This is a genomic window from Legionella norrlandica (assembly GCF_000770585.1).
In the GTDB taxonomy this organism is placed as follows: Bacteria; Pseudomonadota; Gammaproteobacteria; order Legionellales; family Legionellaceae; genus Legionella; species Legionella norrlandica.
The window spans coordinates 1-57,671 of the sequence record NZ_JNCF01000012.1 but is presented as its reverse complement, the minus strand read 5'-3'; the positions used below and the strand labels follow the sequence as shown (position 1 = coordinate 57,671).

Sequence of the window (57,671 nt, the reverse complement as noted above, 5' to 3'; positions counted from 1 at the left end):
ATCTATAATCTCGCCTACTCCAATTTATCATTATAGTTTTTATATGATTTTGTCTTAAGAAATGTTTTAGACTATTTCATATGATCCAAACACAGTGTTATAGTATTTATTTCTATAAATACTGTCTGAACTTATGAAGCTAATGTTTCGATTGATCCTGTTTTTTCTAATACTCAGTAGTAATTTATGGGCGACCAACTCCTCTCCCTGGTATAACGAAGAACCAGGTAAAGGCATTGTTATTAAAGTCGAAATGTTTCTTTCTTCAACATGTCCTCATTGCCATAACGCCGATGTATTTTTTAAAGAAATTGAGGCAGAGTACCCTTGGCTGCATGTAGAGCGCTATATTATTAATAAAGATAAAAAAGCTTTGGAACGGTTTAATTATTTATTAACAGAGCTTAATAGATATGATTTTGCTGTGCCATCTATCTTTTTTTGCAATTCCCGCTGGGTTGGTTACGCTACAGCGGAAACAACGGGAAAAACTCTCTTAAATGCCATTAAATACTGTAGAAGTGAAATTGAGAAAAATGGAAAATTAACTCCGGCCACGGAAAGTGTTTTAAATAGATGGGGGAATGCGAATTTATTCGAATCGGGTATTATAGGCAGTCCCTCTGCTGCCAAATTTATTTTCGTTGTAGCCTTAATTGATGCTATAGCACCGTGCTCGTTATTTTGCATTGCTGCATTTTTTTCCTTATTATTTTTAATGGAAAATCGAAAAGCACAATGGATTACTGGTTCAGTGTTTATTTTGACAGTTGGCATTGTCCATTATTTTCAACAAGCCTATCCTGATATATTTTTCAGAGCGCTTCCCTGGTTTCGTTTTCCCGCAGCGTTGGTAGGTCTTTTTATTTTTTATTTTGCTGGTCGATATGATAAAAATCGCTCTATTCAATATTTATGTGTTGCGTTAGCTAGTTTATTAGCATGGATGGTTTTTATGTTTCAACAAACTTGCTTGATGAATTGGTCTTATGTTTTTGAGCAATGGTTAAATAATCAGGATATACCAGTAGTACAAGCCGCATTATATCAATTGGCTTATCAAATTACGTATGTTCTGCCTCTAATCATGCTTATGATATTGTATACAATGCTCATTCAACTTAATTTTTTTGCAAAATTTAAGTTAAAACTAACTGCTATTGGTTTGTTATATATTTTAGCCTTTGGATTGCTGTTAATAGTTTATCCGTATGCTTTTTCTAATGTCGCTTTGTCACTCTTTGTAATTATTTTATTGGGTATTGCCGGCTTGCTTTTAAGTTTGTTTTGGAAAAAGAGTTTATCGTAAATTCTAAATATCTTGCAGTTATAGCATACAATTAAATAAGCAGAGTGTATTAATCTATGGCTGTGGAGAAATTGGTATTATGGATAAGGATTCAGAATTTAAACATTTGTTCCCAATTACCGTAGAGGTCGTAGAAGGAAATCGTTACAAGTGGTGTGGCTGTGGAGGAAGTAAAACACCTCCTTTCTGTGATAAAGAGAATTGCGGTGATAAGGCCATTTCTTTTATAGCAGAATTGACTGAGGAAGTGTGTTTTTGCAATTGCAAACAAACCAAAAACCCACCTTGGTGTGATGGATCGCATGCAAAAGTTTTGCTTGAAGTAATCAAAAACAGGCAAAAAAAATAAATAGGAAGTGCATTTATAAATAGAGCCGGATTGAAATTTTAAAAAGTGGGAGATATTCTTGTTGTTCGTAAATGAACTTGATCTTGTATCTATGATTTGGGATCATCATCTCTTTTATTTCAGAGTGGCGCCATGAGTAAATTGATCGATATTCCGGTTGTCGTGGAAAGCGGGAAAAAATATAAGACATCACACGGTATTACAGCTATTAAAGATGGAGTTAAATCATCTGGCCAAAATCATGAGCGATTACCGAAGCCAAAATGGTTACGTATCGTTAACCAGACAACTCCTGCTTACCATCAGGTTAAAGAACAAGTCCAAAAATATCGGTTAGCAACAGTCTGCGAAGAAGCAAAATGCCCTAATATCTCAGAATGTTGGTCTCATGGTACTGCAACTATAATGTTAATGGGAGCAGTATGCACACGTGCTTGTCAGTTTTGCTCTGTAGACACGGGAAACCCTCATGGCTGGCTTGATCCTGAAGAGCCAGAAAATACTGCTAATACTGTAGCGTTAATGAATCTTGATTATGTTGTTCTAACGTCAGTTAATCGGGATGATTTACCTGATGGGGGTGCAAATCATTATGCTCAAACTATTCAAGCTATTAAAAAGCGTTCTCCTCGAACAAAAGTCGAAGCTTTAACTCCAGATTTTCAAGGTAATGAGAGAGATGTAGCCATTTTATTAGACAGTGGTGTCGATGTTTTTGCGCAAAATGTCGAAACGGTAAAACGCTTAACTCATCCTGTAAGAGATAATCGGGCAGGTTATCAGCAAACTCTAAATGTCCTTGCTTTTGCCAAAAAATATCGTCCAGATGTTTTAACGAAAACCAGTTTGATGTTGGGCTTAGGCGAAACTGATGAGGAGGTCATTCAAACCATGGATGATTTGCGCTCCCATCATGTGGATATCTTAACTTTAGGGCAATATTTGCAGCCTACTAAAAATCATTTCCCTATTGCACGTTATGTGACGCCGCAAGTCTTTGCTGAGTTGCGTCAGATAGGTTTGCAAAAAGGATTTTTTGAAGTGGCTTCAGGGCCATTGGTTCGTTCAAGCTATAGAGCAGATCGAGTTTTCAAACGAGACAATTTAGGGCTCGATACCTCATCAATTGGCTGACAGCTCAGCGGGATCGACTCATTTTGTGTGCCATCCCAGAAAGCGGGGATCTCTGCCTGGGATGGCTTATCGCCCTAAAAATAATTTTAGTTTTATACTAATTGAACCCCTCGTCTTTTCATTATCTTGTGTAAATAATAAGCTACAAAATACATCAGGATACCGCTCCCTAATGCACAGATTCCCATAATTAAATAATAATTTTTATAATAAGGTAAGCTTTCAATGGCGGAATGAATATTTTCTGGTATAGCGACCCACCCGGCTACACGACCAGAAATGGCATTAGACATAGAACTGGCCAGATACCACACTCCCATAGCAAAGGCTATAGCACGACTATCACAATATAGTCCTATCATACTAAGACCAATGGCACTGACCCATAATTCAGCAATTGAAATGAGGATATAGGTTAAAGCAATGTAGTTACCATTAACGATGCCATTTGTTGCATTTTGAGCAGCAAAGGCCATAATCAGAAGGGCAATACCAGAGAGAATCGTACCGGCTGCAAATTGATAGGGGATCGTAAAACGCGAAAAAAATCTGTAGAAGCGGGGAAGTTGACTTCCAATCAGTAAAATGAGCAAAGGGTTTAGCATTTGGTATTGAGCAGGAGAAATTTGAAACCAAAGAAAACTCAGGTCAGAATTGCGTTCAGCAAACAAAACCAGAGTGCTGTTCATTTGATTATATATAATAAAAAACACGATTGCTTCTATAATCAATAATACCGCTATCATTTGCTTGCTGCGTGTTTCTCCTCTGAGCATGATGGTTTTAGTTAAAAACCAGAGAATTCCCAAGCCACATCCCGCACTAATTAGCGTGCTGGCAATGTAAACATGGGTATAGGCGTATAAAGTAAGGGAGTAAATAGCCGCCACATAGATGAGCAGACTGAGTATGCCTTGCTTATAAAATTTGGATTTATCCTTTCCCCAAATAACACTGTCATAAATTGAGTAACGCTTCGCGAAATTCAAAGCGGCAATTGATTTGCCAATAAAAGTTAAAGTAAGTACAGACAGTGGTCCATAACGACTTTCCAATAATGCAGGAGCAATTATAGTTGCCAGTAATGCACCAACATTAATCGCCATATAATAGTAAGTCATGGCCGATTTGGCTTTAATAGCGTCATCAGAATAAATATGAGAAACCATACTTGATGCAGTGCCCATCAGTAAAGAATTCGTTGCTGGAATAAAGGCAAAAGCGATAATAAATAATTGATCCCCAAGAGAGCTAATAGTGTAGCCACTTAGCATGACTAATAAATAAGCACAGGCCAACATAATGCTGCCGAGAAGAATTGATCTTCTCACCCCAACGACATTATCTGCCATATACCCACCTAAAATAGGCATTAAGTAACCTGTGGCCTGGGTAACACCAATAAAGGCATAAGCTTTTGCCTGACTATAGCCTAACCCTTGAGATAGCAAAGGACGAGTTAAAAATAAAACTAGAACTGTGTTAAGTGCATAGACTGAAAACTGGCTCCAGAATGTAATAAAAATAATGTTATTAGTTTGTTTTTGGCGAAGGTTTAATTCGGGAAGATAATTTTTAACTGCTTGAGAAATCACTTTCACACCTCATCCTGATATCAATTGGTTAACATAGGCCGAGCTCATGACTCAATATTAATCCATGGAGCACTTTGCCATTAGGTTATAATCTTAAGCTACAATTCAAGGTTATCATTTCTTGGCAAGAACTACATCAATAATATGGGTGTCATGATAAGGGAATGTAAATATTTTGCTGAAAAGCCTTTTAAGACGCTGAATTAAAAAATACTTCGGTAGCATCCGTATAGATAAGGTATTAAGAAACCATGTGCCTTCAATCCCAAACAAGGCTAATTCATCTATATTATTAAGTGTGATGGGTATTTCAATACGTTGATGATTCAGGGTATCGAATTGGTGTTGTTTAAAAGACAGCAAAAGTTCCTCACGATTGGTGGCAACAGTGGTATTTTTAATTATAGATTTATAATAATGGCCAACAACCCTACTTAAGATTGTATCTTGAGCAATAAACTGAGCTAGTTGCTGCTGAGCCACAGGAAATGAATCATAAGTGGTTGTGATCAAAGAAAAATGTCCATTGGCACGAGTTAAGTATCTTGCTTCATCAAAGAGTACGTTAATTGGAATATAGGCGTTGATGAAATGGGCCACAACCAGATCTTGACTATGGGCAGGCAAAAATTTATTTGCTTCGGCGGCACTGCCTTCAATAGTGGTTAGAGGAAGCACTTTACTCGCTCGTTTCAACATTTCTGATGATACATCAATTCCTGTGAAATCTGCTTTTGGCATTAACTGATGTAATTTTTGTAAAAAAGAACCATTACCAACGCCCAGATCAAGAACTTTATAATGGGGCTTTAATCCCAAATGAAATTTTTTGATCTGTTCAATGGCAACGTGATGACTTTCGCTAATAGAACCAAAGCGATTAGCCGTTGCATAATTTTCAGCAATTTGGTTATACATGGCCTTCAAGGTCATGCAAAATTCCTACTTTAATTCGATTCATCGAGTATATCTCTAAAAGGAGTAGTTGGCGACTATTGATTTTAAGAATTTTTGTTTTATACGATTTAGCTTCTGAAAATAGGACTTGTTTAATACCTGAGATTTTTATTGTATACTGCCGTTTTTATTAAATAACTAATGTCCGGATAGGAATTGATATGAGCAAAATTTACGCACCAAAGCCTATAGATATAGCAAGTTTTCAGCTTCCTGCAGAGAAGCTTCAAGCTAAATATGGGTTACCCAATAAGGTGGAATTTTGCAGAAGTTGTGTTATTTCAAATCAAAGACCTAATTCTGCTGTTGAGTATGAACATAAAAAAGAATCCAAGAAACTCACTATACATTTTGATGAAAATGGTATTTGTGATGCTTGCCGTGTAGCAGAACGAAAAAAATCAATCATCGATTGGAAGGGACGTGAAAAGCAATTGCAAGAGCTTTGTGATCGATATAGAAGCAATGATGGTTCTTATGATTGCGTTGTTCCAGGTTCTGGAGGAAAAGATAGTTTTTATGCCGCCCATATCTTAAAGTATAAATATGGTATGAATCCATTGACAGTAACTTGGGCTCCTCATATGTATACTCCTTGGGGTTGGAGAAATTTTCAAGCATGGATACATGCTGGTTTTGATAATTATTTATTCACACCTAATGGAAAAGTGCATAGATTATTAACTAGACTTGCGGTTGAAAATTTATTCCACCCTTTTCAACCGTTTATGATAGGTCAAAAAGCCTATGCACCTAAAATGGCGTTATTACATAAAATCAAATTGGTAATTTATGGTGAAAATGAAGCCGAGTATGGTAATCCTATTGCAGATACTGAGTCTGCTAAAAGAGACTGGAAATATTTTACTGCAGAAGATAAAAGTAAAATCTTTTTAGGTGGTACTTCTGTCCAAGAATTAAAAAGTGATTTTGGTTTAAATGATAATGATTTAGACGCTTATTTACCTGCTGATCCGCAACAAATTGAAGAACAGAAGGTGGAAGTGCATTATTTAGGATATTACCTAAAGTGGCATCCCCAAAGTTGTTATTATTATGCTGTAGAACATGGGGGATTTGAGGCTTCTCCCGAACGAACTCCTGGAACTTATAGTAAATATAATAGTATTGATGACAAGATTGATGATTTTCATTACTACACTACCTTAACTAAATTCGGGATAGGAAGAGCAACATACGATGCTTCACAAGAGATACGCTCAGGGGATATCACTCGCGAAGAGGGGGTTTCCTTGGTGAAGCGTTTTGATCAAGAGTTTCCTGAACGTTTTGCTGAAGAAATTTTTCAGTATTTAAGTATCAATCCTAAAGAATTTCCTGTTGCTTCTACAATGTTTGAGCAACCGATTATGGACAGAGCTTATTTTATGGCTTTAGCAGATACTTTCAGATCCCCCCATTTATGGAGAAAAGAAGATGGACAGTGGAAATTACGGTATCAGGTAACCAATCTTGAAAAGATGATTGGTGAATATTTGGAGACTGTTTGATGAGCAATGTTCGATTGATTGCAAGGCTTGATATCAAGGTCCCAATTTAATAAAAGGGGTACATTTAGAAGGCCTAAGAGTAGTTGGAAATCCCAATGAATATGCCATGCATTACTATGCTCAAGGTGCTGATGAATTAATATATATGGATACAGTCGCTTCTTTGTATGGGCGAAATAATTTGTCAGAAATTGTAAAAATTACCGCTGAAAATGTTTTTATCCCAATCACTGTTGGAGGAGGGATTCGGAGTGTTGATGACGTAAAGCAATTGCTGCGTTGTGGGGCAGATAAAGTGGCTGTTAATACTGCTGCAACAAAAAATCCTAGTCTTATCTCCGATATAGCGAGAAGATTTGGTTCACAATGCATGGTCTTATCAATCGAAGCTAAGAGAACTCCAAATGGCAGATGGGAAGTAATGACAGATAATGGTCGAGAACATACAGGTATGGATGTTGTCGACTGGGCCACTAATGGAGAGGAGTTTGGAGCGGGTGAAATATTATTAACCTCCATCGATCAGGAAGGTACACGCAAGGGGTTTGATTTGGAATTAGTGAAACAAGTGTCTGAAGCGGTTTCAATTCCAGTGATTGCAAGTGGTGGAATGGGATGTTTGGAAGATTTGACTCATGTGGTTTATGGTGCTAAGGCGGATGCTGTTGCAATGGCTGATGTATTGCATTATAAGCGACTTGATTTGTCCGAAATTCGAAATTATGCATTAGCTAAAGGTATTCATGTGAGAACGGTATGAGTTCAGTTTCAATTGTAGACTATGGTATTGGTAATTTATTAAGCGTAGCAAGAGCATTTCACTATTTTGATGCCTCAGTTAATTTAGTAAATACTCCAGAAGACATTATGAAAGCTGATCGATTAGTTTTACCTGGAGTAGGGGCGTTCGCGGATGGAATGAAGGGATTAGTTGATTTAAATTTTGTAGATCCCATTAAACAATTCTCACGGAGTGGCAAGCCTTTTTTAGGGATTTGTCTTGGTATGCAATTGATGCTGACTAAGAGCATGGAATTTGGTGAACATGATGGACTTGATTTAATCACTGGAGAAGTAGTAAGCATCCCATTGCATGGGATTGACGGACAACGACATAAAATTCCACATATTGGCTGGAATAAATTGGTTACCACTTCTTATGGCGAAAATTGGTCCGACACCCTATTAAAAAATGTGCCCGCCAATTCATCTGTATATTTCGTACACTCCTATATGGTTGTGCCAAGCGATCCTAAGAAACGATTAGCGGATACTTTATACGATGGCCAGGCAATTAGTGCTGTAATAAAAGATGAGAATATTTATGGATGTCAGTTTCATCCGGAAAAAAGTGGAGAAGTAGGGTTAGAAATCATCAAGCAATTTTTACAAATTTAGGATACATGAAGTGAGAGTATTAGCCATAATACCAGCTAGAGCTGGCTCCAAAAGACTGCCTGGAAAAAATATAAAATTGCTTTCTGGTAAACCACTCATTGCACACACTATTAAGGCTGCTCTCCAAGCAAATTGCTGTGACCAAATCGTAGTTTCTACCGATAGTCAGGAAATAGCAGATATTGCAATACAATATGGAGCTTCTGTTCCTTGGCTAAGACCTGAGTGTTTAGCGGATGATTCAGCCAATGTAGTGGATGCTGTGATTGACTTATTGGATAAATATAAAAAAATAAATGTATATTTTGATAGCGTCTTATTATTACAACCTACTTCCCCTTTTAGAAAACCTGAGACAATAAGCAGGGCAGTTCTAATGCACAAGGAGATAGGCCATAGTGTTGTATCAATTAATAAAGTAAACTTCAAACCTTCATGGTACAGAACATTAGATGATCAAGGTAACTTATGTCTTCCTAATATTTTTAAAACATCCGAAATTTCTGAAGACAGTGAACCCATTTTTAAATTAAATGGTGCAATTTATATAGCTACTGCTAAGCAGATAATGTCTAATAAGTCATTTTATAGTGATCCCACCAAAGCCTTACTTATGGATAGTCCAAGTGAATCTATAGATGTTGATACATTGATGGATTGGGCTTTAGTAGAAAAATTAATAGAACTTAAAGAAGAGATACTATTATGAATTGTTTTATAATTGCAGAAGCAGGGGTAAATCATAATGGTGACCTTCAGCTTGCGAAAGAATTGATACATGCTGCACAGGAGTCCGGAGCAGATGCAGTAAAATTTCAAACTTTTAAAGCCGATACCTTAGTTAATAAAACAGTAGGGAAAGCAGAATATCAAAAAAATAATGCGCCAGAGTCTGCAACACAATATGAAATGCTTAAAGCATTGGAGCTTTCAGAAGATGATCATTATTTATTAAGTGAATTGGCCAATTCACTGGGCATTGAATTTATGTCAACTGGCTTTGATGAACAAAGCATCGATTTTCTTATTTCATTAGGGGTAAAAAGGTTAAAAATCCCTTCTGGTGAAATTACCAATATACCTTATTTACAACATTGTGCTAGTAAAAAATTACCTTTAATTATCTCAACAGGGATGTGTGATTTGGAAGAAGTAAGAGTGGCCATAGATACAGTAAAGCCATATTATGGGAACTCTTTATCAGATTATCTGGTTTTGCTGCATTGCACTTCTAATTATCCGGCTGCTTATCAAGACGTAAATTTGAAAGCCATGCAAACTTTAGCTAACGCATTTCAATTGCCAGTGGGGTATTCGGATCATACATTGGGTATCTTGGTACCAACATTAGCTGTAGGAATGGGCGCTTGTGTAATAGAAAAGCATTTTACAATGGATAAATCGCTTCCAGGACCAGATCATCTTGCCTCTATGAATCCAGAGGAAATGAAAAATTTGGTGCAATCTATTAGAGAGGTTGAAACCGTTTTAGGTGATGGAGAGAAAAAACCATCGGATAATGAATTACCTATAAGAGCTTTGGTAAGAAGGAGTGTGACCTTAAAGCATGATTTGTTAAAAGGAGCTCAAATCAGTAAAGATGACTTGATCTTATTAAGACCAGGTACAGGAATAGCTCCTTCAGAAATTTCAAAAGTTGTGGGCGCACGATTGTGTCAGAGTTTGCCTGCAGGTAGTACTTTATTATGGGAACATATTGAAGCGCAATGACAAGAAAAATAATTTATGTTAGTGGCACACGCGCTGATTACGGGTTGATGCGAGAAGTGCTTAAAAAGTTGCATGAGGCAGAAGACATCGATTTATCGATTTGTGTCACGAGTATGCATCTCGATGCACTATATGGGAACACAGTTGATGAAATTAAAGCAGATCGGTTTCCAATATGCGGTATCATTCCCGTGGATGTTGTTAATACTCAACATGGTTCTATGGCGAAAGCTATCGGACATGAACTGTTGGGCTTAACTGAAGTATTTGAAAGAGAAAGCCCTGATATTATTTTATTATTAGGTGATCGCGGAGAAATGCTGGCTGCGGCAATCGCTGCTGTTCATTTAAATATTCCAGTAGTGCATCTGCATGGAGGCGAACGCTCCGGAACTGTTGATGAAATGGTAAGGCATGCTATTTCTAAATTATCCCATTATCATTTTGTTGCCACAGAAGTATCTAAACAACGTTTGATTAGAATGGGAGAAAAAAGAGAAACCATTTTTCAAGTAGGTGCGCCAGGTCTGGACGAAATCAAACAATATAAAACGGCTTCACGAAATGTATTTAATCAACGATATGGATTTGATCCTAATAAGAAAATCTGTTTGTTGATTTACCATCCAGTTGTCCAGGAAATTGACACTATTAAAATCCAATTCCAAGGCGTGATTCGGGCAGCACTCGCATCTGATTTACAAATTATTTGCTTGGAGCCAAATTCTGATACTGGCGGGCATTTAATTAGAGAGGCCATTCAGGAGTTTATTCATCATCCGGATGTTAGAATTATTAAGCATTTATATCGAGCAGAGTTTATAGATTGTCTGGCAAATGCTGATGTGATGTTAGGTAATTCGAGCAGTGGTATCATAGAAGCGGCTTCTTTTAATTTAATAGTTGTTAATGTTGGGAGCAGGCAAAATTTACGAGAGCGTAGTGACAATGTCATCGATGTTGATGTGACGTACGATGCTGTTCTAGCTGGCCTACAAGAAGCGTTATCTAAACCCAAGATGGCATATTCTAATTGCTATGGTGATGGAAATACCAGTGAAAGATGTTATCAATTATTAAAATCTATCCCTTTAAATTCACAAATTTTGAATAAATGCAATGCATACTAAATTAAAAATAATAGGATGTGGTGGACATTGTAAAGTGGTCATTGATGCGCTATCAATTACTCATCCTTCTTTACAGATTTTGCTTTGCGATGATAACAAGAATTTATTAGGTCAAGAATTATGTGGAGTTTTGGTTGATTCAACAACGGAGAGTTTGGTTGATTATGCTGGTCTTATTCATGTTAGTATTGGAAATAACCAAGCACGACAAAATGTTATTGAACTGATGAATTCCAAAACAAGCTTGTTTACAATTATTCATCCTGCTGCCATCATTGCCAAGTCTGCGCGCATTGGTTTAGGCTCTTTTATCGCAGCACGAGCAATACTTGGTCCTGATTGTGAGGTAGGAGAAGGATGCATTATCAATCACAGTGCTATTGTGGATCATGAGGTGATAGTGGGTTCTTATTCACATATTGCTCCTAATAGTACCTTAGGCGGAAGAGTTAAAGTTGGAGAGCAAGTTTTGGTCGGGGCTGGAGCAGTCATTTTGCCTGGCGTGACTATAGGCGATGGAGCAATAATTGGTGCTGGCTCAGTAGTCGTAAGAGATGTAAAAGAAAACACTACTGTGAAAGGTGTACCCGCAGTATAAAAGGAATAAAATGATTACTATCAAAGAGTTATATGTAAATAAACATTTCAGTTTAAAAATGGCTTTGGGCAGACTAGATGCAACTGCTCAAGGAGTGTTATTTTTAGTAGATAGTGATGAACGTTTTATTAGAACGGTTACTGATGGTGATATCAGACGATTATTATTAAAAGGGTGTACATTAGACTCTACCCTGGAGCAATTATCCGAACATTCCTCAAAATCACTCCCAGTATCTGCAACGATTCAAGATGCCTATCATTTGATGAAAGAATATGAATTGGATCATATTCCTGTTATTGATGAGAATAATCGACCGGTGCGTTTAATACATCGACGAGAATTGTCTTCTAATATTCTGCTTTCCTCACCTCATATAGGGGAACATGAACAACAATATGTCCAAGAAGCTTTTGCAACTAACTGGGTGGCTCCGTTAGGGCCTAATGTGGATTCTTTTGAAAAAGAAGTAGCAGAATACATTAATATAAAATCCGCTGTTGCTTTAAGTTCAGGAACAGCAGCCATTCATTTAGCACTGGTATTATTGGATGTAAAACCAGGAGATATTGTATTTGCATCTAGTTTTACTTTTGTAGCGACTGTGAATCCTATCGTATATCAAGGAGCTACTCCAGTATTTATTGATTCAGATTTGGACACCTGGAATATGTCTCCTGTCGCTTTAGAGCGGGCGCTAAAAGAGAGTAAAGCAAATAATAAAATGCCCAAAGCCGTTATCATTGTTAATTTATATGGGCAAAGCGCCAATTACGATGCTTTATGTAAATTGTGCGACGAATACAATGTTCCAATTATAGAAGATGCTGCGGAGTCTTTGGGCGCCACTTATAACAATAAATATAGTGGAACTTTCGGTAAGCTAGGAATTTTTTCGTTTAATGGCAATAAAATTATTACCACTTCTGGCGGTGGAATGTTGGTTTCTGAAGATGAGAGTTTAATACAAAGAGCAAGGTTTTTATCAACACAAGCACGTGAACCAGTACCCCATTATGAACACACAGTGGTTGGTTATAACTATCGCATGAGTAATGTGCTTGCAGGAATAGGTCGGGGACAGCTTAAGGTACTGGAAAAACGTATCAAGGCAAGACGAGAAATTTTTGATCGATATAAGCAAGCCTTGAATTATTATCCATTTATCGAGATGATGCCAGAGATAAAAAATGGGTTTAGTACTCATTGGTTATCGACATTGGTTATTAAACCAATATTAAGTAAGATAAAGCCTGAAGAAGTTATTGAGCAATTAAAACCATTTAATATAGAAGCCAGAAGAACTTGGAAGCCAATGCATAGACAGCCTTTATTCGCAGGATCCAAATATTATCCTCATGATGAGCAATTTAGTGTTTCCGATTATTTATTTGATCATGGCATTTGCCTTCCGTCGGGTTCTAATTTGAGTTCTAGAGATATCGATAGGGTGATACATTGTTTGTCTGATATTTTCAAATCTGAGCAGAATGTCGCAGAGGTTATGTAACTATTATGAATGAAAATAAAGTATTAAATGAGACAGTGATTAAAGCTGGTGATATCCAACCTCTCAAAACTTATATAAAAGATTTATGGCATTACAGGATGTTATTGTGGGTTTTTACTGCAAGAGATATTAAGGTCAGGTATGCCCAAACAATCTTAGGTCTTGGCTGGATAGTTTTATCTCCATTAATTACTGTGGGTGTGTTTACTTTTGTATTCGGATTTATGATAAGAATCCCCACTGATGGTTTACCTTATCTGTTATTCTATTTGGTAGCTATTATTCCATGGTACGCTTTTATGGCAATGATAAATTTAACCATGGGATCGGTAGAAGGTAATGCTGGTTTAGTGTGTAAAATCTATTTCCCAAGATTATTATTGGGAGGAACTTATACTTTATCGGCGGGGGTTGACTATCTTGTTGGGTTTGGTTTAATCGTTCTTTGCGCCGCAGTTTACCATAAACTCAATTATCATTTATTTGTATTATTCCCACTCTTATTTGCTATTCAAGCAATGTTTGCTATGGGATTAGGATTAATGTTAGCTCCGTTTAGTACTAAATATCGAGATATAAAATTATTTGTCCCTTTGGCATTACAATTTTATTATTTCGCCAATCCAATTCTGTACCCACTCTCTGCTACGCCTCCCTGGTTACGTTTTTGGTATGAGTTTAATCCTATGAGTATGATAATTTGTGCTTATCGAGATGCTTTAAAAGGAAATTGGCCAAACCCAGAGCAATTTATATTTGGTTTTTCAGTTGCAATTATAGTATTTATCGTCGGGTTTAATGTTTTTCGTAAATATGAACAATCTTTAGTAGATGCATTATGAGCTGGATTTTAAAAGTAGATAACTTAAGTAAAATATATAGGTTGGGTGCTGGCGCCTCTCAGCAGGGGACCATCTATGAACAAATATCAAAAAAGGTAAAAAAATTATTACCCGGCAAGAAAAATAACTCAGATCTTGATGAAGAAAATTTACAGAAATCTTCAGCCAAAGTAGTTGTTTCAGATGCACAGACAGAAGGCTTACCTCCAGGTTTTTTTTGGGCCTTAAGGGATATTAATTTCCAGATATCTCCTGGTGAGCGTATAGGATTAATAGGTCAAAATGGTTCTGGGAAAAGTACTCTATTAAAAATTCTATCGCGAATCACTACCCCTACTTATGGTGAATTTAGATATAGAGGGCATTTGATTAGCTTACTTGAGGTAGGGACTGGTTTTCATCCAGAATTGTCTGGACGCGAGAATATCTACTTAAATGCTGCTATCAATGGGATGACAAGACAACAAATTAATCTTCGGTTTAAAGAAATAGTTGAATTTTCAGAGCTAGGTAGTCAAATAGAGACCCCAGTGAAGCGATATTCCTCTGGAATGTATATGCGACTTGCATTTTCAGTGGCTGCTTTCCTGGAATCCGAGATATTGCTTATTGATGAAGTTCTTGCAGTAGGAGATCAGGATTTTCAGAAAAAGTGTAAGGAAAAGATGCTTGAAGTTGCAAATGATGGACGCACGGTAATTTTTGTCAGTCATGATATGAATGCAGTAGAGTCAATCTGCAAGAAAGTTATAAAATTATCTCATGGGAAAATTGTTGAACTAAAAGATATTGAAACGAATAAACCCAATAGCTCAAGTCCGGATAAAGAAAATAATTTACCGGAAAAAGAAAATTCACAGACCTTACCAATCGAATTAAGCTCTGATTTACCGGTTAAAATCTCATTATGTGGAGAGCAAGATTGGTATAATAATCTAGTAAGTGCTCCCCAAATAAAAGATACAATCCAAATTTACTCAGTGAAACTTTTAAATAATGTCGGACAAGTTCAAGATAAGTTTACGGTAAATGACGACATAACTGTTCAAACTCAATTTGAGGTGAAACGAAATAATTCCAGGCTAACACTTAGATTAGACGTTGCTTCTTTGAGTGGAGTAAAGTTATTTTCCACGATGGATAATTTATTAAATCCTCATCAAAGCCACAGAACAGCCGGGCTATATTACGAAACCTTGGTTATTCCAAAAGAATTCTTAAACGAAGGTCAATTTGTAATATCACTTATAATTACTGACCTTGATAATAATCTAGAAATTAAATGTAAGGATTGTTTATCAATGCAAGTCATTGATGATCAGTTGCCTATAGGGGTAAGAGGAGATTGGTCAGGCCTTTGGCCAGAGGGTTTATTAAGACCAAACTTGGCTTGGAGTATTAAGTCCAAAAAATCATTTACTTCTAAGACTGTGAATAATCAGGAACTATTAATAGAAGAATAGGATGCAATATAAATCATATGAATAATGAGCCCCAAAGAAATACTTTGCTGTTTGTGCATATTTCTACTCATTTTAAAGAAATGATACGTGTTGCTCGGTTAATGAAACAAAATGGCAGTTATCAACCTTATGTATTTTTTTACAGAAAGTATGAAGGAGTTCAACGAGATATTGAACGATGCCAATCAGAGAATATTCAGTATATCACTTCCTTTGATCCAGAGGTTTCAGAGCAAATTAATTTCAAACAGAAATTTAAAATTAAGATCGTACGAGGAGTTTTTAAATCATTATTAAAAATTTTAGAAGTTATTAGTTATTTATTAATGCCTGTAGCCTTGATGCTTAGGAGTATTTTCAATTTTTGTAGAGAATTGATTAATCAGGACTCCAAAAATAATTTAACCTCTGAAAAGGATAACAAGCTCGCTACTTTCTTAATTTATTGCTACAAGTTAGTATGGAACAAACTGCCATTTTTTTTACCGCCAATTTCTCGTTCTGCTTATGGTTATAGTAATTATATCGACAAAATTTTAAAGCAATATGAAATTCAATTATTAGTTTATCCCGAGCATAATTTATTTTATTTTACCCAATTAATTGTACATATTGGAAAAAAATATAATATTCCTTCTATTATTGTTCCATTTACTATCGCAAATACTAAAGAATGGTCAGAGTCTTTTTATCAAGATTCATCACGTTCTCTATCCAAAATTTATAATAAAATTATGTCCATTGCCTTTCCTCATTGGGTGCATTGTTATAAAAATAGACAGATTATCTTGCCCATGGATTTAATATTACTCCACGAAATGTTTGATATTACTCCCAAGAATCCATGGTTATTAAATAGTGGGAAGATAGATTTTCTTGCTATAGAGAGTAATGCAATGAAGGAATACTATATTGCGGCAGGTTTGGAAGAAAAATATTTAAGATCGACTGGAGCATTATACAATGATGAATTGTATTTGAAATTACAAAATGCTGATTCTCATAGACTAGAATTATATCGTTCTCTTAATATGCCACTGAATAAGCCTATGATTTTATGTGCATTGCCGCCTAATCAATGCGATAGTAGACTGGATGTTATGGAATTTTTAGATTATTCGGAAGTAGTAAGATATCTATTAGGGGAGTTGGCACAGTATTCTGATGAATATAATATAATTATTAACTTACATCCTCGAATTAACCCACTCTCTGTAGAATATATTAATAATTATCCAGTCAAAGTATTTTATGGCGATATTGTTGAAATAATCCCTTTAAGTGCCATGTTTGTTGCAACGTGTTCTGCAACCATTAGAATGGCTATTAGCTGCGGGATTCCAGTTATTAATTATGACGTATATCAATATCAGTATGACGACTATGCTAATTTGGGTGGTGTTATTACGGTATTTAATCGCGCTGAATTTTCAAGTACTCTGCAAAAGCTAGCTAAAGAAACAAGTTTTTATGAGCAAATAAAGGCAGCTCAGTTGAAAGATAGTAGTAAATGGGGAGCATTGGATGGGAAAGCTGGGCAAAATTTATTGAATGAAATTAATTTGCTCTTTGCTTAAGGTTAATATTCCACTTATTGGTGTGCGATGAATGTTATAGATACCAAAATAGCTGAAGTTAAAGTTATTGAGCCACGTATTTTTGGGGATGATCGAGGGTTTTTCTATGAGTCGTTTCAAGCGAAACGATATGAAGAATTACTAGGCATCACCGATCATTTTGTTCAAGATAATTTTTCCCGTTCCCAAAAAGGTGTGTTAAGAGGCTCCATTACCAAAGTCAGCAACCACAAGGTAAATTAGTTTCTGTATTGGCTGGAGAGGTTTTTGATGTGGCAGTGGATATTCGATTAGACTCACCTACCTTTGGCCATTGGTGGAGTAATTCTTTCCGGTGAAAACAGAAGACAATTTTGGATTCCAAAAGGGTTTGCTCATGGATTCTATGTACTAAGTCCAACAGCAGATTTTACTTATAAATGCACTGATTATTATCACCCAGAAAGTGAGTTGTCTATTAATTATCTTGATCCTCAATTAGCAATTGATTGGCCATTAGGAGGAGAACAAGTGCAATTATCTCCAAAAGATGCTGCAGCCAATCTTTTAAGTTTAATTGATATTCAACTTTTGCCGAGATATAAATCCTAAATGAAAATAATAGTTATAGGTGCTGATGGACAAGTCGGCACAGAAGTTATCAAGTTGTTTTCTTCTTCAGAGCATGAAATTTGCGCTTGCACAAGGCGAGAACTTGATTGTTCTGAATTCGACCAGGTTCATCAGGTTTTATCAGAAATTGAGCCCGAGCTTATCATTAATGCGGCAGCGTATACCGCCGTAGATAATGCAGAGGACGAAACAAGTTTGGCTCATATCGTGAATGCTGAGTTTGTGCGGCATTTGGTTGATTATTGCAGTTTGCGGGATATCCCATTGATCCATTTATCAACTGATTATGTATTTGATGGAGAAAAGGAAGGCGCCTATTATGAAACGGATATTCCTCATCCATTGAGCACTTATGGACGCACCAAGTGGGAAGGTGAGCAGGCTATTATTTTATCTCAACTAAAGAAATACATTATTTTACGAGTTAGCTGGGTGTTTGGTAAATATGGGAAGAATTTTGTAAAAACCATCTTAAATTTAGCATCAACCAGAGAAGAATTGAATATCGTTTCAGATCAATGGGGAAGACCAACTTCAGCGCAAGATATAGCAAGAGTTCTATTAGAAATAGTGCAGAAAACTAGTCATTTAACGTTCAACTTTTGGGGTATATATCATTATGCAGGGCAAGGAATTACGAATTGGTATGAGTTCGCTAATGTATTTTTGGGGATAGCGAAAGAGAAAGGATCCCTTTGGCTTTAACGAACTTAAATCCAATTAAATCAGAGCAGTATGTTACCAAAGCAAAAAGACCTAAGAATTCTATACTTGATACTCAAAAAATTGAAGGAATATTGGGTATACAGTGTCACAGTTGGAAAAATTATTTATCGGATGTGGTTGAAAATTTCACTAAAAAACAAGAGATGAACTATGGAAAATCGAATAAATAATCTTTTAGTCACTGGGGCTGCAGGGTTTATTGGAAGTAATTTTGTTAAATATATGCTTGATAAATATCCGGAAATCAAAGTGATTAGTTTGGATAAACTGACCTATGCTGGAAATAAAGCCAATTTGCATGAAGTAGAGGGATGTAAAAATCATTTTTTTGTGCAAGGAGACATATTAGACAAACAGGTGGTTTCATCAATACTAAGACTGCATGGGATTGATACCATTGTGCATTTTGCGGCGGAATCCCATGTTGATAATTCCATCAATAACCCGCAAATATTTCTTGAAACTAATGTTATTGGAACTTTTACTTTATTAGAAGCAGCAAGAATTTATTGGCTGAATGAAAAGAAGTGGAATAAATCAAACTGCCGATTTCACCATGTATCGACAGATGAGGTTTATGGTTCATTAGAAGCAGAAGAACCTGCCTTTACTGAAAAAAACTCATATCAACCCAATTCGCCTTATTCAGCGTCCAAAGCAAGTTCAGATCATATCGTTAGGGCTTATTTTCATACTTATGGATTACCTGTTACTACTTCGAATTGCTCAAATAATTATGGGCCTAATCAACATAGAGAGAAATTGATTCCTAAAGTAGTTGAGGCTTGTATTCATCGCCTACCCATTACGGTCTATGGAACCGGATCTAACATTCGTGATTGGCTTTATGTGATGGATCATTGTGATGCAATAGACACCATTATTCAGAGGGGAACTGAAGGAGAAGTTTACAATATAGGTGGTAATAATGAACTGGACAATTTAAGCTTGATAAAAATGATTTGCCAGATGATGGACGATTTAAAGCCTATGGAGAAATCATATCAGTCATTGATTACTTTTGTCGAAGATAGAAAGGGCCATGATAAGCGATATGCTATAGACAATAGTAAAATTCAAAAAGAACTATCGTGGGTTCCTCAGGGTGATTTCATTTCTAAATTATTAAATACAATTCAATATTACTTAGCCCAGTCTAAACAGGAAATTAATATTTAATAATTTGAATACGATCAGTTAACATAGACCTTATTTAATAATTAGAAATAGCATGAAGCGACAGACAGAATTATTATCATGGAGTTTGCTTCAAAAAGAAGCAGATAGAGTTCATTTAAATTCAAGTTCCCAATCACACTTGGTTGTGGATCCCAATAATTATGATTGCAAAAGACAGATCAATTGTATTGAATACGATTATTCCAGACAAAGAGTAAATCAAGTCATCATTGATTTGCTTATTGAGTTGGCAAATGAAGTTCAATTACAAGAAAAAATTGATGGCTTAATCAATGGTGAGAAAGTTAACGTCACTGAAGGCAGGTCTGCATTGCATGCCGCACTTAGGGACTTAAGTTATAAATCAATAATGATTGATGGTGTGGATATAATGTCCGAAGTGATAAACACCCGTGAAAAAATTAAAGTAGTATCGGATAAGATTAGGGAGAAGAGATGGCTTGGCTATTCAGGTTTACCAGTAACGGATATTGTGAATATAGGTATTGGAGGTTCCGATTTGGGCCCTCGTTTATGTATTCATGCTTTATCTGATTATATCTCTAAAGAATTTCATTATCATTTCATCTCGGATGTTGACCCAGTTAGCTTTAATCAAGTCATTGCAAAAATTAATCCTCAAACGACATTATTTATTATTTCTTCTAAATCTTTTACTACTAAAGAGACTTTATTAAATGCCAAGAAGGCTTTTGCATTGTACGAAGATGTTGCTTTTATTGATCAACATTTTATAGCTGTAACCGCACACCCAGAAAGGGCACATCAAATGGGCATTAAAACTGTTTTGCCAATTTGGGATTGGGTGGGAGGGCGTTTTTCTTTTTGTTCGGCAGTTAATTTAATTACTGCTATAGCCATTGGTTATAAACAATTTATTGAGTTACTTGCAGGTGCCCATGATGTCGATAACCATCTTCAATTTACCGATTTTAAAAATAATATTCCTGTACTTATGGCTTTAATAGGGATATGGAATAATAATTTTATGAACATTCATAATTTACTGCTCCTTACTTATTCAAAAAAATTAGAGTATTTTGTTCCTTATATTCAGCAATTGGATATGGAAAGCAATGGGAAATCCGTTGATATGAATGGGAGGGCAGTCAATTATGCGACTGGCCCGATAGTCTGGGGTGGATTAGGGAACCAGGCACAACATAGTTATTTTCAATTACTATGCCAAGGTACACACCAATGCGTTGGAGATTTTATTACATTGAAAACTAATGACGAGCATGCAATTAATTCCATGTGTCATTATAAAATGAAAGTACTAAGCGACGGAATTAAGGCAGTTAAAAATCCTTATGGATATATCCCTGGCAGTATGCCAATGAACCATCTGATGTTATCAGATTGTTCTCCATATGCATTAGGGGCTTTGGTCGCGCTGTATGAACACAAAATATTTGTTCAAAGTGTCATATGGAATATCAATCCATTTGATCAACCCGGGATTGAGAGTGCAAAAATCGCGCATAGAGAAATTGTATTATCAAGTTAATTAAATAAATTAATGTATTACTTTAACAAAATTGATAATATTACGACCAGTATTTAGTAATTGTTCAGGGTACCTGGCTTGAATTTTAGTGCATGTCAGATTTGCGCCCAGGTCGAGCTAAAAACTAGAGCAGGCGCATTGTGGCGATGCAGTGTGAGCAGTTACAGTGTTTTCAAAGAGAAAATTGAGAGTGAGCGTCATATCATGAAAGGTATTATCCTGGCGGGTGGTTCAGGCACAAGACTTTATCCTCTAACAAAATCTATTAGTAAACATATAATCCCAGTTTATGATAAGCCAATGATTTATTATGCCATCTCAACATTAATGTTGGCGAATATCAGAGAAATACTAATTATCACTACAGAAGAACATCTTCCATTGTATAAAGATTTATTGAGTGATGGTTCTCAATGGGGTGTTTCATTTAGCTATGTTATACAAAATGAACCTAGAGGTATTGCAGAAGCATTTATTTTAGGAGAAGGATTTATTGGCGAAGATTCTGTCTGTTTAGTTTTGGGGGATAATATCCACCAAGGTAGAGGTTTTTCAGAATTATTACAAAATGCAAAATCCAAATTAGATGGGGCAATTATTTTTGCCTATTATGTAGACAAACCTCAGGCTTATGGGGTAGTAGAATTTAATGACAAACAACAAGCTGTTTCAATAGTAGAAAAACCAGCCGAGCCTAAGTCTAATTATGCAGTTACCGGATTATATTTTTATAATAATCAAGTCATAGAAATTGCCAAGAGTTTAAACCCATCTGGCAGAGGAGAGCTTGAGATAACAGATATCAATCAATTTTATTTGCATGAAAATAAATTAAATGTCGAGATTTTGGGTAGAGGATTTGTCTGGCTTGATATGGGTACTCCAGAAACTTTGTTATCGGCCAGTAACTATATTTGTACTATTGAGCAGCGCCAAGGTCTAAAGATTGGATGCCCTGAAGAAATTGCATGGCGTATGAAATTTATTAATGATGATGAGCTTTTATATAGAGCAAAGGAATTAAGTAAAAGTAGCTATGGACAATACCTTGCGGGGTTGCTCAATCATAAACAGTATTAGGAATTAGCTTCAATTGCCGTTTCAGCTCATTAGGTCGCGCATTTGTTCGTGAATCCAGTGTTCTGTGGGACACTGCGGGCAATCTCCTGAGCTTTGATAAACATAACGGTGGTTGAGGCCTAAATTTAGGTAATATAAGTGACAAAAGTATTAGTTACAGGTGCTACAGGATTTATTGGAAGCAGTTTGGTTCCTGTCCTTGTAGCAGCAGGATATGATGTTCGTTGTGCTGTTTGGCAAAAAAATAAATACATGCTTGCCGAACAGGTAGAAATTAACAAATTGGAAGAAGTGCCCGATTGGACAGAAGCGTTAGAGGGGGTTGATATCGTCATCCATCTGGCTGCCCGAGTTCATATTATGAAGGACGATGCTTTATCTTCTCTCAATGAGTATTGCAAGGTAAACAGTATTGCCACAAAAAATTTTGCAGAACAGGCTGCAAAACATAAGGTAAAGCGATTTGTATTTTTGAGTACTATTAAAGTGAATGGCGAAGTGAGTTTAGCGCATAGCCCTTTTTCAGAAGAAAGTACTGTCCAACCTACAGACCCTTATGCCCAAAGTAAATTGAATGCAGAATGTTATTTGCAAGAAATCAGTAGAAATAGTGGAATGGAAGTCGTGATCTTAAGGCCACCATTAGTCTATGGTCCCGGGGTAAAAGCCAATTTTTTAAAATTGCTGAGTATGGTGCAGAAAGGGTGGCCATTGCCTTTTGCCAGTATTAATAATAAGAGAAGTTTTATTTTTATTGATAATTTAATTTCAGCGATTTTGACAGTCATGACTCATCCCCAAGCAGCTAACCAACTCTACCTTGTAGCTGATAATGAATCTTGGTCTTTAGCTGAATTATTATCTATCCTGGCCCAAAGTATGAAAGTTGATTTAAGGTTGTTTCGTTTTCCAGCATCATTATTAGCTGGCTTGTTTAAAATTTCAGGGATGAGTGGTTTAAATACACGTTTATTAGGTTCGCTAGAGGTTAACAATAAGAAGATAATTTCAGAATTAGGATGGCTGCCTCCAGTTAACTCATCCGAGGGTTTGAAGAAAACAGCAGTTTGGTATCAATATGAATATAATTCTTAGCAGTATTTTTATACTGTTTTCTTTGGTGTGCACAAAATTATTTTGTGGTTTTGCGCAAAATTCAAGACTAATGGACAAGCCCAATGCCAGGACCTTACATTTGCAGCCTACTGTTCGAGGAGGTGGCATTATATTTATAGGTTTGTCTTTATTTGTTTTACCCTTTATTTGTTATACAAATGGTAGCTCATATACGGAATGGGTATGGTTCATTTTAAGTGTATTGCTTATAGGTGGAGTTAGCTTTCTTGATGATTTATATAATCTGTCAGTTAAATTTCGTTTAGCAGTCCAATGTATTGCAGCTTTAATTCTCGCAATATTTGTAAAATCAGCTCAATTGGATTTTATTCTTTTCTCACTGAATGGTGACTATTTAATTATCCCGCTTATCTTTATCATGGCCATTTGGGCCATTAATCATTTTAATTTCATGGATGGTCTGGATGGTTTTTGTACATTGCAGGCTATTTTCTTGCTTGGATGTTATTTGGTCTTCTTCAATATACAGCATGCCTTAATTTATCAAGAATTTTGTTGGATTTTAATATGTAGCTTAGCTGGCTTCTTAATATTCAACTTTCCACCGGCCAAGTTATTTATGGGGGATGTGGGGAGTGCTTCTCTTGGGTTAATTATTTTCTCTATGGCATTAATAGCTCAACAAAAATATCAGATTCCTATTCTTTACTGGTTTATGCTAAACAGCCTTTTTCTTTTTGATTCGACTATTACATTATTACGTAGAATCATTAATAAAGAGCAATGGTTTGCCCCACATAGAAAACACGCCTACCAACGATTAAAACAATACGGATTAGATACTCGCTTAATATTATTTTTACAACTAAGCATCAATGGCCTAGTTGCTTATTTAGTACTATTAAATTGGACACAAAAAATTTCAACATTATTGGCATTATTTGTATTGGCTGTTTTTTTGGTAGTTTATTATCTTTGGGTGGAGAGACTGTATCCTATGCCAGTTGAATCGATTTAACTTTATTATTGTAGATTGGTAATCTCCATATGAAACGTATGATTTTGCCAGGAAGCCAGCGTGAGGTACCTTTACAATATTTAAAAAATATGAAATTATCCTCAATCATTTTGGGCTTATTTAATTTTAATTGATATGCATGCTCCTCAAGCCGAATCCTCCAAAATATTGTTTGTGGTTCAGAGATTGTCTGATTTCGTAGAATGAAGAGAGCTGCCATTAGCCTTAAGAAATTTGGTTATCAATGCTTTATTCTTTTTTGTGGTGTTAATTCATTTACTCATGATTTAATAGTTCTAAAAGAGATTAAAAACAGTATCGACGCTGGTGAAATTGATGGAATGGAGGTTTCCGACAAGAAATTTTTGATAGATTCTGAATCTGAAATACATGATGCTCAGGAGCAGAAGAAAGGACACATTAACTCAAAACGCGGCCTTAGAAAATTACTCAGTCAGATTAAACAGCTTCACAATCACGCGATAAATATATTAAAAGGTAAAAAACATGGGGTGGAGCTAACCCCGTTATTTTTTCTATTTAAAGTGTATATAAGGATTTTATCTTCCCTATTAAATACAGTACATTATTTTGCGCCTTATATTATCGTACCGAAAAGCTATAAAAAAAATTATTCAAACTTTAAAGAGATTCTAAAATCAGGCCAATACAAATTAATTATCCTGCCAGAAGATATTGTTGGTAACGTGAGCCCTTTAATAATAAAATCTGGTCACTCATTAGAAGTTCCTAGCCTAATTCTTCCTTATACCATTGCAAATCAGAGTGAAGCATTTCAAGCTTTAAAGAACCGGGATGAGTTCCAAGTAAAGTATCATATTTTAAATAGGGTAATTGGAAATTTATGTCGTTCTTGGGTCATGAAAGATAAAACGCGAAAAATTTTAAGACTCCCTGGAGAACATGTTGTTGCCCATCTCATAACCAGGTCTTCGCCGCCTGACCCCTGGATGATGAACAGTGGGTATGCTAATGTGATAGCCATCGAAAACGAACAAATGTTTGAGTATTATTGTAGTAGTGGATTGCCTGCTTCTAAAATGAAAATTACTGGAGCCTGTTATGATGATAATTTGGCTTATTATTACTTGAATAAAGAAAATGAAAGAGAAAAATTGTATCAGGATCTAGGTATAGAAAGTAATAAACCTTTTTTTCTAATCGGTGGTTTTCCAAATCAGATTACAGCTAACCCTCCTCGCTTTGATTTTGAGGACGCAGAAGATGCAGTGAATTTCATTGTCGAATGCCTTGAGGTATTTAGAGAGGATTATGAAATTATTTTTCGACCTCATCCAAATTTTTTAGAATTATCCAATTATTTTTCGGAAAAAAATATTTTAGTCGCTCATATAGATACAGCTCGGTTAGTCGCGTTGTCTGATATTTATTTGGCTTTTGCATCGGCTACGATTCGTTGGGCGATAGCATGCGGTGTTCCAACGATTAATTACGATATGTTTTATTACGATTTTTCAGATTATAAAAAAGTCAGTGGCGTCCTGAATGCATGCACTAAAGAAGAATTTAAACGAACTATAAGTACCATGAATGAGCAAGAACAATTTATGGTTATAAAGAAACAATTAGAAATTGAAAAAGGAAAATGGGGTAATTTAGATGGCAAATCAGCTCATAGAATTAATGACTTAGTTAAGGAATTAATTCAGCTTAAAAAAGTACCTCGAAAAGCTTATTAACTGTTTATAAAGGGTAATTATGAAGGATTTAAGTGTTGCAATAATAGGTGCGGGTCGAATGGGTCGTGAGCATATTAAAGCATTTCGATCTGTTCCAGGAGTTCAGGTAACAGGATTATTAAGTCGAACATATGAAAAAGCAGCTGCTTTGGCGAGTGAGTTTGGTATTCCTTATGTCGCAAACTCTATTGAGGAATTAAATAATCAAACTAAAGCTGATTTAGTAGTAGTTGCTGTCCCCGAGCTTGAAGCTAATCAAGTAGCTAAACAATGTTTTCAATATGATTGGGCTGTGCTGCTAGAAAAGCCAGCAGGATATGATTTGATGGATGCTCATGATATTGCTGAGGCGGCATTAACATCTGCCAGACCAGTCTATGTAGGACTCAACAGAAGATTTTATTCCAGCTCAATGCAGATCCGTGAGCGCCTTGATGTGAAAAATGCTGATAAGAGATTTATCCATATCCAGGATCAACAAAGCTTTGACGAAGCAAGAGCTTGCCAGCATCCAGAGAAGGTTGTCCAAAAGTTTATGTATGCTAACTCAATCCATACTATTGATTTGATTCGCTTTTTTGCAAGAGGTGAAATAACTAAAGTGATTCCTGTCGTTCCCTGGAAAAAAGAAGAATCACAAATTGTGATTAGCTATATAGAATTTGATAGTGGAGATCACGCATTATACGAGGGTATTTGGAAAGGACCTGGTCCTTGGGCTTGTAGTGTCAGCACTCCAAGTATCCGTTGGACAATGCAGCCTTTAGAAAAAGCACGTTATCAAAATATCAATGAAAGAACAGTACATGATTTAGCACTAGATGATGTAGATCAACAATTTAAAGCAGGATTTTATAAGCAGGCTGTTGAAGTTTGTAAGGGAGTTCGAGGAGAGGAGAATAACGCCATAACCTTGAAAGACAGCTTAAAAACTATGGATTTAATTCATCAGATTTTTGGTGAATAATCAGAGAATATAAATGGAATAGTTTGAGTAATTTTATATTTTATAAATTTACTTAATTGATTTTATGTGCTGTTCAAATTAATTTACTAACAATTTAATGCCTAACGGTTTCAATTAGGACAGGATAAATTGTATTAGCATAAATTATTAATGAATATTATTGGAGATTCAATTTAATGATTATCTATCCAGGAGAAGTTAACCTTGCTAAATACAAACTTGATAGTGAGCCAAAAGAAGTGCTTTATGGTTTGCCAAGTGAGGTAACATTTTGTACCAGATGTACTTATAGCAATCAGAAACCTAACTCAGAAAAGGAATACAAACATACTATTAATGCCAAAAAGCCTACTATCAATTTTGATGATGAAGGTGTTTGCTCTGCTTGCCGAATAGCGGAAAAGAAAAAAGCAATTGATTGGGAGCAAAGGAAAAAGGAATTAAAAGAATTATGTGACAAATACCGCAGTAAAACCGGGCATTATGATTGCCTTATTCCCGGTTCAGGTGGTAAAGACAGCTTTTATACTGCGTATATGCTGAAATATGAATATGGAATGAATCCATTAACAGTCACTTGGGCTCCCCATATTTATACCTCTTGGGGATGGAATAACTTCCAGGCTTGGATTCATGCCGGGTTCGATAACTATCTATTTACTCCCAATGGCCAGGTACATAGACTATTAACAAGATTAGCCCTTGAAAAGCTATACCATCCATTTCAACCTTTTATCCTTGGTCAAATGTATTTTCCACCTAAAATTGCAATGGACTTGAATATTCCATTAGTGTTTTATGGAGAGAATCCATCAGAATATGGTAACAACGCAAAGGAAAATGATAAAGCAACGAAAGACATCAGTTATTTCACTGCTAATGACATTTCTAATATCTACCTTTCTGGAATATCAGCGCTTGAATTGAAAGAAGAGTTTGGTTTAACTGAAGTAGAGTTACAGCCTTATATCCCACCTAATCCCAATAAACTGGTTGAGAAAAAGATAGAAGTGCAGTATCTAGGATATTATTTACCATGGCATCCGCAAGAGTGTTATTACTTTGCAGTAAATCATGGTGGGTTTACCCCCTCACCTGAGCGTACTGCCGGGACGTATAGTAAATACAGTGGTATCGATGACAAAATTGATGACTTGCACTATTACACAACCTTTATCAAATTTGGAATTGGCCGAGCTACTTATGATAGTTCTCAAGAAATTCGTAATGGTGAATTAGTTCGTGAGGAAGGGGTTGCTTTGGTCAAACGTTTTGATGGTGAATATCCAGAGCGATTTGAAAAAGAGAATTTTGAATATTTAAGTATTGATTCAAACAAACTACCCATAGCTGTTAAGCAATTTGAACAACCCAAAATGGACAGGGAATATTTTGAAAGATTAACCAATCGTTTCAGATCACCACATCTTTGGGCTTTTGATAATGGAAAGTGGGTATTGAGGCATCAGGTCTCCTAGTGCATTCCTTCCTCTTCAGTGCTGTCTCTTGATCACATCTCTGCCGACGCCCCGCTGACAAGTAGCGGGGTGTCGGAGAACAGGGCTGGACTGGGTTTCTAAATGTGTAGAAGATTCAGCCCACTTGTGGGGGAGGTATTAAGTTAAGGGGGCTGAGCCGCGACCGTGAGGGAGTGGATAAGAAACTGATGTTTTCTTATATCCATTTGATTTAGGATTATCGAAGCTTAATTTAATGGCAGAAGTTATAAATGAATAGTTACAAAACATCAAGGATATGAGTTGATTTATCATTTTAATAAACCCAACATTTTGGCTATTATTCCTGCCCGCGGGGGCTCAAAGAGATTACCTCGTAAAAATATATTAAATTTAAGAGGTAAGCCTTTGTTAGTCCATACTATAAATGCTGCTAGCCATTGTGATTTAATTACGGATGTTGTGGTATCGACTGAAGATAATCTGATCTCGGGTGTAGCCCATAGTGTTGGAGCAAAGGTCATCAATAGGCCAGTGGAATTGGCTGGCGATACAGTATCCAATGAGTACGTTGTAAAACATGTGATAGAAATGTTCAGCGAAACCAACTATTTCCCTGACTACATTGTCTTATTGCAACCCACTTCTCCATTAAGGACATCATTTCATTTAAAACAATGCTTAGAACAATTTTTAGCCTCAAAGATGAAGAGTGCTATGAGTGTTTGCCAAGTTGAGCATCACCCTGGGAAGTGTATTCGAATCAAAGATAAGGAAGCTTTGCCCTATACTTGTCTAGATGATGTGGAAAGGAGAACTCAGGATTTGGAAGAAGTGTATAGGCAAAATGGAGCTATTTACGCTTTAAAAACCACGGATTTTCTTGAGCAATTAAAATTTTATCAGTCTCCTTGCTTACCCTATGTGATGAGCATAGAGGACAGTATCGATGTTGATACAAAGCTTGATTTACAATTTTGTGAATTTTTGCTTTCACAAAAGGGAAACTGTTCTAGGGGTACTAATTATGTCTGCTAATTACCAGAATTTTCAACATTACATCACGGAGGGATGGTCAAAAAATCCAAAGGAAATTTTTAAATTCCTCGATTTCTACATCGCCCAAGAAACAAGGGGCAACTCAATTTCTTTACTTGATGTAGGTTGTGCCACAGGCGAATTAATTTATTTTCTTTCTAACTGTTATCCCCAGTTTCGCTACACAGGGATTGATGTTTTTGATGATTTGATCGATCAGTGCAAAAGATTACAACCGGATAAAGAATTTTTGAAGGCTTCAATTCTGGAATTACCTGAACATTTATACCATCAATTTGATATTATTACTGTAGTCGGGGTTATGTCCATTTTTGATGAATCTGAATTACAAATATTTTTCTCAAATTTATTTAAGACTTGCCGGCCTGGTGCAACAATTTATATATTGTCACCCTTCAATGAATTTGGTGTCGATTGTGAAATAACCCATAGAAAAAGGAAGAATGGGAGCAAAGGGGAGTGGGAAAAAGGATGGAATGTATTTAGCAAGGAAACCATTGGAGAATTGATACAAAACCAATGTCATCAATGGAGCTTCCATCCTTTCAGGATTAATTTTGATTTGAAACCCAAAGAAGATCCGGTCCGAACCTGGACTATGAAGACTGAAAAAAATGAACGACAGCTTACCAATGGTTTAAAACTACTAATTGATCACTATTTATTAAAAATATCACTCTAAATTTATGAGGGTACTATTGTGGAAAGAGAATTTAAACTTGGGAATTTTAATGTAAGTACTCAATGCCCACCAATTTTTTTAGCTGAAGTTGGCAGCTATTTCAATGGTGATTATCAACTTGCCAAGAACATGGTTGAATCGATTATAAAAGCGAGCACAATGGTTCCGCAGCAACCTGTTGTACTAAAAACAGAAATTTTAAATGATCCTGAAATTTGTCTTACCAGTGATCTTTTGGAAACTTATACTTCCAAAGATGGTCAAATTAAAAAGGAGAATTATAGAGAACTGATTGAGCGCAAGGCAATGCCCTTGGAAAAATATGAACAATTATTCTCTATTGTTAGAAACGCATCCATGCCGTTTATAGTTTCGGTATACGATTTCACTGCAGTAGATTTTGCAACTCAGCATGGCGCTTGTGCATTAAAAATTGCATCTGCTAACATAGTACATATCCCTTTAATTCGTTACGCAGCACAAAAAGGTTTACCTTTACTTATTGATACGGGCAGATCAACTATTGCTGAAGTATTTAATGCGGTTAATACGGCACGAGTTGCTGGCTGTGAAGATATCATTATTCAACATAGTCCGGATGGGCATCCTGCATTACCTGAAGCACATAATCTCAGGCTTTTACAAACTTACTCGCAGGCATTTAATCTCCCTGTCGGTTTGTCTGATCACCATACTGGTCTGGAAATGTTGTATGTTTCTGTTGCATTAGGCGCTTCAATTTTGGAAAAAGGGGTTCATGTGTATCCTGAGGAGCTTGATCAAGATATTTCTCATTCAATGAGCCTGGATGACTTACCTGATGTTTTGCAAAAAGTATATGATGTCTGGGAATCTTTGGGCAGTACTGAGCGTAATCCAAGACAGCAAATCAAAGGAGTGATCGGTAGCTCTCAACGCCAATGTGTTGTAGCAAAAAGAGATATCCAACCTGGTGAAATGCTTTCACTGGATAATGTACGATTTGCTTTTCCATGTCTTGGTATACCAGTACAGCACTGGGATCTGGCTAATGGAAGTATCTTTACTACATCGGTCAAGGCAAATAATCCTATTCAATGGTCTGATGTTAAAAGAAATGATTCTTAAAAATCCAACCTGGCAGACCCTAATTCCTGGTCTGCCAGACTACATACCTCTTGATTCGAATCAAGCTGAAAATTTACTAGAGGAAGTGCAGTTGAAGGGGGCAGTATATCAGGTATGTTTTGAAAATCAGTTATCTAACTTTTATTTGATTAAAGATCAACAAAATGAAAGAGAGTATTTCGTTAAATCTTTTGAAGAAGAACATTTTGAACACTACCAACATGCTGAACATTTAGCTCAGTGGTTACAGATGCAGGGCATAAAGACAAACTCTGCTTTGTCATCTAAATCAAAAAACTATTATATATACCCATTTCTTGATGGAACACGCCTAAATTCTTCAATCGATGCACTCAAAAGTTTAGGTGGTTCCCTTGCTAAAATGCATGAAGCGCTAAAAAATTATCCTTTACAAGACAGCATAATAACCAAAACCAATAACCGTATTTTTAAATTAAATGAAATCCGTGAACAAATTGCAAAAGGGCAAGTTAAAATTGGGCCATTCCCTGAATATGTAAGAAGTTTGGCTACGAATAGTGATTTAAATTTTACTCAAGGGGCTAATACTCAGGTATTACATGGGGATTTACATCCAGGAAATATGTTGATGGTTGATAATCATATCTATTTCTTTGATTTTGAGGATGCACTCCATAGCTACCTCCCCATAATCTATGAATTAGCTTTGGTATTAGAACGATTAGTATTTGTAAGGCATAATTCGTTTGATTACATTTTAGAATTGGGTAAACACTTTATGGCCGCTTATTTTGAAAATGGTGGTTCATATTTTTATAGTGAAACAGATAAATTTGCTTTATCAACGATTGCTCTCCGTTCCTTGTGTGTCCTTACTTTATGTGAAATGGAGGGCAATCGCATATATGAAGAGGAGTGGCGCAAATTTTACACCCTATCCGAATTAGCTCAAAAAATGCAAATTATTTTAAATAAAATTCTACAGGTATAAGTGTATGTCCAGGAAGAGAATTTTGGTGTCATCTAGGGACGTAGGTGCGGCTATTAATATCATTGAAATTGTAAAGTTAGCCAAGTTTAATCCTAATTGTGATTTGTTTTTATATATTCAGCCTCCCGCAGCTAATTATTTTAGTAATCACAATTTACAATATGAATTGGTACCTAATCTGATAATAAAACAACAAGACAGTAACGAAGCAAATCTGATATTGAATTATGCACAAGAGGTATTGAATAAAGTAAAGCCTGATATTATTTTATGTGGCCTGTCTACACCAGGTGATGCTGGTATCGATGAAGCATTGATTAGTGTTGCTAAAAATAAAATTCCAACGGTAGTTATGCAAGATTTTTGGGGTGAGGTCAATGATTTTTTCGGAGTTTGTGCCGATTATCATTTTTGTTTAGATCAGGAAGCAAAAATATTAACAGAACAGCGATATGATAGTGAAGGCCTCGTCATAGGATCGCCGAGGCACTCTTGGTACAAGTCTTTAGATCTTGTTCATCTTAGACAAGAGCTACGAGAGAAAGAAGATTTATCCACTAGGGATATGATGATTGGTTTGTTTGGACAATCACTTCATCATATCCAAGGATATAAGGAAATTCTTTTGGATCTATTATTTCTCGTGACCGAGACGCACCCTGAAGCAACTATAATCTATAGGCAACATCCGCGTGAGAGTAATGAACAAGCCCAAAATACTATCAAATTATTAGAAAATTCAAAAATCGCATTTAGGTTAATGAAGCATGAAAAGGTGGAGTATACATTGATATTATGCGATGCAGTTTGTAGTATTTTGTCAAACTGTCTTTATGATGCGAGCTATCTCAATTTCTTTTCACCTGTTCCATTCATTACTCCTGTTTCGTTATGCTATGAGCAAGATATATTAAAGCATTTAAATAACTATAATATGATCAATTCATCCCCTTATAGAGCAAAAAACATTGCATTCATGTTTGATAGTAAGAAACCAAGTCAGAATGAATTAAGATACTTGTTTTCAGAAAGTGGAAAAAAGGAATTTTGGCTGGGAAGCAAAAAATTAGAAAATCCCCAATACGCCGCCCAAAAAGCATTGATAAGTTTATTGAAAATTTCTTCTTTGTCCAACATGGATGTTTAAAATTTTAAGATAAGCTTCTGTGCAATATTTTTACATTTTTCGAGTGATAAATTTGCTCTTTTATGGCATTAAAAATTGACGAAGTGGCTTGGCCGTTTATTGTTCCCATTTTGTTAAGTTCATTTTTGGAGTTCAATAATAACTCTTTAAATCGATTTGGATTTTTACTAAATAGTTGAATTAATGCATTGAGTTCTTCAATTTCATTAATTTGAATATGAGCTGGAACATGTGGAAAATCATTTGTTCCAAACTTATATAAATCAAAGTTGATAACAACCTTCCTTGCTGCTAAAGCCCATCGAGCAAGACTACTGCCACATGCTAAGAGAATATCACATTTAGGAATTTCATATAGTGGAAAATTGGGTTGATCTTTTATACCCAGTGATAATATCTCTTTTCTATCAGACTCTTTCATTCTTGGATGAAACGAATACACTACCTCAACATTGCTATATTGATTGAATAAATTTAATAACGCCACAATAAAATCTGCTACAGACTGATAGTCACATTTATCTTTCCAACCATCATGATCGCTTGGTGGGACGCATACTAAAATCTTTAGTTGGTGGTTATCTATTCTTTGGAATTGCTCAAATGCTTGTTTAATTGCATTATCATTAACTATCACATCATTCATCACATCGCAATATATGGATCCGGTTAATTTCATTTTCTCATTTTTTATGCCTTCAGATAAATAACGCTGATACATAACATCGCTTTCTAATAGAATAATATCTGCTATTCCGCCTTGAAGACACCAAGGGTAAGGAATCTTAATTTTCAAACTTTCTAGGGCGAGAATAAACTCTGGTGGTAAATAAATTGCTTCTCCATAAGGAGTTTCTTTAACCCATTTTGGATATAATTTTTTAACCAACTGTACTGACGGATCATTTGTAGTTAGTAGTTCACCCGCTTTGTATTTTTCCTCTACTCCTTTAGAAATTAAATAAGATGAATCAGCAAGGCCATAAGGTAATACTATGACTGGGATATGTAATTTTTTTGCCGCCGAGATAAGTATAAAATCAGCTGCAATCCCGTCTTCTCCAATAATAATTACATTTGGTTTAAATTTTTTAAGTAATTCATACGCTGTTAATAATCTTGAGAAGTGGATATTTCTGAATAAATTATATTTTTGCTTTGATAGATTTCTGCTGAGCGCTCTTATTTGCTTTGACTTATTGAACAATTTAAATTCTATATATTTGTCAAATAAGGATTTGATAGGACTGGAACGATAAGTAAAATTTTCAGATGATTCTTTATGATGATAAAAATCCATATCGTATTTCTTTGCTATTTTGGAAATCGCTTCAGCAACACCAGGATCATCTCGATCACAACAAAATCCAGATGACAGTTTTGATCTTTTAAGCGTCTCGCTACTTCTTCATAGTATCGAAGCTGACCCAATTCACCTGCAACAATAAGTATTTTTAGCATCCCAAAATCCCAAGGATAATTTTTGCAATTATTTAGATTTCTCTATTTATCAAAATATCAAAAAGATTACAAATCCTATTTACATTTTTTCCATCTAAATTACCCCAATTATCGCGAATAGATGCCATTTGGCTGGCAATTTTTTCATATTCTTCTTTTTTTTGTAAATCTGTCAATTTTTGCCAAACATCTTTTAGATATTTATAATTAAAAAAACCTTGTACCCCGGCATAAATTTTTAGATTATGATCATAGGTATCATAATTAATAATTGGTTTTCCACAAGCAATAGCCCATCTAATAGAGGATGAATAAGAAAATACAAAGAAAATATCATGCTTAGGGATTAAATCTATAATCCAGTCATTAGAAATAGTGACATCGAATGATTTTATTATTTCCAATTCATCAAAAGATATAGCTGGATGTACCGAAACGGTAATTTCCATATTGGGGCCTAACTCACGTAACATGTTGAAAAGGTTATAAATCATATCCTTATAGGTAGGGAATTCATTCTTAAATTTTCGTGTATTATGGTAGCTTGGAGGTAAAGAAACTAATATTGAGGTGACTTTATCGCTGATTTTAGTTTTATTTAAATAGGATGCTTTATAGATGGGATCACTATTCATGCTATCATACATCACATCACAATATACAGTTCCTACCAATTTTAATTTTGCTTTGTTTAAATTTTCTTTTATATAATGCTCTAACATAGCATGACTTTCTACTGCTAATAAATCAGCATTTCCTCCGTGTGTTGTCCAGGGGTTGGGCAAGTCAATGCCATACTCCAATCGTGCAATAATTAATTCTGGGGGAAATAGTATTGTATCGAAATATTCTGTAGTTAAGATCCAATGCTTGAATTTCTTTTTTATGAATTCATGATACCTAGAGTCACGTGAATTAAATTTAATCACAGTTTCTTTTTCGATTTTTTCATGAATAAGATTAATAAAATCTTCTCTACCACTAACTTCATACGGAATATTTATAACCGGAATTTTATTTTGTTTTGCTTGCTTTATTAAAAAAACATTCCCAGAAATCCCATCTTCCCCAACTAAAATTAATTTTGGGTTGTACTTTTCTATTAAGTACTGTGCTGCAGTTAGATTGGATTTTATATCCTTAATGTATATTTCCTTTTTTTTCTCCAACTCGCAAGTAGCATTTTTATAGGATTCTGATTTCATCCTATAATAGAATTTATCCAATAAGCCCATTGGAGGTAGGGATTTAGCTGAACTTATGTCCTTAAACTCATTGAAATGGGAAGATTGCAATTCAAATTGAATTTCCAATTGATGAGCAGCATCTCGGATCTGTTTCACTTGTTTGTCAGTGCAGTCAAATGCAACAAAGACTATATTATTCTGATATTTTTTTTTAATTCTTTCACATAAATTTTTAAACATGAATAATTGAGATATTGAGCTGATACTTATAATAATCACGATGTATGTGCTCCGAATGCCTATGAAACCAATCAGGAGTTTATCAATAATAGAGGTTGCTGATAATCCTCCCAGCTAAAAATGATTTTAAGTAATTAATAAGAAATTACTTTAAGAATCGGAGGAGGCTATTACTTAGCAATTTGAAATAGATTCTGTTTAATTTCAATGACTTCCTCAGTATGTGCCCTTTCCCATTCGCCCAGCGCTACTCTGTCTCGTTCTAATTTTTCCTGCATATTAGCCTTTGTTAGTAAAGTCGAAAAATTACTAATTCTCGACTCATTTTTTAGCATTAATACTGTCGATAATATTAAATTCCCTAGTTCATTTTTGAAGTGCTGAGGATCCCAAAACCAATGCATTTTAGTTGTGGCATCCTCTTTATTGGGAAGCTCTTCCGTTGTAATGGAGTTAATGTTATTAAAACCCCACAAAGCAAATTTTGAGTCCGGGTATTTTTGATTATGAGCTACTATTATACGCGTTAACTCTTCTTGCCATTGCTCATAAATGTCCCATAAATCTAACAATTTATAAGTTTCCAAAAGCCTGACATGTTCTGGAGCAAGGATAAGGATTAATTCGGTATTATTGTTCTCGCAAATAGTTATAATTTTTTGCAAATAATCTATAGTATTAATTCCTTTTTCAAGATTAGTAAAACTAAATTGATTTTGTGGTGAAGGCAATAAAGATAATTTATTGTAACCTTCTGTATATAGAAAATTATTTTTATAACCTTTTATTTGATCTATTTGTTCTTCTCTATAATCATGAGCAAGTTGCCCATTACTTAGAAAGGCGTTTCTTTTATTTTGATTTTTTATGGTTTCCAGGCTTGCTTTTAATGCATCAAAGGAAAGTAAAGTGGAAAAAAGCGTATTGGCAGCAAAGGGATTTTTATTTCCATTGGCGTCTACACGCAGTAATGATTCATCAAAATCATCCCGATTATTTATATAGGCATTAAACATAAAGAAATTGACTACTAAAACGACTTTTTTAATGGGCTTAATTGCTTCAGCATGTTGTAAATAGCGCATTACTTCGTAAATATTTGCCCCGCTCAATCCAAGATTATAAGTTTGAGAATTATTCCATGCCGGGAAATCCGGATTGAGACCTGTTTCTGCAGTAGAGGACCCCATTATTAAATATTCGGGTTTTTTCCACTCAACTGCTATTGCTTTGGTAAGACGCAAATGTGATGCCACTTGGGGCTTTTGACTGAATTTTTGGACAGGTATCGATTTATAAATATTATACGGATTAACTAGCCAGTTAAATAATATGATAATGAAGCTAAATAGTAGAAAAAATACAAAATAATAAATGAAAAACCTTTTAAAGTGATTCAATTGAGCTCACCTCAGAATTTGTAATATAGAAATTCACTGATATGCCCAAAGGACAGCAGTGAAGATAAGGTTAAAAAAGCGCAAACTGCTGCAGTAAATGCATTGGGGGTCCAATGCCAATGCTTCAATGGATATCGCTCAATTTCTCCTGGATAAGTTTCCAGAGCGGGGCGATACTTGTAGAGTAATTGTTGAGTGTTAGGCGCTAAAAATACGATGAACCCTGTAGTGAATAAAAGTGCAAATAGGTGTTTTAACTGTTCAGGATTAAATAAAGAACCAGATGAGGAAATAGGGCTGAACAATGCGGTAAGAATATGGTAACTTGTGGTGAAGGTTTCTGCGCGGAAAAATATCCAAGCGATAACTACTGCTAGAAAAGTAATAATTTGAGCAAAAAAATTGCATATCCATTTATTGAGGAAGAAAAACTGAAAATAATGTTTTTTTATAAGAAGCCATACGTGGTTTATTACCAAATAAAAACCATGTAATAAACCCCACATAATAAATGTCCATCCAGCTCCATGCCAAATACCACCTATTATCATAGTTATCATTAGGTTGAGATACCGCTTGATATTACCCTTGCGGTTTCCGCCCAAAGGGATATAGACATAGTCCCTTAAAAAGCGAGATAAAGTCATATGCCACCGACGCCAGAAACTAATAATATTAAATGCCTTATATGGTGAATTAAAATTTAAAGGGAAGATGATGCCGAAGAGACGAGCTAAGCCTATTGCCATATCGGAATACCCTGAGAAATCAAAATACAATTGAAAAGTATAAGAAATGCTCCCACACCATGCCTCAATAAAGGTGATTGAATCTTTTGAGGCTGCACTAAATACCGTATTTGCATAAGGCGCTAAGGAATCAGCAATAATAGTTTTCTTAAAAAGACCAATGGAAAAAATGGTCAAACCTACAGCACAATTTTCCCAGCTGAATAGCTTTCTTTTCTCGTTCTCAAATTGGGGCATTATTTCTTGATGGTGAAGTATGGGGCCTGCCATTAAATGAGGAAAAAATGTGACAAATAATCCAAAGTTAATAAATCGTGGCACTTTAATTTGTTTTCTATAACAATCGGTGAGATAAGCAATTTGAGTAAAGGTAAAAAAAGAAATGCCGAGTGGGAGATCCTCATTGATTAATTCCAGAGGTTGATTAAGTAATAAATATAAATTAGTTAATAAAAATTGACTGTATTTAAAGTAAATAAGCAAAGATAAATTGCCAATAAGTCCTGCATAGAAGAAAACTCTATTGATTCGCTCCATCAAAAAACTAATGAAAAAATTAAACAGGATTGAGAGTAATAAAAATGGTAAATAGGAGAAATTCCAATACCCATAAAAAATAATAGACGTTACAAAAAGAAATAGGATTGTTTCTGAGCGTTTATGACGCCACTGGAACAGTAAAAACAAAACAAAGGTTGCTGGTAAAAAGAGGAAAATAAAAGAATAGGAGTTAAAGAGCATTATTTAAACTTTATATAAAAAATAAGGTAACCTATATAATTTTGAACGGGCACGTAGCAATAATTATTCAAAAATTATTATTTACCAGCAAGTGAACCCGCCATCAACTATAATATTTTGTCCTGTAACATAGGTTGAGGCATCTGAAGCTAAGAAAACTAGTGCACCTAATAATTCATCAAATTTACCCATTCTTCCTAATGGGACCTTACTTGAATAATTTTTAACAAAAGTGTTATTTTGACCACTTTCAATACCGCCTGGCGTTAGGGTATTAACGCGAATATTATATTTCGCCAAATAGGTTGCAAGATATTTTGTTAAACTCAATACTGCACCCTTTGATGCAGAATATACAGCGGGGGTATTGATCTCTACTCCTAAATACTCTGATCCCTTATAGATGCTTTGATCGGGTGCAACAACTCCATAGATAGAACTTGTTTGAATAATGCTCCCACCAGTGTTTTGTTTTATCATTTCTTTGCTTACGGCTTGTGCTACTAGAAACATCCCATCCAGATTAACAGACATTACTTTTTGCCATGTTTCCAGCTCATATTCTTCAAAGGGGGCAAAGAATTTATGCAAGTCATCAGTTTTAGTTGCAGCATTATTTAAAAGTATGTCAATTGAATTAAATTGAGTTTTTACTGTTTCAACCATGTGTACGATATTAATTTTATCAGCTACATCACATCGCAATGGAAGAACTTTTGCATCTGGAAATTCTTCCAGAATTGATTGGCATACTTGTTCAGCGTTTTCGTAGCAAACATCAGCCACCGCAACTTTAGCGCCATTTTTAGCAAGCTCTCGGCTAAAGCCTTTACCAAGAATTCCAGCTCCGCCTGTAATAATCGCAGTTTTATTAGTAAGATTAAACAATGGCAGCCCCTTCTTTAGTTTTGAATACAATTCGTTCCATAGGCTTTAATGAGGACAATTGCCTTATTAGCTGCATGGTGTTGATTGTCTCATACGGTAGTATAACAGGCATTTTGTTCTTAACCATCAGTTGCATGTTTTGAATTGTTCGTTTAAAAGCAGTAAAATTATCGTGAAGGTCATAATGATAGTGATTATTAGTACCATAAAACGAAAGATGAAAAGTTTTACCGACTTTTCCCAAGCAGGTTAGATTAAATACCACATTATTTTCCAGTATTAGGCTATAAAATTCAAATGGACCAGGTAGACGTGTGGCTGAAATTACTTTGGATAGCCCCAGGCCATTCATTGCATCAAGAAGATGAATGCCATATTTCTCAAGATTATTTAGAACAACGCCTTCTACTAATTTGAGCTCTCCAAGATCTAATTCATTATTTCTTATTAGATCTAGCTCTTGGGCATAGCGCATTCCAGAGGTACTCATCAATAAGCCGTTATTTAGATATTTTTCAAAATAACTTAATTCATCGTTATTTAAAGTGAGTGGCTTGTCAATAAATACAGGTATACCGTATTCCAGAAATGGTTTGGCTATTTTGTAATGGGTTTGATAATCATCTCTTGCTATGAAGACAAGATCTACTTTGCCTATCATTTCTTCATAATGATCAAGTGCGTAAGTAATTTTACTTGCAGCACATAATTTTTGGGTCAAATTCTTGTCTTGAGTCCATGCACAAGTAACTTCCAGATCATGAAAATCAAATGCATCTCTCGGTTGATTTTCCAGGTAATTTAGAATAACAGGCCATCCTGCTGCAATAAATGCATCTGGATCATAACCATTAATAATAGCTGAGAAAGAAAAAGGATGACCGTTTCCTTCACTATATCCTAAAATACCTGCTTTCATCACCATACCCCCCAGCCTCCATCAACACACAGATTTTGACCGGTTATATAAGATCCTGCTTCTGAACATAGCAGTATTGCAGCACCTTTTAATTCGTGAGGCTTACCAATTCTGTTAAGTGGATTTTTGCCGCTTAAACGTTGGATAAAATCAGGGTTTTCCTTTTGAGTGCTCTCAAAGGGGAATGGACCAGGGCTTATGGCATTGACTCGGATTTGGTGGGGGGATAAAAAGCTTGCCAAATACTTAGTGAGTTGTATTAAACCTGCTTTCGCAGCTCCATAGCTTGGTGGGTTGGCAAATCGCTCACTATCGTACAGTCTGTAATCGGGCGCCACATGCCCATACATGGATGCGATATTAAGAATGTTTCCTTTTTTCTTTTTTAAAAGAGGAGAGGCCCGCTTAATTGTTCTAAATACACCATTCAGACATATTTCTATATCCTGATTCCAGTCTTCATCAGAAATGGATTCGAAAGTATTTTTACGACCTGACCAACCACAATTCACTAAAATATCTAATCCTTCAGGAAATAGCTCATTGACTGTATGCATACAAAGATCAATAGATTCGGGGTTAGAGATGTCTATGCAGAGAGGTGTAAAGATACCATTTTTAAAATTTTCAGTAAGATAATCAGTATAAATTCGACATTTTTCTAAATTACGACTGGCGATAATAACATTAGCTCCTTGCTCTGCAAATGCATGGGCTATTTCACTACCTAATAAGCCAGCCCCACCTATAACCAAAGCGGTTTTACCTTGTAATGAAAAAAGTTCAGATAACCTCGGTGCTGTTTCTGGTTTCGAATAAGACATTTGCTACCACCAAATCTTTGTTTGTATCGATATCAATTACAGAACTTCCATCTAGAATTTCTGCACCCATTTTTCCAAAAAGAACGCTTGGTCCTTCATTGGGAAAAGCCCTTAGGTTGAAAGCATAAACAACTCCATTAAGTTGATAAGCTTTTGGTAAATTTTGTCTTGAAATCCATGGTATTGCACCTTTAATAAAAGGTTCTGGTTGGCCATTCTGAATAGACCAAATTCTATGAGGATTAACTTCTGCTTCATTAAAAGTAGCAATGGAGTCCAGATCTTCATAAACTAGTCGGTACAAGCATTTTTGTATAATTTCTTTAGTCCGAAAAGGCGAAGTTGCTTCTAACAAGACCATGTAGTCGGGAAGGTTATTTTCAGCGCTAAGAATTGTGCGGTAATACCGTATTACGTCTGCAACCAGTGCTGTGTCTGTAGCTAAATAATCTGGCCTATGTTGGATAGTAACATTATAAGATTTAGCGGTATTTGCAATATTTTGATCATCAGTTGAGACTATAATTTCATCGATTTCAGGAATATCTGAGGCTACTTCAATGGGCCAAGCAACTAAAGGCTTCCCACCAAGTAGGGCGAGGTTTTTATTAATAATGGATTTACTCCCTCCTCGCACGGGTATAAAGGCAACGATCCTTTTGTTATTTATCATTATTAAATCATTTATTATTTTTTATTTGGGCGAATTATAATCTTGTAGAAATTTTAAAGCAACAAGAGGTTTTTTTATTTTTTGATTAATCTTTAATAGAGAGTTTTATAGGTTTATTAATGGCCTTCCATAATTTTTTTGACAAATAAATATTACTTAAAGCAACCAACCGACAAAGTATTCCAACTCTTACCAGCAGTGTAGTAAAAAAGGATGAATTATTTTTAAAGAATTTATTATGATATCTCCACATGCCTTTTGCTTTATACCATAAGACTCGCAGAGGAATTTGTTTAGTACTATAACTTTTTACATGAGTAACTTTCGTATGAGGTGTAAAAATGATTTTCCACCCCCCCTTTAAAACTCTGTAAAACCAGTCATAATCCTCGCAGTAGAGGAAGTATTTAGCATCAAGAAGACCAATTTCGTCAATCACTTTTTTCCTGACGAACATACATGAGCCTGAAATGAGCTCTACTTCAATAGGATGATTTGGCAAAGCCTTAGCAGATAACAAATATCCCGAAAATCTGGAGTTATTGGGGAAAATTTTACCTAATTTGAACATCTGGTTAAATACTCTAGTAGGAGTTGGAGTAAGGCCTCGACACCCTGCTTGTTCTGTCCCATCCAGATTAGTTACCAAGCATCCTGTCATTCCGGCATCAGGGTAGTCATCCATAACCTGCAACAGATGTTCAATGGTACGTTCATTAATAAAACAATCTGGATTTAGATACAATATAAAAGGGGTATCTATCATGGGGTAGACTGCATTATTCGCTGCTGAAAAGCCAATATTGGCATGATTTTTATGAATAAAAAGATCTGGATTACCCGTATACGACCTGCTCAGTAGGGATAAACTGTCATCAGACGAGGCATTATCAGAAATAATTACCCTTACTGGAATAGTGCTGGAGAATACTTGCTTAATACATTTCAACAACATTTCACCTGAATTGTAATTCACTATGACCACTGTAACTAAATTTTTCACCATGGCAATCCTTTATTTAGGATTTTAAGTAATTGAAATGTGCTTATCTTACGCGATTTCTGTATTATTTTGCGTTGTCTTAGGACTCTTTGCAAATTTTTTATTGCATCTATTTTAGATTTTAAGATGATTGAAGTTTGTTTTCTGCATAGAAATAAGAGAATTGTGGCTACATTTAATAGAATATGCAAAGGCAAACTGAAAAGTAATAAAGATGTTGGCATATTTTTAAAATAAGTCCAGACTAGGTTACGATGTCCATGGTATGTGTAGAAATCGCTATGTCTTTTGGTTGTTGCGGAACCAGTATGCTCAACTATGGCTTTAGGTACATATCCCCCCTTGTAACCTAAAAGCCATAAACGAAATGCTAAATCGATATCTTCATAATAGCAAAAATAATGATCATCAAATCCCTGGGCATTATTAAATGCCTCGCGGTGATATAAAGCTGCAGCAGCACAAGGTGAAAAAATTTCTGAAATATGGCCTGGATCTCGGCTGAGGGGCTTTCTATGGTTCTTACGCCAAGCTTTGCCGCTAACATGATAACAGTCTCCGGTGCCATCCAATAAATGCGGTTCTTGTTCGCAAATTAATTTGCAACCCAGGAAAGCAAATTGTGGGTATTCACGTATAGCATTCACCATTTCTTTAAGCCAGTCTTTATGAGGGTAAGCATCAGGATTAAGTAATGCAATCCAGTTTATTTCGGGAGATAAATATTCTGCGGCTCGGTTATTACCGGTTGCAAACCCCAGGTTTGTATCATTTTCAATTATCGTTAAAGGTAAGTTCAGGCAGCGAATATCTTGTGGAATTGGTTCCGAGCTAGCATTATCAAAAATGATAATCTGGTAAGGTTTATAAGTTTGTATAGCTAATGCACGAAGTGCCTTTAAAAGGTATTTTCCTGAGTTATAGTTTATAATAATGACCCCAATATTGATTGGAGTATTGGTTTTGTTAGATAGGTAATTCACAATCCTGTTTCCAATGTTGTAGAGCACTGATCATGCTGAGGTATAAATTATTACTTTCTATAAACCAACTCATTTTTTCAACTGAAAAGTATTTATTGACAAGCTCTTGAGTCAATACATGTTTCACACGCTTATCATAGAGATAAGGCAAGGAAATGGAGGAATAGGAGACCGACAATACTTCACATCCATACACAAGACTTTCAGCCAGTTCAATTGGGAGGTGATAGTATTGTTGGTCAATGACATGGATGTTGTAGTCTTTTTTCAGGGCATTAATTATCAATAAAAATAATTCTGGGTTATGGGCTGGATGAGGTTTAATAATAATAGTGCTGTTTTTTTTTGCGTGAGCCAATAAAATTTCTTTATAAAGTGCTATTTCATTTTCAATAGTAGTTAGTTTAGATTCAGTAAAATTGCTGTGCATAAGCAAATAGCAGGCGGATGGGGTATTTTTGATCAGATCTTGTAGATGAGTTTTAAATTCAGGGATGCAATTGGCAAGGTCGGCAACGCATTGTTTCAAATCTTTTTTGCTAACAATAGATAGTTTACATTGAGTTAAAAAATCTTTTCCTGGATCACATGGTATTGCAAGGATTGCTTCTTGGGCTTGTAGCTGATTTTTTTTGCCTGGGTAGATTAATTTTCTTTTTATTCTGGCAAGAATATTATGAAGTATGATTTTATCTTTATTGATAATTTGGTACATCAGCCGGGAGAAATAATTTTGCGTATAGACTAAACCTAAAGCATCGCCATAACAAATGCGTTTTGCATAAGGGAAGGCGTGCATCAATGCCTGGTTCCAAAAATCACTACTGATGTCATGTGAAAACAATAATTCATCAAACTGATATTTTTTTAATCTACTTCGTATTAGTTTGGCTCGTAAGTTTACGGGTAAGTAGGTGATAAATTTGGGATTTTTGAACAAAGAATAACCAGATAAAAGAATGGAGTTTGGTTCATTATTAATCAATGCTTTGATATGAGACATTTTAATTGAGTTAAAGAGGATGTGGGGTTTAGTTAGAATTAGCAAGGGCTTTTCAGGGCAATTATTTATTGTTTTGTTATAACGATAGGCAGCAATAGCAGGTATTAATTGATTAATATGATCGATACTGATTAAGGTCAGATTATTCATAGTATGGAAAATTTATTTATTAATATCATACAAGTTTTTATCAGCATTATCTGCTCTTTTATGGTCACGGCTCGGTTAAGATCGTAGTCCAGTTTAGTAACAGTCCGAGCCGCGACCATGAGTGATCGGATAAAATCACATTCCATAGATAAGGAACTAGGTAAATGGGTAATCCACTTCACTGTTCAAGCCACTTTCTAATATAAACTCCTTTAAAGGGCGTAATAGTTGCAAATGATGCTGCATGGAAATTTCATAACTTGTCAGGTTGCAACTGCCAGTTTCTAGCAGGGTAGTTACTAGTTCAGCAGTTAGCATGCTCTGATAAGGAATGGACGCGTTAACTTCTTCCCATTTCCAGTCTTTTTCCATGCTGGTTTGCCATGCCTTTTGTTCCCATTCTCTTGAAATGACACGTAAGTTATTACTGTAAATTTCGATTTGGATAGGGGCCATACCTTCTTTGTCACAATGTAAGAATGCAACACTACCATTTGCAAATCGTGCAATTAAAGTTCCGGTTAACTCAAAATAACCTTTTCTTTTACTAGATATAATTTGTTTATCAAGATATCGGGTATCGAGCTCAAAGTGGTTTACACCAGTAATATAAGCCAGGTGATCTAGATAGTGTATTGCATTAGTAACTAAACCATATTGGCTTCCATTGACATGATATTGAATGATTTCATTTTTAAATGCAGTATTTAGATGCTGATAGTATGGCATCATTCTCATGCTGCAATTAATCCAGGTTTTTGTATCTTTTGAGGATAATTGTTCTGCAATATCGTAATAATCTTGTTCTTGAGTAAACAGGAGTTTTTCGAGAACCAGGTGCTTCACTTCTGTGGTGTTTAATAAATTCTCTATGATAGATCTACGACTATTAGCTGTACTGGCAATAATTGCTATGTCCACCGGTTGATAATTTTTAATTTCTTGAGTATAGCTAATTTGATGTTTTATATTTTGAATAGTTGCATCAAAGCGGGTTTTGGCAATTTCGAGTGACTCTTGATCAGGATCAATAACAAGGATCTCCATTTCCTGATTAAGTAAATTAAGTGATTGCAGATGTCGACTGCCTAGTTGTCCCGCACCGATTATTACTATTTTTTTCATGATAATAAAGAATAAGAGATTAAATTGTGATGCATTTTAGCTGACCTGGCTATTGAAATCTACCTGGGTTTAGGCTTCTTTCTGATTTTTCTTTATTTGTTTTGCCAACCATTTTGAAATAACTTGATGTCCTTGTTCATTAAAATGTGAAATATTCATAAAATTATTTTTTGAATAGTCTGGCTTAGGTATTAAACAATGAATTTTTGGATATCTTTGGCAAATTTGATTGAGATCATTTAATTCATTTTCAATGTCTGTAATATTAAACTGCGTTTGTTTTATACCTTCTCTGGAGATGGGTGAGATAAAAAAATAAACATGCTCAGCAATTTCAAAAGAAGTAGAGAAGATAGAGTTTAAAAAAGAGGCGTACTCGGGTAAATTTTTTTTGAAATCAATGTATTTCTCTGAATAGCTGTCTGGTAAATTAGCGAACGAAAATCGATGCCTTTCTTTTTTATCAGGTGCATACAATCTATTTAACTCCAGATTAGTAAGGAGGTTTATTCCATGGGGATGGAATAAATAAAATTGACTATAAGAATTATTTAAATACTCAGAATGATTTTTGTTGGTATTAGGCGTTGATGAAGTAAAATTAAAAAGATTGATTTCAATTACTAGAGTATTTACAGAAATTTTATGGGTTTTAAGATAATTAAAATAATTTAGAATATTTTTTCTACTTTCGCCTATTATAGAGGCATTAATGATGGAGTATTCAGGAAGATATTTTCCCATGATATAGGGGTACGATTCCTTGATAAGCAGATCATATCCATAGGAAAATGAAGATCCGAATATTAGCATCACCGGTTTTTTGCAGATTTTATTTTTTGATTTAAATAGGCTTGCGTAAGAGAAATTTGTTCATCATCAATATAATTTCTTACGTTAATTATTGATGAGTCATATAAAAAAGAGGTTAAGCTACCAATAAAATAGCTCCAGAATATATGAGTAACAATCAATCCTAAAGTTACTCCTAAAATATATTTATAATAATTTTTCTTAATCATTCCTAGTACTATTTATTAAAAATTAAAATATAAAAAGGTGCTTGATGTTTGAGAAATAGTTGTAATTGCAAAATAGACTAATGCTCCTATGAGGAATCCATACCCAATCTTTGGAGACCAGATAAGTTGTTTTTGTAGAGAACTAGATTGAGGAACTTTCTTTGTTGGATTCTCTAATACCACATTAGTTTTTTTCATTATTTCAATAGTATTGGGTAATGTAACGCAAATTACCAGACCAACAAGTAGAAACAGCCCGAAAACAATGTAATTTAGTAAGTTCAATAAGCCAGCGGCATTGTAGAAATGATAATTCATTCCCAACATGGCATGAAGGAAATTCTCAGCTGTTGCAAAGTTATCCGATCGAAATAATACCCAGCCGATTACTACAAGAAAAAAAGTGAAGGAAATGGATAGATATTGTAATAGTTTGGACACTATTGCTGAACTTATCTCAAAGTTGAAAGTGGTTGAAATTTTATTTTTGATGGCATGCCATCCGTGATTGAGGATGAGTAGGGTTCCATGATAGATTCCCCATAAAACAAAGGTCCATCCAGCTCCGTGCCAAAAACCAACAATAACCATTACAATGAATAAATTGAAATATTTGCGCAGCGTCCCATGCTTCCCTCCACCTATGGGTATGTACAAATAATCTCTGAAAAAATGCGATAAACTCATATGCCATCGTCGCCAGAAATCAATTATATTTTTTGCTTTGTAAGGAGAATTAAAATTGACAGGTAATTTAATTCCAATCATATAGCTGAGGCCTATGGCCATTTCAGAATATCCGGAAAAGTCAAAATATAACTGTAGAGTATAGCCTATAGCACCAATCCAGGCATCTGTAAAAGACAATTCATATCCTTTACCCGGTAAATCAAAAATATAATTTACTTTTGGGGCAATCGTATCAGCTAAACAGACTTTCTTAAATAGCCCAATGATAAAGATTGTTAGTCCTATTATAAAGTAGCGCATAAGAGGGGGCTGTTTGATTGTTAGTATTTTTTTAAATTGGGGCATGACATCAGCATGATGGATAATTGGTCCAGCGATTAAATGGGGGAAATAAGTAACAAATAATGAGTAGTTGATGAAATTAAAATGCTTTACTTTGCCCTGATAAGTATCTACTAAATAAGCAATTTGAGTAAATGTAAAAAAAGAAATGCCTAGAGGTAATATTATGTTTAAATAATTAAAATTGGTATGGGCTAATGTATTGAAGTTTTGTATAAAAAAATTCATGTATTTAAAATAAACAAGTGCGCCGAGGTTGCAAATTATCCCTAAAATTAAATAGTTTTTTTTGTAAAAAAGTAGTTTGCTTTTAATAATGAACTGGCTAATTAAATAATTAAAACATATAGAAGCAATTAACAAAATAAGATAGCTTGGGTTCCACCAGCCGTAAAAGATTAAAGAAAAAATTAATAACCATGAAGTAACGGCGGATTTAAAGTAATGAATAAAAAAATAGGTTCCGACTAGTGTGATTGGAAGATAAATAAACAAAAATAAATAGGAATTAAATAACATGACGTCCGTTTTGAGGGAGTGCTTAATTAAAAAAACAATCTTAATTTAAGTTTCCAAAAATTACTACATTAAAGTATACTCATTTGGACCTTCTCAATAGCAATAAATAACGTTTGCTTTATTGATAACTTATCGTTATTTTTATGAGTTTGGAGATTTCATGATATTCCACCAGATGTTTGATCAAGACTCTTGCACATATACTTATTTAATAGGTTCCATGGATAGCAAGCATGCAGTAATTATTGATTCAGTCAGGACCCATGTTAAACAATATATCCATTTAATTAATCAATTAGGATTAAAACTTGTTGCTTCTATTGATACTCATCTGCATGCCGATCACATTACTGGTTCAGGTCAACTAGCTGCTTTAACAGATTGCCATTCTATGATGGGCATTGAAACCAAAGCTCAATTTGTGCATGCCAAATTTTGTGATAATGAAATTTTAAATTTTGGGGATATTAAAATAAGAGCGATGCATACCCCGGGACATACTCCTGACTCTTATTGCTTTGTAATGGAGGATAGAGTATTCACTGGCGATACTTTATTGATTAATGCGACAGGTCGTACCGATTTCCAAAATGGCAGTGCCAGCGCACAATATGAGAGTTTATTTAACAAACTGTTAAAATTACCTGGATTTATAAAAGTATATCCCGGACATGATTATAACCAGAAGCAATGTAGTACTATTGAATATGAGAAAAAAAATAATCCCAGGTTGCAGGTAAAATCAAAGCAAGAATACATTGAAATGATGGGTAATTTAAATTTGTCTTTGCCGAAGAATATGCATTTTGCAGTACCTGCTAATTTAAATAATGGATTAACTGAACTAGAAGTAAGCTCTTTGATTTAGAGACATGCTTTTTAACGGCGCCATGGTTGACTCTAGAACCTTGACACAATAAAAAACGATATGAAGTTTGTTCATGTTGAATAGCAACATTACTTAATAATTATTTAAGAACAAGGGGAGTATAAATTTTTTATACCATTTTGGTTTTCCAACATTGACTAAGAGATTATTTTGCTCAATGTAGTCTTTGGGGTTTCCGGCAATCCCATATTGATAATTCAAAATTAAATTATTATGTAAAAAACTATCTTTTGTTCCAGAAGCTATCCATAGTGCAATTGAGTTAAATTTTGGTGATTGGAAGTTAGAAAAAATATTATTTTGTATTTTACAATTTTTTGATGAATCGGATAAAATTAAGCCAATGTATTCTAATCGATATTTAAGTGCTTCTATAGGTATAGATGGAGCGGAAACGACATTATTTAATATGTTACAGCCTGAGGTATCGCGAATATTCAAACCAACCAGGTAAAAATTAATTTTATCTTTTGGCTCATAAAAATCCATATTAATTATGTAATTACCTCGCACATAGAGGTTAGAACCAGAAAGATTAATGGCAATATATTTAATATTGTTAAATGAATTATTCAGAATTCGTAAATTTTTTCCACCTGAGCCAGAAATAGCGAACCAAAAGCCATCAAAATAACCATTTTTTATCGTAATATTACTATGATCACTCAGGAGGATACCGATACTCCCGGAATCTGAGCCAGGGTCTCTTAATTTTTTTTCATTCAGATCAAGAACTACCGAATCAGAATTTATAGTAATTGACCCCCGAATATTTTTCATTAAATAATAACAACCAGGAGTTGTTATTGTATTGGTTTTAAGTGCTGTACATCCCAATTGATAGCTTAATGCTATATCATATTGTAATGATAATAAAAGTGCTAAGATCCTATAATAACATTATTTAAATTCATGTTATTTATTCCATTTTTAACTAATTATGTTGTACATTAATTGCGAACAAAGTGGAGCAATCCAAGATTTTGTGCCCAGATTAACCTGAATACTTCTCTGGTGCTTGCAATGGTGAGACCTACAAGTTTAGTATTCCTAACCGTTTGAGTTTTTTAATAATTTATATATCTTTAAAGATTCTAACTGAAAGTTTAAAAAGTTGATAGTACAGATGTTTAGGTATTGGTATTAAAAAATAATTTACTATTTAGACAGATTCATGCCAGAGCAGTGGATGATTTAAATATTTTAGAGGCAAGCTAGAAATTTTCTTAATTTAGCTGTAATTTATATTTAATATTATATCTATTTGATTTTAAATGCCTATTTTTTAAGCGCTATGAATTCAAAATAAGAAATGTGATTGCTTATTATATCGAAATAGGTTGTTGGGTATTTAGGTTTTTGATAATAGTGAAACATAGTATAGTGATGTAATAAGGGATTTATTATTCTGCAGCTCATTTTTGCAAAAATTAAACACAAATTTATTTGTTACTTAATACTCCGTTAATAATCAGGGTGTACAATGTGATCCAAGCAATGAGAATTGCTTAAAATTTGTTCATGTTGTAGTTGCCGTGAACACCATGGAAGCGTTCTATGGAGGAAGTAGGTAGCTGCTTAGTTAGGGAGATTTTAGTCATGTTAATTTTGACTCGGCGTATTGGTGAAACATTAATCATAGGTGATGATGTTAACATTACTGTACTAGGCGTCAAAGGCAATCAAGTTCGTTTAGGAATTAATGCCCCAAAAGATGTTTCAGTTCATCGTGAAGAAATTTATTTACGCATACAACAAGAAAAAGAATCTGATGATTCAGAACAAGCTGTATAAATCAATTTCCTCGCAGATCATCCAGTTCCGAGCACCTAAAAAGGCTCGGGACGAACCTTAAAAATAACCTTAACATTTCTTCTATTATTTATTCATTCGATCCATGTAATTTATTTAGTTTGGGATTGCAGTGAAGTATCGCCTGATGAAAGAAAATGTTGTACTCCGTTTTCATCTTTTAAAATTAATTGTCCTGAATGATCCACACCACAAGCTATTCCTGAAATAGAGCCTGAAGATTGATTGACAGTGATATATTGGCCTGCCAAATAGTCTGTCGCATTCCATTCATTCATAAAAAAGTTAAAATCAGTACTCGTAAACTTATTTAAATATGTTTCTAGATGAGTAATCAGGTTTGCTATTAAATGGTTGCGGTTAAATTGTTTATGAAAAATTTCATACAAAGAACACCATGGTTTATCTGGAAGAGGATTATTTTCTGTGTCTGAGTTAACATTTAATCCTATACCAATAATTACTTGTGAGCTACCATTGGATTCAGCAACAATTTCAATCAGGCTGCCGCATAATTTTTTGTGCTCCCAGATGATATCATTGGGCCATTTGACTTTGATATCTTTGGTATGATTAAGAGTTTTTAGAAAAGCCACTATTGCCAAGCTGGAAATGAGACTTAAGCCAGAAAGACGGGATAGATCACAGTTGAAACTCCAGCGGGTTGAGCAATAAATATTTTCTCCAAATGGAGAATACCATTGTCTTCCAAAGCGGCCTTTTCCTTGCATTTGTATTTCAGCACAACAAATTTCTACGTAAGGACTTGGTGGTAAATCTTTTAAATAGCGGTTAGTTGAATCAATCGATGTAAATAAATGAAGCTGAAAAGGGTGTTGAAAACCATTGGCTTTTATCTGGTTGGTAAGGTCACTAGAATCTAATAGAATTAGCGGATTTGATAATTGGTAGCCTTGCTGCGGTATACGATTAATCGGAATACCTAACTCATTTAATTGATTGATTTGCTTCCAAACAGCCGTGCGACTGATATGTAAAGTTTTTCCTAATTCACTACCACTATGACATGCTCCATCACTCAGTAGGCGCATTAAAGTTTTTTGAGAATCATTCAATTGGAACATATTTTTAGGTTCAAAACTTTAAACTAACATTTTGTTGAAGTTGTATGATCCCATGACGAATTTCTCTGACAGCGGGGTGGTGACATAATGCACCACTGCAACACACTTTGGGCATAAATGATCGCAATTGCCATGTCATGTTGTGTAGAGGATCATCCACTAGCTGTTTTGTTGGGGAACTTGTTGGCACGTTAAATTCTTTGGTGGGATAGGAAAGGCCTAAACCGCTGGCTTTGATAAAAGCTTCTTTTTGTGCCCAGACATGAAAAAATAAAGCTGGTTTTAGTGATTGGGGAGCTTTTTTCAAGTCTTGATATTCCTGTTCAGAAAACAAATTTTTAGCTATCCCTTCATAGGGGCGAGGGGAGTATTGTTCTATATCTACACCCAAAGGTAGATTTTTCCTACCGCTAGTACGGCCATATCCCCACTGTGGCTTATGTTGAATTGCAATTTTTGGGAATTGATAACATTAGGTTTGCCGTGAGCACTATATGTGAACTCCAGCCGCTCAGGGGAGATATTGAGATAACGAGCAAGGATAATTCTCATAGTGGCTCGGGCGTTTGTAAAACGTCTTTTGTGGCGGGTGAAATAGAAGCGGCCAGCCCTCGAACGTTCATCGGCATTCAATAATTGATGAGCAAAGTGTAATTCATGATCTAAAGAGAATTGCCATAGATCAATCCGTGATTCATTTAAAATGCAGTTTTGGGTGTTTAATGGTGTAAAACCTGTAATTATCATCTGTTGTGCTTAGAATCTGGCGTCAATTAACGGTTAAGAGTATCATATACCCAAGATACTTCAAAATTTGACTTATGCAGAGGTATAAATTTGCAGGGATTATATGACTACTCAGCTTTTTTAAAAGTCTGGACAAAAAAATCATGTCGCCTAAAATATCACATTTTGAAGTAATCTTAGGTTATACCGAAGATATCTAATTCACCCTAAAGAGTAATCGATGAGCCGACAGTTTTTGGATTTTGAGCAACCAATAGAAGAATTGAATCAAAAAATTGAAGCACTGCGTATGGTTGGCAGTGATAATGAAGTTAACTTAAGCGAAGAAATAACTCGACTTGAAGTAAAGTGCTCTGAATTAACGGAGAATATTTTTTCAAGGTTAGAGCCATGGCAAGTTGCTCAGATGGCAAGACATCCTTTAAGACCGCAAACTACTGATTATATTGAGCGAATTTTTACAGATTTTCAGGAACTGCACGGGGATCGCAGTTATTCCTCAGCCCCCGCGATTATTGGTGGTCTAGCTCGTTTAAATGGTGAGCCAGTGATAGTGCTTGGCCACCAAAAAGGTAAACGTACTAAGGAAAAAGTATATAGAAATTTTGGTATGGCAAGGCCTGAAGAGTACAGGAAGGCATTACGTTTGATGCGAATGGCTGAAAAATTCAAGTTGCCTATATTTACTTTTATCGATACTGCAGGGGCTTATCCTGGTATAGGCGCTGAGGAGCGTAACCAATCGGAAGCTATTGCGCGTAATCTTTTTGTAATGTCTCGCCTTAAAACACCAATTATTTGTGTGGTGACTGGTGAAGCCGGCTCTGGAGGGGCTTTGGCTATTGGTGTCGGTGATAAAATTATTATGCTGCAATTCAGCATTTATTCTGTGATTTCTCCTGAAGGTTGTGCCTCAATTTTATGGAAAGATGCCTCCAAAGCCAGTGAGGCGGCACGTGCGATGGGAATTACCGCAGAGAAAATATATGAAAATGGATTAATAGATATGGTCGTTCCTGAACCATTAGGCGGTGCACACCGGGATGTTGATGAAATGGCAAGCCGTTTAAAAAGAATATTAACCAGTGAACTTCAAGTTTTGAAAAAGATGCCGTTGGATAAAGTGATTGAGTTGAGGTACCAAAAATTTATGGCAATGGGGGCTTGTGACTAAGTCTCTATTAAGCCAGATTGGGTTGTACGCCTGGAAAAGTTTAATAAATTATACGTAGGTTTTAGTGGTGGGCTGGACTCTACAGTACTGTTGCATGTACTGGCCTCATTCCCTCAATTACGCGATAAACTCTCGGCTGTGCATATTAATCATGGGATAAGTAGTAATTCTAAGAACTGGCAACACCATTGTGAACAAGTTTGTTTGAGTTTAGGTCTTGATTTTATTGCCAAATCTATCGATTTTGATCGTTCAGTCAATATAGAAGAAGCAGCACGTACCGCACGGTACGGCTGTTTTTCCTCTTTATTAACCAAGCATGATTGCTTAATTTTGGCACATCATCTTGATGATCAGGCAGAAACAGTACTTTTACAGCTTTTTCGCGGAGCAGGTATAGGTGGGTTGGGCGCTATGCATGAATTGAGCTCTTTAGGCAAAGGTCAATTAGCAAGGCCATTTTTAGTTCACTCAAGAATACAGCTTGAGCATTATGCTGATTGTTATGAGTTAAGATGGATAGAAGATGAAAGTAATCAGGATATTAAATACTCTCGAAATTATCTTCGTCATCGCATAATGCCATTATTAGTAGAAAAGTGGCCTGGGGTGGTAGGAAATATCGCCAGAGCAGCCACTCATTGCCAGCAAGCTAAAGCTAATCTTGAAGCATTGGCTTTCCATGATTGTCCCGAGCTTTCAGTGGCGATGGATCATTTAAATATAGAACTTTTGAAAGAGCTCGGCTTTGATCGTATTATTAATGTTTTAAAGGTTTGGCTGAAAAAAAATCAAGTACAATTGCCGTCGTCAAAGACCTTTCAGCGCATTATCCATGAAGTTATTTTTGCAAGCTCTGATGCCATGCCTATGGTGAGTTGGGGACAAATACAAATACGCCGCTTTAAACAGTGTATTTATTTGTTTGGAATAGATAAGATCAATTTGCCGGATGTTATAAAATGGCAACAATTTCCTGCGCCCTTACGGTGCCTGGATGCTAAAATTCATTTAAAGGCAATCCAGGCTGAAAAAGGGGCCATGATTCCAGATGAAGCCAAAATAGACATTCGATTCAGAAAAGGCGGTGAAGAGTTTTATTGGCGCGGTCAGACCAGGCATCTAAAAAAATTATTTCAGGAATGGCAAGTTCCCCCCTGGATTAGAGATAAAGTCCCATTGGTTTATATTAACGATCAATTAGCTTGTGTAGTAGGTTATGCTGTAAGTGATTTATTTTTTACTACTAATCCGCAGGAAGCCTGGTCTATAGTTAGTAATTCTTAATATCATCAATATCTGCTCTCTCACGGTTGCGGCTCGGATGATTAATCAGATTATTAAATTGAATTATGATTAAAACCGAGACCATAAGGGAGCGGGTAAAATTGAAACCAAACTAAATTATTTCTTCAGTTTTTTTATAGCTTTTAATACTATACATCATTATCGAATATGTTTATTCTGCGCAAATTCGAATATTGTGAAATTAATTTCTATTATTTATGTCCGATACTTATTGCGAAAAGAGCTATAGATCAAAACTTCTCAAACAGGGGTTGTTTGGTTTATTGATTTTAGGTGTGGTCTTTTTATTCTTGGAGTGCTTCTCAAGATGGATAGCTGCAACAAGCACGGCACCTTTTGGTGAAAATATCAGGAATGATCAAAAAATGATAGTTAGCGATTCTATTAGGCAAGGCATCGTAGCAATTGGCGATTCAATTATTGCCAGAAGTTTTTATCCCGAGCTTTTTTCTTCTTTGCTGGCTAAGAAATTTTCTAAACCCTATGAAGTATATAATATAGGAGTAGAGGGTTCTGGAATAGTGCATCATCGTGCTCATTTGCGCTATCTACTTCGCAGGAATGTTAAGCCAGATTTTGTAATTATGAATGTTTCTGTTCATAATCTTAACTTGAGTAATTTGGCTTTTGAAGCTAATCATGTGATTAATCCAGAATATTTAGACAGCCGTTCTTTGGATTATTATACTCGTTGTTTTATAGTAGAAAAACCAACGATTTCCTCAAAAATGTATTGTAAAGTTGCAAAATACTCTTATTTTTTTCGCCTAATTCATTATTACCATCAACAAATAAATAGCAGCATCCAATCTCTATTGCATACACAAAGATTACGTGTTGATAATTTATTGATAAAATATCCAGCGGTTTCAAAACAAGGTTTTTCACCCAATTTTGGAAGTCTTACTGAACAATCTGTAAATACTCCGAGAATGCTTGAGTTTTTAAGATATGAGTACAGAAATGTATTTTCTCATTTTAGATTAGGTACAGATGGACTGGATAGTATAATTGATGATTTAAATAAAAATTCGATCAAAGTTATTTTAGTTTTGGCTCCGGTATATCATCCTGTAACACGTAAAATATATAATGAGTTCGGTTTGCCGCCTAACAAGGCTATAATAAATGCTCTTAAAGATTTTGCTTCAAGAAAAAATATTGCATTTATCGATCTGTTTAACGAATGTCAGGACCCTATTTATTTTCAGGATCCAGTACATCCAAATATCTACGGTGCAATTAAGATAACCACATTGCTATCGCAAAAAATTATTAACAAACAATTTGTAGGACC

The 57,671-nt window shown here is 35.2% G+C and carries 52 protein-coding genes and 3 pseudogenes (1 of these 55 running past the window's edge); 36 read left to right on the top strand and 19 right to left on the bottom strand.

Annotated features, from left to right (window positions below; all coding sequences use genetic code 11):
- The 4 genes from OK13_RS04905 to lipA form a co-directional block, all read left to right on the top strand.
- A protein-coding gene (locus tag OK13_RS04905) for a CBS domain-containing protein (protein WP_035888265.1) crosses the window boundary here: on the top strand, window position 1 shows a 1-nt sliver of it. Its footprint begins 434 nt before the window's first position; only 1 of the gene's 435 nt is visible here; the start codon falls outside the window, past its left edge; its stop codon straddles the left edge of the window (only 1 of its three bases is visible, at window position 1).
- Between the two features lie 141 nt (window positions 2–142).
- On the top strand, window positions 143–1,309 hold the full coding sequence (locus OK13_RS04900; protein ID WP_241480420.1) for a thioredoxin domain-containing protein: 1,167 nt from the start codon (window positions 143–145) through the stop codon (window positions 1,307–1,309).
- Window positions 1,310–1,388: 79 nt separating this feature from the next.
- A complete protein-coding gene (locus OK13_RS04895) occupies window positions 1,389–1,658 on the top strand; it encodes a CDGSH iron-sulfur domain-containing protein (protein WP_241480418.1) in 270 nt (89 codons plus the stop codon).
- 132 nt (window positions 1,659–1,790) lie between these two features.
- Window positions 1,791–2,792, top strand: coding sequence for a lipoyl synthase (gene lipA, locus OK13_RS04890; RefSeq protein WP_035888260.1), 1,002 nt, complete (start codon window positions 1,791–1,793; stop codon window positions 2,790–2,792).
- Window positions 2,793–2,884: 92 nt separating this feature from the next.
- Here lipA and OK13_RS04885 read toward each other — a convergent pair whose 3' ends face one another.
- Both OK13_RS04885 and OK13_RS04880 read right to left on the bottom strand, forming a co-directional pair.
- A complete protein-coding gene (locus OK13_RS04885) occupies window positions 2,885–4,393 on the bottom strand; it encodes a peptide MFS transporter (RefSeq protein ID WP_152571580.1) in 1,509 nt (502 codons plus the stop codon).
- Between the two features lie 108 nt (window positions 4,394–4,501).
- On the bottom strand, window positions 4,502–5,320 hold the full coding sequence (locus tag OK13_RS04880) for a class I SAM-dependent methyltransferase (protein ID WP_035888257.1): 819 nt from the start codon (window positions 5,318–5,320) through the stop codon (window positions 4,502–4,504).
- A 185-nt stretch (window positions 5,321–5,505) separates the two neighbouring features.
- Here OK13_RS04880 and OK13_RS04875 point away from each other — a divergent pair, with 185 nt between their 5' ends.
- The 27 genes and pseudogenes from OK13_RS04875 to OK13_RS04750 all read left to right on the top strand — a co-directional run bounded on the left by OK13_RS04875 (window position 5,506) and on the right by OK13_RS04750 (window position 33,440).
- Complete coding sequence (locus OK13_RS04875; protein ID WP_035888256.1) at window positions 5,506–6,855, top strand: N-acetyl sugar amidotransferase; 1,350 nt, start codon at window positions 5,506–5,508, stop codon at window positions 6,853–6,855.
- Window positions 6,855–7,615 (top strand): annotated as a pseudogene (gene wbuZ, locus OK13_RS04870) (glycosyl amidation-associated protein WbuZ). The gene OK13_RS04875 and the pseudogene wbuZ overlap by 1 nt, the downstream one beginning before the upstream one ends.
- Window positions 7,612–8,253, top strand: coding sequence for an imidazole glycerol phosphate synthase subunit HisH (gene hisH, locus OK13_RS04865; protein ID WP_035888253.1), 642 nt, complete (start codon window positions 7,612–7,614; stop codon window positions 8,251–8,253). The pseudogene wbuZ and the gene hisH overlap by 4 nt, the downstream one beginning before the upstream one ends.
- A 10-nt stretch (window positions 8,254–8,263) precedes the next feature.
- Window positions 8,264–8,962, top strand: a complete 699-nt coding sequence (locus OK13_RS04860) for an acylneuraminate cytidylyltransferase family protein (RefSeq protein ID WP_035888252.1) — start codon at window positions 8,264–8,266, stop codon at window positions 8,960–8,962.
- A complete protein-coding gene (gene legI / locus OK13_RS04855; RefSeq protein WP_035888250.1) occupies window positions 8,959–9,984 on the top strand; it encodes a N,N'-diacetyllegionaminate synthase in 1,026 nt (341 codons plus the stop codon). Before OK13_RS04860 ends, legI begins: the two co-directional genes overlap by 4 nt.
- Entirely contained in the window at window positions 9,981–11,114 is a 1,134-nt protein-coding gene (neuC, locus tag OK13_RS04850) for a UDP-N-acetylglucosamine 2-epimerase (RefSeq protein ID WP_035888249.1), read from the top strand. The genes legI and neuC overlap by 4 nt, the downstream gene beginning before the upstream one ends.
- Window positions 11,104–11,712, top strand: coding sequence for an acetyltransferase (locus OK13_RS04845; RefSeq protein WP_035888248.1), 609 nt, complete (start codon window positions 11,104–11,106; stop codon window positions 11,710–11,712). Before neuC ends, OK13_RS04845 begins: the two co-directional genes overlap by 11 nt.
- A gap of 10 nt (window positions 11,713–11,722) precedes the next feature.
- Window positions 11,723–13,222, top strand: coding sequence for an aminotransferase class I/II-fold pyridoxal phosphate-dependent enzyme (locus tag OK13_RS04840; RefSeq protein ID WP_035888247.1), 1,500 nt, complete (start codon window positions 11,723–11,725; stop codon window positions 13,220–13,222).
- A 5-nt stretch (window positions 13,223–13,227) separates the two neighbouring features.
- Window positions 13,228–14,064, top strand: a complete 837-nt coding sequence (locus OK13_RS04835) for an ABC transporter permease (RefSeq protein WP_035888246.1) — start codon at window positions 13,228–13,230, stop codon at window positions 14,062–14,064.
- Window positions 14,061–15,527, top strand: a complete 1,467-nt coding sequence (locus OK13_RS04830; protein ID WP_035888244.1) for an ABC transporter ATP-binding protein — start codon at window positions 14,061–14,063, stop codon at window positions 15,525–15,527. The genes OK13_RS04835 and OK13_RS04830 overlap by 4 nt, the downstream gene beginning before the upstream one ends.
- 17 nt (window positions 15,528–15,544) lie before the next feature.
- Complete coding sequence (locus tag OK13_RS04825; RefSeq protein ID WP_035888241.1) at window positions 15,545–17,104, top strand: hypothetical protein; 1,560 nt, start codon at window positions 15,545–15,547, stop codon at window positions 17,102–17,104.
- A 27-nt stretch (window positions 17,105–17,131) separates the two neighbouring features.
- Window positions 17,132–17,695: pseudogene (gene rfbC, locus OK13_RS04820) on the top strand (dTDP-4-dehydrorhamnose 3,5-epimerase).
- Entirely contained in the window at window positions 17,696–18,421 is a 726-nt protein-coding gene (gene rfbD / locus OK13_RS04815) for a dTDP-4-dehydrorhamnose reductase (protein WP_277619265.1), read from the top strand.
- Window positions 18,412–18,612 (top strand): sugar nucleotide-binding protein, encoded by a 201-nt coding sequence (locus OK13_RS15775; RefSeq protein WP_277619264.1) that lies wholly within the window; start codon window positions 18,412–18,414, stop codon window positions 18,610–18,612. Before rfbD ends, OK13_RS15775 begins: the two co-directional genes overlap by 10 nt.
- Entirely contained in the window at window positions 18,593–19,621 is a 1,029-nt protein-coding gene (gene rfbB / locus OK13_RS04810) for a dTDP-glucose 4,6-dehydratase (protein WP_035888239.1), read from the top strand. Before OK13_RS15775 ends, rfbB begins: the two co-directional genes overlap by 20 nt.
- A gap of 52 nt (window positions 19,622–19,673) precedes the next feature.
- Window positions 19,674–21,152, top strand: a complete 1,479-nt coding sequence (gene pgi, locus OK13_RS04805; protein ID WP_035888237.1) for a glucose-6-phosphate isomerase — start codon at window positions 19,674–19,676, stop codon at window positions 21,150–21,152.
- Window positions 21,153–21,356: 204 nt separating this feature from the next.
- Window positions 21,357–22,232, top strand: a complete 876-nt coding sequence (gene rfbA, locus OK13_RS04800) for a glucose-1-phosphate thymidylyltransferase RfbA (protein WP_035888312.1) — start codon at window positions 21,357–21,359, stop codon at window positions 22,230–22,232.
- Window positions 22,233–22,370: 138 nt separating this feature from the next.
- Window positions 22,371–23,327, top strand: a complete 957-nt coding sequence (locus OK13_RS04795) for an NAD-dependent epimerase/dehydratase family protein (RefSeq protein ID WP_035888235.1) — start codon at window positions 22,371–22,373, stop codon at window positions 23,325–23,327.
- On the top strand, window positions 23,311–24,327 hold the full coding sequence (locus tag OK13_RS04790; RefSeq protein WP_152571578.1) for an MraY family glycosyltransferase: 1,017 nt from the start codon (window positions 23,311–23,313) through the stop codon (window positions 24,325–24,327). The genes OK13_RS04795 and OK13_RS04790 overlap by 17 nt, the downstream gene beginning before the upstream one ends.
- Window positions 24,328–24,530: 203 nt before the next feature.
- Window positions 24,531–26,048, top strand: coding sequence for a hypothetical protein (locus OK13_RS04785; protein ID WP_035888233.1), 1,518 nt, complete (start codon window positions 24,531–24,533; stop codon window positions 26,046–26,048).
- Window positions 26,049–26,067: 19 nt separating this feature from the next.
- Window positions 26,068–27,015, top strand: a complete 948-nt coding sequence (locus tag OK13_RS04780) for a Gfo/Idh/MocA family protein (RefSeq protein ID WP_035888231.1) — start codon at window positions 26,068–26,070, stop codon at window positions 27,013–27,015.
- A gap of 176 nt (window positions 27,016–27,191) precedes the next feature.
- A complete protein-coding gene (locus tag OK13_RS04775; protein WP_035888228.1) occupies window positions 27,192–28,493 on the top strand; it encodes an N-acetyl sugar amidotransferase in 1,302 nt (433 codons plus the stop codon).
- A 282-nt stretch (window positions 28,494–28,775) separates the two neighbouring features.
- Window positions 28,776–29,510, top strand: a complete 735-nt coding sequence (locus OK13_RS04770; protein ID WP_052117576.1) for an acylneuraminate cytidylyltransferase family protein — start codon at window positions 28,776–28,778, stop codon at window positions 29,508–29,510.
- Window positions 29,500–30,213, top strand: a complete 714-nt coding sequence (locus OK13_RS04765; protein ID WP_035888227.1) for a class I SAM-dependent methyltransferase — start codon at window positions 29,500–29,502, stop codon at window positions 30,211–30,213. Before OK13_RS04770 ends, OK13_RS04765 begins: the two co-directional genes overlap by 11 nt.
- An 18-nt stretch (window positions 30,214–30,231) precedes the next feature.
- Window positions 30,232–31,320: an N-acetylneuraminate synthase family protein gene (locus OK13_RS04760; RefSeq protein WP_035888224.1), complete on the top strand. Its 1,089-nt coding sequence runs from the start codon at window positions 30,232–30,234 to the stop codon at window positions 31,318–31,320.
- Window positions 31,310–32,293, top strand: coding sequence for a phosphotransferase (locus tag OK13_RS04755; protein ID WP_160264737.1), 984 nt, complete (start codon window positions 31,310–31,312; stop codon window positions 32,291–32,293). The genes OK13_RS04760 and OK13_RS04755 overlap by 11 nt, the downstream gene beginning before the upstream one ends.
- Window positions 32,294–32,318: 25 nt before the next feature.
- Window positions 32,319–33,440 carry a hypothetical protein gene (locus OK13_RS04750; protein WP_052117575.1) on the top strand — a complete coding sequence of 374 codons (1,122 nt, stop codon included), beginning with the start codon at window positions 32,319–32,321 and terminating at the stop codon, window positions 33,438–33,440.
- Between the two features lie 4 nt (window positions 33,441–33,444).
- Here OK13_RS04750 and OK13_RS04745 read toward each other — a convergent pair whose 3' ends face one another.
- From OK13_RS04745 to OK13_RS04675, 14 genes are all read right to left on the bottom strand, one after another.
- On the bottom strand, window positions 33,445–34,740 hold the full coding sequence (locus OK13_RS04745) for a hypothetical protein (RefSeq protein ID WP_035888217.1): 1,296 nt from the start codon (window positions 34,738–34,740) through the stop codon (window positions 33,445–33,447).
- Window positions 34,741–34,933: 193 nt separating this feature from the next.
- A complete protein-coding gene (locus OK13_RS04740; protein ID WP_152571576.1) occupies window positions 34,934–36,328 on the bottom strand; it encodes a hypothetical protein in 1,395 nt (464 codons plus the stop codon).
- 170 nt (window positions 36,329–36,498) lie between these two features.
- A complete protein-coding gene (locus OK13_RS04735; RefSeq protein ID WP_152571575.1) occupies window positions 36,499–37,584 on the bottom strand; it encodes a hypothetical protein in 1,086 nt (361 codons plus the stop codon).
- 155 nt (window positions 37,585–37,739) lie between these two features.
- Window positions 37,740–39,218 carry an MBOAT family O-acyltransferase gene (locus OK13_RS04730; protein ID WP_035888211.1) on the bottom strand — a complete coding sequence of 493 codons (1,479 nt, stop codon included), beginning with the start codon at window positions 39,216–39,218 and terminating at the stop codon, window positions 37,740–37,742.
- Window positions 39,219–39,299: 81 nt separating this feature from the next.
- Window positions 39,300–40,106, bottom strand: coding sequence for an SDR family oxidoreductase (locus tag OK13_RS04725; RefSeq protein WP_206538890.1), 807 nt, complete (start codon window positions 40,104–40,106; stop codon window positions 39,300–39,302).
- Window positions 40,099–41,031, bottom strand: a complete 933-nt coding sequence (locus tag OK13_RS13885; RefSeq protein ID WP_081964867.1) for a Gfo/Idh/MocA family oxidoreductase — start codon at window positions 41,029–41,031, stop codon at window positions 40,099–40,101. Before OK13_RS13885 ends, OK13_RS04725 begins: the two co-directional genes overlap by 8 nt.
- Window positions 41,025–41,849: an SDR family oxidoreductase gene (locus OK13_RS04715; protein ID WP_035888210.1), complete on the bottom strand. Its 825-nt coding sequence runs from the start codon at window positions 41,847–41,849 to the stop codon at window positions 41,025–41,027. The genes OK13_RS13885 and OK13_RS04715 overlap by 7 nt, the downstream gene beginning before the upstream one ends.
- Window positions 41,809–42,522, bottom strand: coding sequence for an acylneuraminate cytidylyltransferase family protein (locus OK13_RS04710; protein WP_052117573.1), 714 nt, complete (start codon window positions 42,520–42,522; stop codon window positions 41,809–41,811). Before OK13_RS04710 ends, OK13_RS04715 begins: the two co-directional genes overlap by 41 nt.
- A gap of 85 nt (window positions 42,523–42,607) precedes the next feature.
- The gene (locus tag OK13_RS04705) at window positions 42,608–43,528 is read right to left on the bottom strand and encodes a glycosyltransferase family 2 protein (RefSeq protein ID WP_035888207.1); all 921 of its coding nucleotides are present in this window, start codon (window positions 43,526–43,528) and stop codon (window positions 42,608–42,610) included.
- Window positions 43,522–44,508, bottom strand: a complete 987-nt coding sequence (locus OK13_RS04700) for a glycosyltransferase family 2 protein (protein WP_035888204.1) — start codon at window positions 44,506–44,508, stop codon at window positions 43,522–43,524. Before OK13_RS04700 ends, OK13_RS04705 begins: the two co-directional genes overlap by 7 nt.
- Window positions 44,492–45,661, bottom strand: a complete 1,170-nt coding sequence (locus tag OK13_RS04695; protein WP_035888201.1) for a polysialyltransferase family glycosyltransferase — start codon at window positions 45,659–45,661, stop codon at window positions 44,492–44,494. The genes OK13_RS04700 and OK13_RS04695 overlap by 17 nt, the downstream gene beginning before the upstream one ends.
- 156 nt (window positions 45,662–45,817) lie before the next feature.
- Entirely contained in the window at window positions 45,818–46,786 is a 969-nt protein-coding gene (locus OK13_RS04690) for a Gfo/Idh/MocA family oxidoreductase (protein ID WP_035888200.1), read from the bottom strand.
- 69 nt (window positions 46,787–46,855) lie between these two features.
- Window positions 46,856–47,530 (bottom strand): hypothetical protein, encoded by a 675-nt coding sequence (locus OK13_RS04685; RefSeq protein ID WP_035888197.1) that lies wholly within the window; start codon window positions 47,528–47,530, stop codon window positions 46,856–46,858.
- Window positions 47,531–47,823: 293 nt separating this feature from the next.
- Entirely contained in the window at window positions 47,824–49,068 is a 1,245-nt protein-coding gene (locus tag OK13_RS04675) for an MBOAT family protein (RefSeq protein WP_206538889.1), read from the bottom strand.
- Window positions 49,069–49,519: 451 nt separating this feature from the next.
- Here OK13_RS04675 and OK13_RS04670 point away from each other — a divergent pair, with 451 nt between their 5' ends.
- Complete coding sequence (locus OK13_RS04670; RefSeq protein WP_035888190.1) at window positions 49,520–50,227, top strand: MBL fold metallo-hydrolase; 708 nt, start codon at window positions 49,520–49,522, stop codon at window positions 50,225–50,227.
- A 93-nt stretch (window positions 50,228–50,320) separates the two neighbouring features.
- On the opposite strand, the gene OK13_RS04665 is transcribed toward OK13_RS04670, so the two are convergent.
- Window positions 50,321–51,028 (bottom strand): right-handed parallel beta-helix repeat-containing protein, encoded by a 708-nt coding sequence (locus tag OK13_RS04665; protein WP_035888189.1) that lies wholly within the window; start codon window positions 51,026–51,028, stop codon window positions 50,321–50,323.
- An 819-nt stretch (window positions 51,029–51,847) separates the two neighbouring features.
- Here OK13_RS04665 and csrA point away from each other — a divergent pair.
- Complete coding sequence (gene csrA / locus OK13_RS04660) at window positions 51,848–52,042, top strand: carbon storage regulator CsrA (protein WP_011213314.1); 195 nt, start codon at window positions 51,848–51,850, stop codon at window positions 52,040–52,042.
- A 110-nt stretch (window positions 52,043–52,152) separates the two neighbouring features.
- Here csrA and OK13_RS04655 read toward each other — a convergent pair whose 3' ends face one another.
- Together OK13_RS04655 and OK13_RS16000 are read right to left on the bottom strand one after the other, a co-directional pair.
- Window positions 52,153–53,145 (bottom strand): biotin--[acetyl-CoA-carboxylase] ligase, encoded by a 993-nt coding sequence (locus tag OK13_RS04655; protein ID WP_035888188.1) that lies wholly within the window; start codon window positions 53,143–53,145, stop codon window positions 52,153–52,155.
- A gap of 10 nt (window positions 53,146–53,155) precedes the next feature.
- Window positions 53,156–53,892 (bottom strand): annotated as a pseudogene (locus OK13_RS16000) (4'-phosphopantetheinyl transferase family protein).
- A 220-nt stretch (window positions 53,893–54,112) separates the two neighbouring features.
- Here OK13_RS16000 and OK13_RS04645 point away from each other — a divergent pair.
- The 3 genes from OK13_RS04645 to OK13_RS04635 form a co-directional block, all read left to right on the top strand.
- Complete coding sequence (locus OK13_RS04645) at window positions 54,113–55,066, top strand: acetyl-CoA carboxylase carboxyltransferase subunit alpha (RefSeq protein ID WP_035888186.1); 954 nt, start codon at window positions 54,113–54,115, stop codon at window positions 55,064–55,066.
- Between the two features lie 6 nt (window positions 55,067–55,072).
- Entirely contained in the window at window positions 55,073–56,353 is a 1,281-nt protein-coding gene (gene tilS / locus OK13_RS04640) for a tRNA lysidine(34) synthetase TilS (protein WP_035888184.1), read from the top strand.
- A 296-nt stretch (window positions 56,354–56,649) separates the two neighbouring features.
- Window positions 56,650–57,671 (top strand): DUF1574 family protein (locus OK13_RS04635; protein WP_241480413.1); only part of this gene is annotated, 1,022 nt, incomplete at its 3' end.

Excerpts from the sequence above, each read along its gene's own strand:
- OK13_RS04900 (WP_241480420.1), top strand. The coding sequence starts at position 143 with ATGTTTCGATTGATCCTGTTTTTTCTAATACTCAGTAGTAATTTATGG.
- OK13_RS04895 (WP_241480418.1), top strand. The coding sequence starts at position 1,389 with ATGGATAAGGATTCAGAATTTAAACATTTGTTCCCAATTACCGTAGAG.
- lipA (WP_035888260.1), top strand. The coding sequence starts at position 1,791 with ATGAGTAAATTGATCGATATTCCGGTTGTCGTGGAAAGCGGGAAAAAA.
- OK13_RS04880 (WP_035888257.1), bottom strand. The coding sequence starts at position 5,320 with ATGACCTTGAAGGCCATGTATAACCAAATTGCTGAAAATTATGCAACG.
- OK13_RS04875 (WP_035888256.1), top strand. The coding sequence starts at position 5,506 with ATGAGCAAAATTTACGCACCAAAGCCTATAGATATAGCAAGTTTTCAG.
- hisH (WP_035888253.1), top strand. The coding sequence starts at position 7,612 with ATGAGTTCAGTTTCAATTGTAGACTATGGTATTGGTAATTTATTAAGC.
- legI (WP_035888250.1), top strand. The coding sequence starts at position 8,959 with ATGAATTGTTTTATAATTGCAGAAGCAGGGGTAAATCATAATGGTGAC.
- neuC (WP_035888249.1), top strand. The coding sequence starts at position 9,981 with ATGACAAGAAAAATAATTTATGTTAGTGGCACACGCGCTGATTACGGG.
- OK13_RS04845 (WP_035888248.1), top strand. The coding sequence starts at position 11,104 with ATGCATACTAAATTAAAAATAATAGGATGTGGTGGACATTGTAAAGTG.
- OK13_RS04840 (WP_035888247.1), top strand. The coding sequence starts at position 11,723 with ATGATTACTATCAAAGAGTTATATGTAAATAAACATTTCAGTTTAAAA.
- OK13_RS04835 (WP_035888246.1), top strand. The coding sequence starts at position 13,228 with ATGAATGAAAATAAAGTATTAAATGAGACAGTGATTAAAGCTGGTGAT.
- OK13_RS04830 (WP_035888244.1), top strand. The coding sequence starts at position 14,061 with ATGAGCTGGATTTTAAAAGTAGATAACTTAAGTAAAATATATAGGTTG.
- OK13_RS04825 (WP_035888241.1), top strand. The coding sequence starts at position 15,545 with ATGAATAATGAGCCCCAAAGAAATACTTTGCTGTTTGTGCATATTTCT.
- rfbD (WP_277619265.1), top strand. The coding sequence starts at position 17,696 with ATGAAAATAATAGTTATAGGTGCTGATGGACAAGTCGGCACAGAAGTT.
- rfbB (WP_035888239.1), top strand. The coding sequence starts at position 18,593 with ATGGAAAATCGAATAAATAATCTTTTAGTCACTGGGGCTGCAGGGTTT.
- pgi (WP_035888237.1), top strand. The coding sequence starts at position 19,674 with ATGAAGCGACAGACAGAATTATTATCATGGAGTTTGCTTCAAAAAGAA.
- rfbA (WP_035888312.1), top strand. The coding sequence starts at position 21,357 with ATGAAAGGTATTATCCTGGCGGGTGGTTCAGGCACAAGACTTTATCCT.
- OK13_RS04790 (WP_152571578.1), top strand. The coding sequence starts at position 23,311 with ATGAATATAATTCTTAGCAGTATTTTTATACTGTTTTCTTTGGTGTGC.
- OK13_RS04785 (WP_035888233.1), top strand. The coding sequence starts at position 24,531 with ATGAAGAGAGCTGCCATTAGCCTTAAGAAATTTGGTTATCAATGCTTT.
- OK13_RS04780 (WP_035888231.1), top strand. The coding sequence starts at position 26,068 with ATGAAGGATTTAAGTGTTGCAATAATAGGTGCGGGTCGAATGGGTCGT.
- OK13_RS04775 (WP_035888228.1), top strand. The coding sequence starts at position 27,192 with ATGATTATCTATCCAGGAGAAGTTAACCTTGCTAAATACAAACTTGAT.
- OK13_RS04765 (WP_035888227.1), top strand. The coding sequence starts at position 29,500 with ATGTCTGCTAATTACCAGAATTTTCAACATTACATCACGGAGGGATGG.
- OK13_RS04755 (WP_160264737.1), top strand. The coding sequence starts at position 31,310 with ATGATTCTTAAAAATCCAACCTGGCAGACCCTAATTCCTGGTCTGCCA.
- OK13_RS04745 (WP_035888217.1), bottom strand. The coding sequence starts at position 34,740 with ATGGATTTTTATCATCATAAAGAATCATCTGAAAATTTTACTTATCGT.
- OK13_RS04740 (WP_152571576.1), bottom strand. The coding sequence starts at position 36,328 with ATGTTTAAAAATTTATGTGAAAGAATTAAAAAAAAATATCAGAATAAT.
- OK13_RS04730 (WP_035888211.1), bottom strand. The coding sequence starts at position 39,218 with ATGCTCTTTAACTCCTATTCTTTTATTTTCCTCTTTTTACCAGCAACC.
- OK13_RS13885 (WP_081964867.1), bottom strand. The coding sequence starts at position 41,031 with ATGGTGATGAAAGCAGGTATTTTAGGATATAGTGAAGGAAACGGTCAT.
- OK13_RS04715 (WP_035888210.1), bottom strand. The coding sequence starts at position 41,849 with ATGTCTTATTCGAAACCAGAAACAGCACCGAGGTTATCTGAACTTTTT.
- OK13_RS04710 (WP_052117573.1), bottom strand. The coding sequence starts at position 42,522 with ATGATAAATAACAAAAGGATCGTTGCCTTTATACCCGTGCGAGGAGGG.
- OK13_RS04705 (WP_035888207.1), bottom strand. The coding sequence starts at position 43,528 with ATGGTGAAAAATTTAGTTACAGTGGTCATAGTGAATTACAATTCAGGT.
- OK13_RS04695 (WP_035888201.1), bottom strand. The coding sequence starts at position 45,661 with ATGAATAATCTGACCTTAATCAGTATCGATCATATTAATCAATTAATA.
- OK13_RS04690 (WP_035888200.1), bottom strand. The coding sequence starts at position 46,786 with ATGAAAAAAATAGTAATAATCGGTGCGGGACAACTAGGCAGTCGACAT.
- OK13_RS04685 (WP_035888197.1), bottom strand. The coding sequence starts at position 47,530 with ATGGGAAAATATCTTCCTGAATACTCCATCATTAATGCCTCTATAATA.
- OK13_RS04675 (WP_206538889.1), bottom strand. The coding sequence starts at position 49,068 with ATGAATTTTTTTATACAAAACTTCAATACATTAGCCCATACCAATTTT.
- OK13_RS04670 (WP_035888190.1), top strand. The coding sequence starts at position 49,520 with ATGATATTCCACCAGATGTTTGATCAAGACTCTTGCACATATACTTAT.
- OK13_RS04665 (WP_035888189.1), bottom strand. The coding sequence starts at position 51,028 with ATGAAAAATATTCGGGGGTCAATTACTATAAATTCTGATTCGGTAGTT.
- csrA (WP_011213314.1), top strand. The coding sequence starts at position 51,848 with ATGTTAATTTTGACTCGGCGTATTGGTGAAACATTAATCATAGGTGAT.
- OK13_RS04655 (WP_035888188.1), bottom strand. The coding sequence starts at position 53,145 with ATGTTCCAATTGAATGATTCTCAAAAAACTTTAATGCGCCTACTGAGT.
- OK13_RS04645 (WP_035888186.1), top strand. The coding sequence starts at position 54,113 with ATGAGCCGACAGTTTTTGGATTTTGAGCAACCAATAGAAGAATTGAAT.